The organism is Hymenobacter sp. 102 (genome assembly GCF_049949205.1).
In the GTDB taxonomy this organism is placed as follows: Bacteria; Bacteroidota; Bacteroidia; order Cytophagales; family Hymenobacteraceae; genus Hymenobacter.
Window position 1 is genome coordinate 3,960,007 of sequence record NZ_CP188172.1, and the last position, 56,422, is coordinate 4,016,428.

The following is a 56,422-nucleotide window of genomic DNA, read 5'->3' on the forward strand; positions in this document are numbered from 1 at the left end:
GCCTTTTTCGGCCACAAAGTCCTTGGCGGCGTCGGTCAGCTCCACGCGGTAACCCAGCGTCTGGATGCGGCCCAGCAGCTTGCTGAGGCTGATGTCGATGATCCTGTGGATATCGGCTTTCTCCAGCGAGTTGAACACCACCACATCGTCCAGACGGTTCAGGAACTCGGGTGAGAAGGTTTTGCGCAGGGCGTTGGTGATGGTGCCCTTCGTCATCTCGTCCATGTTCTCCTGCCGGGCCTTGGTACCGAAACCGATGCCAGCACCGAAGTCCTGCAGGTCACGCGCCCCGATGTTCGAGGTCATGATGATGATGGTGTTGCGGAAGTCCACCTTGCGGCCCAGGCCGTCGGTCAGGATACCGTCGTCCAGCACCTGCAGCAGCAGGTTGTACACGTCCGGGTGCGCCTTCTCAATCTCGTCGAGCAGGATAACCGAGTACGGCTTGCGGCGGATTTTCTCCGTCAGCTGGCCGCCCTCTTCGTAGCCCACGTAGCCGGGAGGCGCGCCCACCAAGCGCGAGATGCTGAATTTCTCCATGTACTCCGACATGTCAATCCGCACCAGCGAATCCTCCTTGTCGAAGAGGTAGGTGGCCAGCACCTTCGCCAGCTCCGTTTTACCTACGCCCGTTGGGCCCAGGAATACGAAGGAGCCAATGGGCTTCTTGGGGTCTTTCAGGCCGACGCGGGTCCGCTGGATGGCTTTCACCAACTGCTTGATAGCCTTGTCCTGACCGATTACCTTGCCTTTCAACTCTTCGCCCATGTTCAGGAGCTTGGAGCTTTCTTTCTGGGCCACGCGCGAGACGGGAATACCGGTCATCATGGCAATAACCTCAGCCACGTTCTCCTCCTTCACGGTGTAGCGCTTCTTCTTGGTCTCCTCCTCCCAGTCCTTTTTGGCCTGGTCGAGCTGATCAATGAGCTTCTTCTCCGTGTCGCGGAGCTTGGCGGCTTCCTCGTACTTCTGCGACTTTACCACGCGGTTTTTCTCCCCCTTGATGTTCTCAATCTGCTCCTCGAGCTTGAGAATATCCTCGGGCACCACAATGTTGTTGATGTGCACGCGGGCCCCGGCCTCGTCGAGAATGTCGATGGCCTTATCGGGCAGGAACCGGTCCGACATGTAGCGGTCCGACAGCTTCACGCAGGCCTCAATGGCCTTGTCGGTGTACACCACATGGTGGTGGTCCTGGTACTTGTCCTTGATGTTGTTCAGGATTTCAATCGTCTCCTCGGGCGTGGTGGGGTCCACCATCACCATCTGGAAGCGACGGGCCAGGGCACCATCCTTCTCAATATACTGACGGTACTCGTCGAGCGTAGTAGCGCCGATGCATTGGATTTCGCCGCGGGCCAGGGCTGGCTTGAACATGTTGGAAGCATCCAGCGAGCCGGAGGCTCCGCCAGCGCCCACAATCGTGTGCAGCTCATCGATGAACAGGATTACGTCGGGCGACTTCTCCAGCTCGTTCATCACGGCCTTCATGCGCTCCTCAAACTGGCCGCGGTACTTGGTGCCAGCCACCAGCGAGGCCAGGTCAAGGGTGACCACGCGCTTGCCGAACAGTACCCGCGACACCTTCTTCTGGATGATGCGCAAAGCAAGACCTTCGGCAATGGCCGTTTTACCAACGCCGGGCTCCCCGATGAGGATGGGGTTGTTCTTCTTGCGGCGCGAGAGGATCTGGGCTACACGCTCAATCTCCTTTTCGCGGCCCACAATGGGGTCGAGCTTGTCCTCTTCGGCCAGCTTGGTCAGGTCGCGGCCGAAGTTGTCGAGCACCGGGGTGCGCGACTTCTCGTTGCCCTTCTTGGCCGCAGCACCGCTGCTGCCTGCGCCGCCGCGGCCGGCCGAGCCCCCGAAGAGGCGGTCGTTGTCGTCGTCATCGGCCTCGGGGCCGGAGGTGGGGTTGTTCGCCGTGTTACCGTGGTAGTCCAGCGAATCACGTACGGATTCGTAGTTCACGTTGAATTTGCTCAGGATTTGGGACGAAATATTATCCTCATCACGCAGAATCGAGAGGAGCAGGTGCTCCGTGCCGATAATTTCGCTCTTGAAGATTTTAGCCTCGAGGTAGGTAATCTTGAGGACTTTCTCGGTCTGTTTGGTCAACGGGATGGAGCCGGTGATGCTCGTGCCCTGGGTGGCCGTATTACGGGTGGCCTGCTCCAGGGCGTATTTCAGCTCCTCCACTGATACGCCCAATTTCTTGAGCAAACCAATGGCGGTGCCTTCCCCTTCGCGGATCATACCCAGCAACAAGTGTTCAGTGCCGATATAGTCGTGCCCGAGCCGGATGGCCTCTTCCCGGCTCAGGGAGATGACCTCCTTGACTCTGTTTGAGAATTTAGCTTCCATGCAGATAAGGTAGTGAAGAAAAACGGTACCCCGCAAGGCTCTAGAAAAGGAGCTGACGGGTTGGGCCGATATAACCTGAAAACAGATTGAGTCGGGCGTTGGTTCGGGGGCGACAGGTACACTACGCAAGAAAACTGCCGGCGGCCGGACCCTGCATAAAGAGCAGGTCTAAGATGCTGAGTCCCGGTACAAAATCTTTACCAAAACTCTGGGCATACGGCCGGCCGGACGTCCTGTCAGGTCCGGCCAGTGCGGGGACCTTTGGTGTCAGCCAGTCGCGGCGGTCCAGGAGCAGGGTAGGCGGGTTAGAGGGTAGGAGGGTAGGAGTGGTGGAAGGTGGTAGGTACTCGGTGGTGCGGTAAATGGGGAGGCGCAGGCGCAGGCAGCGGAAGTAGAACTGCAGCAGCAACTGGTTCAGCTCGAATAAACGCCGGGGCTTCTGCAGGTAAATGTCGTGCAGATAATCAGCATAGTACTCAAAGTACGGGGTGCCGCTGTAAGCGGTTTGCAACGTGCGCCAGTGGCGGTGCACCCAGTTCTGGCGGTAATCTATTTCAATTTTCGACGTGAGCACCTTTTCGCTACGGTTGCCATCTACTACGGGCACCGTGAGGGCCTGCACGCCCTGCGCTGTGAGGATGAGGCAACGGTTGCGGTAGGTTTGCTTGTGGTAATGGTCGTGGGCTTCCAGCCACAAGGCATCAGCCCCCCGCAGCTCAGAAAAAAAGGCAATAGGTGGGTTATATTGGGATTCGAAAAGAACGGAGGGCATGCGAGGAACTGGGGCAACAACTGATAAATACTCGGACAAATAAACGGGCTGCTACCTGATATGTGGATGCAACGCCTGCTTTTCAGGTCTGGTATTCCGGAAATGCTTGGGCCGGATGTCAAAGTAGGATGACTGGCATGTAACGCCCAGGGCTCGGAGTGTGTTAAGTCAGGAATCAACCAAAAGCCCCACTTTTGCAGGGCTGCGGCTGAAACTCTCCACTGCCATCCGGTTTCGTTTTACCGCCAATCTGACACTATGTTGCTGTTCGCCCGACTCCTGCCCGTTGGTTTTGCGCTTTGCCTAGGTACTGCGCAGGCCCAAACGCATCAGTTGCAACTGGATGCCGTTCGTTTCCGCAACGATGATGTAGCCATCAAAGGTGGAATAGTAGAGGTGTATGCCACCGTAAATGGCAAGCACCTGACCTACCTAAAGCGGGCCCCCAAAATCTACCAAGCCGGGGCAGCCGTGACCCTGGAGGTTATCCGGCCCGATGGCTCTGCGGTGTACCAGGAAACCCTAACGCTGCGGCCGCCAGTGCTGCGGGATACCACGGCAGTAATCAAAAATCCCATCAGCTTTCAGAAGCGCCTGACTTTACCGGAAGGGCACTACACCCTGCGCGGCCAACTGAAAGACCAGAACCGGGCCGGCTTCACCGATATTGTGGAACAACCACTGGTAGTGGAGGCCAATACACCGAAACCTGCGCTCAGTGACGTGGTACTGCTGTTGAAGCCCGCCAGCCGCTCCTCAGTGGAGGCCAACAACTTTGTGCGGCAAGGACTGAGTCTGGTGCGGGCGGCGGGTGGCCTGTATGCCCGGGGCCAGGACAAGCTATTCTTCTACTCAGAGCTGTACAACGCTGCGCCGGGGCAGGCCTATACCGTGCGCTACCGCCTGCGTGCCGCCAAAGCGGCCAAGGACGCCGGCGCTGGCCAAGGTACCGTGCAGGGAGCCGAAGGGCGGCCCACGGTGCTGACCGGAGAACTGGATCTAAGCAAAGTGCCCGCCGGGACTTACACCCTCACTGTAGAAGCCCGCAACGCCAAAAACCTGCTGCTGGCTACGCAAACCACCACCGTACACCGCAACTCCACTGACTATGCCCCAGCCGGGGCTGTAATGCCCCGATGACAACAACTCCTCCCGTTTCTACATCTTATCCATGGTATTATCGGCCGCTGGAGTGGCTGCTGGTTGGCTTGGCCCGCTTACCGTTGAGTGTTCTGTACGTGCTTGGGCGCGGAATGTATTGGCTGATGGCCCACGTAGTGCGCTACCGCAGGCGGGTAGTGCTGGAAAACCTGCGTAACTCATTCCCGGAAAAATCGGAGGCGGAAATTGCCCGGCTGGCTAACCAGTTCTACTGGCACTTCGCGCAGGTGATGGTGGAAACCATCAAGCTGGCCGGTATGCCGGCCCAGGAACTGAAAAAGCGGGTGCTATTTCGCAATCCGGAGGTACTGGAGCGGCACTTTGCCGCCGGGCGCACAGTCCTGGGGCTGTCCTCGCACGCGGGCAACTGGGAGTGGGTACTGACTTCCGGGGCCGTATGGCTATCATCCCACGCCGACGGCGTGTATAAACCGCTCAGTAACCCGTTTTTCGAACATTTCCTGTATTGGCTGCGCACCCGCACCGGGGCCGGGCTTATTCCGATGCGCGATACACTGCGCGACATGGTACAGCGGAAAGGGGAGGTGCGCGTGGTTAGTATGTTGTCAGACCAGGCCGCCGGCCCCGAAGACCGGCCTTTCTGGACAACCTTCATGCACCAGGATGCTGGCTTCTATACCAGCACCGAGCGGCTGGCCGGCCGGTTCCGGTGCCCGGTAGTGTACGTAAGTATCCGGCGCCTGCGCCGCGGCTACTACGAGATATACCTGACCGAGCTATATGACGGCGATACTCCGCTGGCACCGCATACGTTTCCCATCACAACGGCCTTTGTTCGACAGCTAGAACAGGATATCCGGCAGCATCCGGCCGACTATCTCTGGACCCACCGCCGTTGGAAGCACAAGCGGCTGGGATAAAATTGTAGGGTAGGAAGGTAAGAGGCTAGGCGGGTAGGAGTTGAAAAATATAACTCCTACCCGCCTAGCCTCTTACCTTCCTACCCTACAGATACTGCTCAATGTCGCCGGCACCCTGGCGAATGATGTCAAAATCTTCATTGGTGCAGTCGACAACAGTACTGGCGGTATTGTTGCCAAAGCCGCCATCAATGACCAGGTCTACCAACGGGCGGTACTTTTCAAAAATCAGGTCGGGGTCGGTGCTATATTCCAGAATCTCGTCGTCGTCGCGGATGGAGGTGGTCACGATGGGGTTGCCCAGGCCTTGCACCAGCTGAATGCAAATCTGATTATCAGGCACCCGGATGCCCACCGTTTTGCGCTTCACGCCGCCGTAGCGCGGAGCTTTGGTACTGGCTTCGAAGATGAAAGTGAACGGGCCCGGTAACGCCTTTTTCAGCACTTTGTACACCGGCGTGGTAATGCCATTGGCGTAGTCGGTGATGTGGGAGAGGTCGGAGCAGATAAAGGACAGATTGGCCTTTTCGGGGTGGATGCCTTTGATGCGGCACAGTTTTTCCACGGCCCGGGCGTTGTGAATGTCGCAGCCCAGACCATAAATGGTATCGGTCGGGTAGATGATGACGCCCCCACTGCGCAGTACGTCAACGGCTTGCTGAATGCGGTTTTGGGGCGGGTTGTCGGGATGAATGCGGAGCAGCGTGGCAGCCATGGCAGAAAAGCAGAAGGTGAGGGAAAGCCGCCGCTGGCACGGCCGGGGCGGAGCAAAGCAGCCAGCCTACCAGGCTGGTGCGGTACTGTCTTCGGGTAAAACCAGCGGTGGGTTGCTTCCGGAGGCAAAAAGTATGACTCCGTTACCAAAAAAGCGCCCCGGCTGCGGGAGCCGGGGCGCTTTCTGCGTGCAGAGCGGGTGCTACTACTGCTTCACAATCTTGTGAGAAGTCAGCGTAGTGCCATCCTGCACCAGCAGAATGTAGCTGCCGGCCCGCAGGGAGTTCAGACTGAACGAGCCGTCTAGGGCAGAAGTCCCTTGCAGCACCGTGCGGCCGGCCAGGTCGGTTACGGTTACGGCCGTTTTGGTGGCGCGGCCGGCTACCTGGATAATCAGGTTATCGGCGGCGGGGTTCGGGAACACGCGCACGTTACCGGCCGTCAGAGCCTTACGGATGCTCAGTGGTGTAGTGCCCGTAGAAAGAGCGAAATTGTCAATGGCCAGCAAAGCGTCGTTGCCGGTGTCATTATTATCCTTCCAACGAATCCACATTGTGGTGTTAGCAGGCCAGGTAATGCCAGTAAGCGAACCAGTTAATGAGGCCCGATTGGCAGCGTCGTTACCATTGAGAGCCGTATTCGATGTGTTGGCATTGGCCAACTCCGTTACGTTCAGCGCTGTAACGGGCGTCCAAGTGCCTGTAGTCAGGCTGGTGGCATCCAGGCTGTATTCAAAAGCCAGCACCTCGTTCTGGCTATCTAAAGAGCCGGATTTCCACTGCTCACCCCGGTATGCTACGTTTACCTGCGTTACGGCGGCTCCCGTGGCATTCGTGAAGGCAACTCCAAAAACAGGAGTGGTAGAGTTGGATGAGATTGTGCCGATGGACCGGTCAGAGTCGTTGGCCGTGCCAACGTTGTAGACCCCTCCGGAACCGGCGCTACCATCAGTCGCTATCAGATCCAAGACCTGACCAAGTGTGCCTGTGCCCGCAAAGCGAAGGCCGGACCAGCCGGTTGGGTAGGCTGTGCCCGTGGGGCCGATACCATCAAAATTCTGGGTGTAGACAGCCCCTGCAGTAACGCTGACGGGCGTTTGGGCTGAAGCAGCTACCGTACCCAGGCTCAGGCCGAGGCCCAGCAGTGCGCGAAACAGATTTTTGGAAGTGTACAGGTGTTGCATGGCAGTAGGAAAGGAGAAGAAAATGAAAGTGAGAATCTAGAACGTGTACTTTTGAAGATCTAAAGGTACCCAACTTCTCAGTCGCTCCGCAAGCGGCCGGTTAGCAAGGTAATGTTACCAATTTGTTACCACTTTTTGCCTCATGGCCAACACCCGCATCAACGAATACAAGGAAAAGGCCACCCGCCGCCGCAACCGGTTTGCCTACATTACCGGCATTCTGGGGCTGATTCTGATTACGTTTTCCTACTACTTCTACCAGATATTCTTCACACCCAACATTGAAACCAAGGGCAAGCGCACCTACGTGCTGATTCCGCGGGGCAGCGACTGGAAAACGGCTTTGAACCGCATCGATGCCAGCGGGGCTGTGGTCGATAAAATGTCGCTGCACTTTGTGGCCCGCATGATGAAGTACGACCAGCCCGGGGCCGTGAAGCCCGGCAACTACGAGCTGAAGGAGGGCCTGACCAACCGCCAGCTCATCAACATTCTCAAAAGCGGCTCCCAGTCGCCGCTGCAGCTCACCTTCAACACCGTGCGCCTGCGCCAAGACCTGGTAGACCGCCTGGCCGCGCAGGTAGATGTAAAGCCCCGCACTCTGGACTCGCTGCTGCGCAGCCCTGGCTACACCCGCAGCCTGGGCTTCGATACCACCTCGGTGCTCACCATGTTCATCCCGAACACCTACGAACTGTATTGGAACACCTCGGCCCAGAACCTTATGCAGCGCATGAAAAAGGAGTACGAGAAGTTCTGGACGCCCGCTCGCGACGCCAAGCGCAAGGCGTTGGGCCTTACCCGGGCTGAAGTAAGTACCCTGGCCAGCATTGTGGAGGCCGAGCAGCAGCAGCACGCCGACGAGCGGCCCCGCGTAGCCGGCGTGTACCTCAACCGCCTCAAGCGCGGCATGAAACTCCAGGCCGACCCCACTGTGGTGTACGCCAACGGTGATTTTGGCATCAAGCGCGTACTCAACGTGCACCTCACTAAAGATTCGCCCTACAACACGTACAAGTACGCTGGCCTGCCGCCCGGCCCCATCAACCTGCCCAGTATTGCCAGCATTGATGCGGTGCTCAACCCCGAAAGCCACCAGTACCTGTACTTCTGCGCCAAGGAGGATTTCAGCGGCTACCACGCCTTTGCCCGCAACGAGCAGGAACACCTGGTAAATGCCCGCCGCTACCAAGCCGCTTTGAGCCGGGCGGGTATTATGAAATGAGTTGGCAGTTGTTACCTATGGATTTCATGGAGACCAATAAGTTGAGTCACGAGCAGTACCAAGCTACATTTCAAGCACCAATGCTTGATGTGACGGCAACGGCTGAGCCAATACTCGATATTTGGCCTTACGTGGATTCGGTAGTGCCAAATGATTTAGAGGGGTATCAACTCACGGATAGAATAGTACGGCATGTATATCAGGACCCTAAAAGAAGGTTTCTACACGTGCTGGTTTCAACAAATGACATCAACGTGTTTTTGGTGGTGATACTAAATCTGAAATCAATAAAAGTGCATGGTCATTATCTACTCGACCTGCCAAAACTGTACAACTTACAATCAGCCCCTGAAAAGTAACCTATGTATCAGTCCGACACCCAGATTCGCGTACGGTACGCCGAAACCGACCAGATGGGCTACGTGTACCACGGCAACTACGCGGCCTACTTTGAAGTGTGCCGGACTGAGGCGTTTCGGCACCTGGGCATTAGCTACAAGGCCCTGGAGGCCGATGGCGTAGGCATGCCGGTGGGGGAGATACGCACCCGCTTCCGCCGCCCCGCCCGCTACGACGACCTGCTGACAGTGCGGCTGCTGCTAAAACAGCCCGCCGAGGGCTCCCGCATTCTGTTCGAGTACGAAATCTACAACGAAGCCCGGGAGCTGCTCACCGAAGGCCACACCCTCATGGTGTTCGTGAGCATGACCACCGGCCGGCCCGTGCCCATTCCGCAGGATATTGCCGCCAAGCTGGCCCCGTACTTCACCGACGATGAAACCGCCGGCCCGCTCACCCCGCCCAAAGCTCCGGTGGATGCGCCTGCCCCGGCGGCCTTTCTGAAATAGAGTAACTGCGTAAGTTTTTACGGCCCATCCGGCGCACATCGATTCGCTAAAACGGTTATTCAGCTACTCCGCCACTCAGTTACTGCCCTCCCGCAATGCGTATTCCCGTCCGCCGGTATCATTTGCCCGATGTGCGCCGCCGCCGTAGCGTGCGCCGCGCCATCGTGTTTCTGAAGCAGCTGCGGTTTGCCGGCGGCAAGGCTTCGGTGTACGATGTGGTAGACCGGCTGCTACAGGAAATTAAGCTGGATGGCATTGCCAAGCGGGCCTCCTACATGGCCTTCAACCTGACTATTGCCATCTTTCCCACCATCATCTTCCTGTTCACGCTCATCCCCTACATCCCCGTCCCCAACCTGAATATCGATATTCTGCAGTTTCTGGCCGACCTTATTCCGCGGGAGATGTACGCAGCCATATCGGGCACCATCGAAGACATTGTGAATATTCCGCACGGGGGCCTGCTGTCCTTCGGTTTTGCTACGGCCTTGGTACTCAGCTCCAATGGAATTATGGCCCTGCTGGATGCATTCGAGAAGAAATACCCCTCATTTAAGAAGCGCACTTACCTGCGCAAGCGGGTTATTGCCACGGTGCTTACGGTAGTGCTGTCGTCGGTGCTGCTGTTTGCGGTGGCAGGAATTTTCTTCGGTACCTATATTATCGATGCGCTGGTGTTTCACGAAATCGTACCTGAGTCTATGACCGACCAGCTCATCAGCCTCCTCCGGTACGGTTCCGTGACGGGCCTGTTCCTGTTGACAACCTGTCTGGTGTATTACTACGTGCCTCCAGTGCACGACAAATGGCCGTTTGTTTCGGCCGGAGCAGTAGTAGCCACGCTGCTGATTTTCCTAGTATCGTTCCTGTTCATTCTCTACGTCAAAATCTTCGACAGCTACAACCACTTCTACGGTTCCATTGGTACGCTGGTGGGCTTTATGGTGTGGCTTGACTTTGTATGCATGACGCTGATTCTGGGTTTTGAGGTAAACGTGAGCATTGATGCCGTAACCGGCCGGCTCAAACGACCAACCGCCTTGGCCAAAGCCTGAGACCAGCACTGTGCGTAATAATTTCTTCCTGAAAATGAGCAGTTAAGCGGTCTGCGGAATAAAAAATAGAGAAGACAACTTGCGGATTGCTGTTTCGTCTCTACTTTTGCCTTCCCAAACCACGCCGTTTGACCCTTACAGAGAGGTGGCAGAGTGGTCGAATGCGACGGATTCGAAATCCGTTATACCGGCAACGGTATCGGGGGTTCGAATCCCCCCCTCTCTGCAACTGGCTTTTTCAACCGTGAAAGGGCCTTGTTCTTGGCATCTGAAGTAGCATCGTACTTGAGTGTACTCTTATCCAGAGGAGTGGCAGAGTGGTCGATTGCGGCGGTCTTGAAAACCGTTGAGGGTTAAACCTCCGGGGGTTCGAATCCCTCCTCCTCTGCAAGCTGCCCCAGAGTGTCAGGAATATTAAACGCCTTCCAAGTTACTTGGAAGGCGTTTTTGTTTGTCTGTTCGGTGAGCTGAACAGTAGCGGGCAGAAAAAACCACAAACCGCAATTCAAACTCGCCCGTTATATTGTAGAAGATACGTGGCTGGCGCATTATTTGTATTGCGGCTGTCCATTACCTTTGCCCGCACTTATGGCCGAATTACTGTTCGACGTTAATCTGCAACAACTGCCCGATGAGTTTTTGAACGGAAACTGGCGGGTGGCGGATCGGGTACTCAACCATACTGATCCAACCAGTATGTTGGCCCGCGCGGAGCTGTTTGCCCTGCAACCGGGAAAAGTGCAGGTGAAGGCCTTGCACGGGCAGGACGCGGGCCAGTGGCAGATTCAGCGGGATGCATTGCTGAATCGGCCTTACCTGGAACTGATGCTGGGCCAGGAGCAGACCCGGGCTTTGGTGACGCGTTTGCGCCGCTCCCGCAACGGGGCCGAGAGCCAACTGAGCCTCTACTTCCAGTCGGGAATGGAAATGTACCTTACGCAGCCGTAAGCGGCTATGTGTTACCTTTTTAGTTGATTTCGTATGGCTGCTGCCACTTCTGATACTTCGGGTTTGTCTTCTGCAGCGGCTGGCCGGTCATCGGCCAGCGACAGTGTGCTGCTGAGCGTGACGGATGCCGCGAGTAATACCCTGTATGCCAGCCCGCAACTGCTGCAATTCACCGGGTTTTCGCTTGAAGACTTAAACGCTAGGTGGATGGAACTGGTACACCCGGAGGATGGCCCCCGCGTGGTAGCGCAGGTGGAGCACATGAAGGAAACGGCTCAGCAGTACCAGATTGAGTGGCGCATTCGTCGCTACGATGGGGAGTACCGCTGGGTACGTACCACGGGGTATCCCCAACTGGACGCCGATGGGCGCGTTCATCAATGGATTATCGGGACAGTAGATATTGAAGAGGCCCGTAACCGGCAAGGGGCTTCCGGAGAGGATTTCAGCTTCTTGGCTGAGTTAATTCCGCAATTGGTCTGGACGACGGACCCTACGGGTTTTCACACCTACTTCAACCAACGCTGGACCGATTACACGGGCTATACTCTGGCTGACAGCGTAGGCCCGGATATGTGGAACAACCTGCTGCACCCCGATGACCAGCAGCTTGCTCGCCGGGTCTGGGGTCACTCGCTGGCTACCGGTGATTTCTACGAAATTGAGTACCGCTTCAAGTCGCGGGCAGGAGATTACCGCTGGTTTTTAGGGCAGGCCCTGCCCGTGCGGAACGAGGCGGGAGAAATTGAAAAATGGTTTGGCACCTGCACCGATATCCACGACCAAAAAATGCAGGAAATAGCTCTGCGCAAGCGGGAGCAGGATTTCACCACGCTGGCCAACGCCATTCCGCAACTGGCTTGGATGGCTGATGAAACCGGCAGTATCTTCTGGTACAACGAACGGTGGTTCACCTTTACGGGGACTACACTGGAGCAAATGCAGGGCTGGGGCTGGCAGACAGTGCATCATCCCGAGTACGTGGATGCTGTGCGTGAGAAATTCCGTAGGGCAGTTGAAGCCGGGGATTTGTGGGAAGATACCTTCCCACTACGCCGTCACGACGGGGAATACCGCTGGTTCCTGAGTCGGGCCGTACCCGTGCGGGATGATGAGGGCCGTGTGTTGCGCTGGTGCGGTACCAACACCGATATAACGGAGCAAAAGCAACTGCAGGAGCAATTGGAGCGGGCTTACTCAGATCTGGAGGCTAAAGTGATGTTCCGGACATTGGACCTGGAGCGTGAGGTACAGGAGTTACGTCAGCAATTGGGCAAGAGCAACTGAGTGAGGTTTTCTCGCAACCCGCGCCTGTCATCCTGAACGCAGTGAAGGGCCTTATTTCCTCCAAACAGAGGAAATAAGGCCCTTCACTGCGTTCAGGGCGAGATGGGCCGGTGGGGTGACTGCCGGGCTACTCTTCTGCGTCCTGGCCCTTTTTCAGCTCAGCATCCAGAAAATACGCTCCCCGCTGTACCACGTGAGTGGAATCCGAGAGCGGTTCGAGCAGAAGCAGGGCAACGTCGCCATTTTCGATGGTTCCCGGTTTTACTTTGATGCGGCGGAACGTATCGGGGGCAGTTTGGGCAAAGATGTAGCTGAACTCTCCCGCCTGAATAATGGCCTCCTCGGGCAGGGTACGCTGCCGGGCTGCGCCGGTCTGGATGGCCGCGGCCACATACTGGCCCGGAATCAGGTCGTCGCGCTCCGGCTCCAGGTGGGCGTGTACGTTCACGGTGCGCTTTTCAGGGTCGAATGATTTCCCGACCAGATACACAGTGGCGGTCATGTCCGGGCTGCGGCGCTGACCAGGTAGCCGGAACACCACCTGCTGGCCCTTGCGCACCTGGTTTACGTCGCGCTCAAACACCTGCAGCTCCAAATGCATATGGCTGGGGTCCACCAGCTCCACCAATATATCCTGCGGATTTACGTACTGGCCGGGGTTGATGCGCACCATGGCTACGTTGCCGCTGATGGGGGCCGTAAGCGTAACGGAGGGCGAAATCCGGCCTTGATTCAAGCTGACGAGCGAAATTCCCAGCATGCGGAGCTGTCCGGCCGTAGCCTGCAGATTGGCCTGTTCCGAAGTGTAGTCACTCTGGGCTTGCTGCAGCTTGCGCTTGGCCCCCACGTCCTCGGCATCGAGGGTTTGCTGGCGCTTTAATTCCTGCTGCAAAAACGTAACGCGGGCCCGACTTTGCAGGTATTCCTGCTGCAGGCGCAGGTAATCGGGGTGACGCAGCACGGCCAGCACCGCCCCACGCTGCACCTGCTGGCCCGGCAGCACGGCCACGCTTTGCACGTAGCCACCCATTACCGCCGATACGGAGGCCCGGTTCTGGGGCGGCACATCCACCACGCCGTTGGCCTGCACATCGGAAGCCAGGTTTTTCCAGGTGAAACTGCCCAGCTCCAGGCCGGCCGCCTGCATCTGGGCAGCACTTACCCGTACTTCGTCGGGGGAGGTGGGCGGGGTGGGTGAGGCGGCAGCGGGGGCCTGCTTCTCCGGGGCTTGGTTTTGGCCACAACCGGCCAGCAGCGTCAGAATTATCAGAAAATGATACGCTCTCATAGGGTTCGTTCGTCGGGAGCCGGCCTGTGTTGCGGCCGGTAAAATCAATTATTGGGCGTCGGGGCTGGTGAGGGCCAGGAGTTGCAGGGCCAGCTCGTTGTAGCGGCTTACCTGGTCGAGATAGGCTGTGCGGATCTGCCAGGCTGGCTCGGTATTTACCACGTACTCTACGTATTCAATATCGCCGGCCCGGAAGCTCTTTTCGGCGGTATCCAGAATCAGGCGGGCCTGGGGCAAAGCGGTCTGCTCGTAGTACGTGAGGGAAGCGCGGGCCCGCTGCAGTTGGCGGCGCAGGCCAGCCAACTGGCCACCTAACTGGGTGGTGGCGTAGCGCAGCTGGGCTTCGGCGGCCTGTTCGCCAATACGGGCGGCCTGAATCCGGCCCTTTTGCACGCCGCCTAACAAGGGTACTGCCACCCCGGCCTGGGCTACGTGGAAGCCGGCTTCCCTATTGATAGTCTGATTAAAGTAACCCAGACGCACATCGGGCAGGCGGCGCAGCTGCTCTACCCGCGTCTGGCGGCGGCTCACTTCCACTTCCTGCTCCAGCAGGGCCAGGGTAGGGTTGGTACCGGTTGTCAGGCTGGCCGTATCGGCGGGCGTGAGAACCAGTACCGGCGTGGTCGAGGTGTCGATGAGGGCGAGGCCGGGCTGATTGAGCAGTACCGCCAGCTGCTGTTGCTGCACCTGTTGCTCGGTGCGTACCGTAGCCAGCCGGTTCTGCAGCTCCAGCCGCCGCGCCTCGGCCGATACCTGCTCCAGGCGGTTGGTTTCGCCGGTTTGGTAGCGGATGCGGGCCGCCCGGGCGGCTCGTTGGTAGAGGCTGTCCTGGCGGCGCAGCAAAGCGGCCCGGCGGTAGCTTAGTAGCAGCTCGTAGTAGCTGCTGCGAATGCGAAAGGCCAACTCCCGGCGCTGCTGCCGCACCCGCTGCTCGGCCGTGAGTACCTGGCCTTCCAGCAGACGGCGCTGAGCCCCGTACACGCCCGGCAAGGCTGATTGTTGCACCACGTTGAAGCTTTGGTCACGCAATGGGCCCGAAATCTGGCCTACCTGGAAGTCAAGCACGGTGCGGGGCACGTCGTAGCCGGTGCGGGCCAGGGCGCGCTGGCGCTCAATTTCCAGGCTGCCGGTTTGCACCAGCAGGCTTTGGCTGAGGCCGGTTTGCAGGGCCTGGTTTACTGTAAGAAGGCTGCCGGGCGTTACCATCGGAGCTGGGGCCGCCGCGGGCGGTGGCAGGGTGCGGGGCGTGGTCTGAGCCTGGGTAAAACAGGGGAGGGCCAGCAGAATGAACAAGAGGTGTCTCATGATTGAATGCTGAAATATGAGTTATGAGAGATGAATTGGCCTTCCGGCCGCCGACCATCATGCGCTGGTGCAAGGCACTGTTGCACTCGGCAGATATTGAGTTCTGAATCGGTCAGCAGCCTAATTCAGAACTCATCATTCAACTCTCAACTCTATTCTAACTCGTGGTTTTCCTTGATTTCGGCCAGCAGCTCGGGCGTGGGTTCGGTGGGGCTCGGCTCACCGTCTTTGGTGAAGAAGGTATAGAGCACCGGCAGCACCACCAGCGTGAGCAGGGTGGCCGAAATCAGCCCGCCGATAACCACCGTCGCCAGGGGCTTCTGCACCTCAGCGCCGCCGGAAGTGCTCAGGGCCATGGGCAGGAAGCCCAGCGAGGCCACGGCCGCCGTGAGCAGCACCGGCCGGAACCGCTCGTGGGTGGCTTTCAGCACCCGCTCCCGCACCGAGCTAATGCCGGCCAACGCCAGCTCGTTGATGCTGGCTACCAGCACGATGCCGTTAAGTACGGCCACCCCGAACAACGCAATAAAGCCCACGCCCGCCGAGATGCTGAACGGCATGCCGCGCAGCCACAGGGCCAGAATGCCGCCAATGGCCGCCAGCGGAATACCCGTGAAAATCAGCCCGGCCTGCTTCACCGAGCGGAAGGACAGGTAGAGCAGCACGAAAATCAGCAGCAGCGACACCGGCACGGCTACCGCCAGGCGGGCCTTGGCCTGTTGCAGATTTTCAAACTGGCCGCCGTACTTCAGGGTGTAACCCTCGGGCAGCTGCAAACTGGTGCTTAGCCTCTGCTGAATTTCCTGCACCAGGCTCTCCACGTCCCGGTTGCGCACGTTCACGCCGATGTTGATGCGGCGGCGGGCATCGTCGCGGGAAACCTGGGTGGGGGCGTTGCGGAAGTCCACTTCGGCTACTTCTTCCAGCGGTACTTTCTGGCCGCCGGGCACATCCACGTACAGCTGGCGCAAATCCTGCAGGCCGCGGCGGTTGGTGCTGTCCAGGCGCACTACCAGGTCGAAGCGCCGCTCGCCCTCGTACACCTGCCCGGCCACGTCACCGGCGAAGGAGGCGCGCAGCAGCGTGTTCAGGTCCTGCACGCGCAGGCCGTACTGGGCCATCTTCTGGCGGTTGTAGCGCACGCGCAGCTGGGGCAGGGCAGCAATCTGCTCCACCTTCAGGTCGCCCACGCCGGCCAGGGGCCGGATGAGGGTGGCGGCTTCGTTGGCCTTCTCGAACAGCAGGCCCAGGTCGTCGCCGTAAATCTTGATGCTGATGTCCGACTTCACGCCCGAAATCAACTCATTGAAGCGCATCTGGATGGGCTGCTGAAACTCTAGGTTGATGCCCGGAATGCCGGCCAGCGCGGCGCTCATCTGGTTGGCCAGCTCTTCCCGGGAGTGGGCTGAAGTCCAGTCCTGCTGGGGCTTGAGCACCACAATCTGGTCGGAATCCTCGAACGACATGGGGTCAGTGGGAATTTCGGAGGTGCCGATTTTGCCCACCACCTGCTCCACTTCCGGAAACTGCTTCAGCAGAATTTTCTGCACCTGGGTGGTGGTGGCAATACTTTGGGCCAGGGAGGAGCCCGGGGCCAGCGTCACGTTCACGGCAAAGTCGCCCTCGTCCAGCTGCGGAATAAACTCGCCGCCCATGCTGGCAAACACCACGCCCGCCAGTACCAGCAGCCCCACGGCCGCGCCGGCCACCACCCCACGCAGGCGCAGCGCCCCCCGAATGATGGGCGCGTAGCCGCGGTACAGAAATTTCATGATGCGGTCGGCCACCGTACCTTCCTCCTTGATATCCTTGCGCAGGGCCCAGGCCGACACGGCCGGCACGTAGGTGAGGCACAGGAGCATGGCCCCCACAATGGCGAAGCTCACCGTAAGGGCCATGGGCCGGAACATCTTGCCCTCGATGCCGGTGAGGGCCAGAATGGGCAGGTACACGATGAGGATGATGAGCTGCCCGAACAGCGCGGAGCGCATCATGCGGGTGGCGGCCGTTTCGGCTACCTGGTCCATGGTTTCGCTCTCGGCCTTGGCCCGGAAGTGCACCAGGTGGAAAATCATGGCTTCCACGATAATCACCGCCCCGTCCACAATCAGCCCGAAATCCAGCGCGCCCAAGCTCATCAGGTTGGCCGATACGCCAAAGGTGCGCATCAGGCCCAGGGCAAACAGCATGCACAGCGGAATCATGGAGGCCACCACCAGCCCGGCCCGCCAGTTACCCAGCAGCACCAGCAGTACCACCATCACAATGATGCCACCCTCAATCAGGTTTTGGGCGACGGTGTGAATGGCCGTATCTACCAGCTTGGTACGGTCCAGAAACGGCTGCACGTACACGCCTTGAGGCAGGGCCTGGTTGATTTCGGCCACGCGGGCCTTTACACCCTTGATGGTTTGCTCCGACGATGCGCCCTTGAGCATGAGCACGATGCCGCCCACGGTTTCGCCGCGGCCGTTGCGCGTCATGGCTCCGTAGCGCACCGAGTGACCGAAGCGCACCTCGGCCACGTCGCGCACCAGCAGCGGCACGCCGCCGCTTTGCTTTACCACGATGCTGCCCACATCCTGCAGGGAGTTGGCCCGGCCTTCGCCCCGGATGAAGTAGGCGTTACGGCCCCGCTCCAGGTAGCTGCCGCCGGTGTTGGCGTTGCTGGCCTCCAAAGCCGAGAACAGCTCGGGCATGGTTACGCCGCCAGCGTTGAGCCGCTCGGGATTCACACTCACCTCGTACTGGCGCACGTAGCCCCCGAAGCTGCTCACGTCCACCACGCCGGGTACGCCGGCCAGCTGCCGCTTCACCACCCAGTCCTGCAGCTCGCGCAGGCGGGCCAGGGAGTATTTCTGCTCGAAGCCGGGCTTCACGGCTAAGCTGTACTGGAAAATCTCACCCAGGCCGGTGGTGATGGGCGCCATTTCGGGACGGCCCAGCCCCGGGCCTAAATCGGCTTCGGCGGTACGGAGCTTTTCGGCCACCAGCTGGCGGGTTTGCAGCGTGGGTACATCGTCCTCGAACACCACAGTAATTACCGAGAGGCCGAAGCGGGACACGCTGCGCACCTCCGTTACGCCCGGAATGGTGCGCAGCGTAAGCTCCAGCGGAATGGTCAGCAGCTGTTCCACCTCCTGGGCAGCCAGGGCGGGGCTTTGGGTGAGTACCTGAACCTGGTTGTTGGTTACGTCGGGAATGGCATCCAGCGGGAGGGTAGTGGCCGAGTAGCCACCCCACGCCACCAGCGCCAGAAGCAGCAGCACCACAAACAGCTTGTTGCGGATGCTGCCCCGGATAATGCGGGCAAGCATAAAAAAGGGAGTTGCCGCCGGCTGAGAGGTAGTATTGAGTAGTAAGTATTGTATACTGAGTATGGCGTAACAGTAGCAACCCGGAAGCTGGACGATGCCATCCAGTCTGTACGGCTTACATCTGATACTCATTACTCAATACCAGCTACTCACTACTAACGGGAAGCCAGCGGAATGAGCGAAAAGACTACGGGAAGCGGCCGGACACACTGCGGCCGGGGGCTTCGGGTAGCTACGCTCGGGGCGGCTGCAGCAGCGGGTTGCTTACGCTGAAGGCGTAGAGCGGGCCGGGAGCCACGCGGTAGGCGGCGGCAGGCCAGGCCAGGGGGCGCGGGGGCAGCAGCACCCGGCCGATGGGCAGCACGAAGCTCACCATCATGCAGTCGTGGTGGTGCTGTTCCAGCGGAAGTTTGTGGTGGTCCTGGGCGTCGCGCCGGGAGTAGGGGTGGCGGCGGTGGTCAGCACCGTGGGGGCCGTAGTGCAGCGCCAGAAACGCCAGCGGCGACAGGTTGCCGCCCGCCAAGGCCCGGTGGTAGCGGTAATGCTGAGCCAGCTCCGGTAGCTTACTTAGTTCTGACAGGTCGTTCTGCGGCACCAAGCCGCTCACGAGCATCAGCATTCCCAGAAAGAAGGCTACCAGTTGCTTCACAGGAGCAAAGGTACGGCTCAGCCGCCAGGATGGGTACAGAAAAGTGCAGCAGCAAAGAAATTTGGAAGGTTTCTGAATTCAGAGGACGCTAAAAATGCAGGGAGTAGGACTTTTTTGCAGGCCACTATTCGCCCCAACAACCACCACGGTAGCCCCCCCCGTACTTTAGGGGCCCGCGGCCACCTTGTTGTTTCTGCCCGGACTTCTCCATATGTACAAATGGCTGCTTGCCCTGACTGTAGTGCTGGGGCTGACTATTCGCCCGGCTTCGGCTTACTCGGTGCTTACGCATCAGGCCAACGTAGATTCCAGCTGGCAGCGCTGCCTGGTGCCGCTGCTGCAGGCCCGTTACCCCGGCACCACCGAGGATCAGTTGCTGGAGGCTAAGAGCTACGCCTACGGGGGCTCCATTCTGCAGGACATGGGCTATTATCCGTTCGGCTCGGTGCTGTTCACCAACCTCACCCACTACGTTCGGTCCGGAGATTTTGTGCGTAACCTGCTCAACCAGGCTCACAACCGCAATGAGTACGCCTTTGCCCTGGGGGCGCTGGCCCACTACGCCGCCGACATCAACGGCCATCCGGAAGGTACTAACCGGGCCATGCCCACCGTGTATCCTGAGTTGAAAGCTAAGTTCGGCAACAGCATTACGTACGAAGAAGCCCCCATTCAGCACACCCAGCTGGAGTTTGCGTTTGATGTAGTGCAGGTGGCTGCGGGGCGCTACCGCACCGCCGATTACCAGCGCTACATTGGGTTTCAGGTAAGCAAACCGGTGCTGGAACGGGCGTTTCTGAAAACCTACGGGCTGGAGCTGGGCCAGGTAGTGTTCAACGTTGATCTGGCCATCAGCTCGTTCCGGTTTGCGGTGCGCAACCTTATTCCCATTGCCAGCCGGGCCGCCTGGCAAAGTCAGAAAAAGGATATCCGCCGGCTAAGCCCCCAGGCTCGTCGCCGTGAATACGTGTACAAGGAAAGTGAGCGGGAGTACCGTAAGCGGTACGGCACCGACTATGAACATCCGGGCACCGGTGCTCGGGTGCTGTCGTACTTTGTGCGGGTACTGCCCAAAATCGGCCCCCTCAAGCCGTTTGCCTTCAAGCTGCCTACGCCCGAAGCCCAGGAACTCTTCAAAGCCAGCTTCCGGACGGTAATGCGCAATTACTGTACGCTGCTGGAACAGGAACCCCGGGACAGCACGGCGGTATCTCCCCGCCTAGCTAATACTGACTTTGACACGGGCAGACCCACCAGACTGGGCGAATATTCCCTTACTGATGAAACCTACGGTGAGTGGCTGCGCAAGCTGGCGGACAAGAAGTTCGAGCACCTGACGGCCGCGCAGCAGCAGCACATCCTGGCATTCTTCAGCTCACCCATTCAGGAGCCTATGGGCGAGGAGGAAAAGGAAAAAGACAAGCGGAAGGAAACCCTGGCTGCCCTGCAGCAGCTGCGCACGCTGAAACCGGAATAGCGCGTTGCATACCAAAACCTGCCCTAAGCCGTTGGCCCCGCTTGCTGCATACTTCAGGAGACGGTACCAGCGGCTTTTACGCTCCTCACCCAAGCGTACAGCTTGGGCCTGTTGCACCCGCAGTGAAAGGAGGCCAGTAGTGCCGATAAGCACGAAGTATCCGATAATTGGATGAGTGTACCAGGATATACACGCGCTGCCTGGCTTTTGCTGAAGGAAGTGAAGAAGTTAGGCAGCAACGGTCATCGTGCAGGGCGGAAAGCTAACGACCTAGTTGGCCCCCTGCACCAGCCCACTGCTGAGGCGGCGGAGCACAATTTCGGCCTGCTTGGCCTGGTAGCGGATATCGAGCAGGCGTACTTCCGCATCCAGTTGGGTGCGCTGGGCCACGCGCAGGTCCAGGGGCGTGAGCAGGCCCAGGCGGTAGCGCTCCAGGGCAATGGCCACGTTTTCGCGGGCCAGCAGGATGTTGGATTCTTCCAGCTCCAGCAGCTGTAAGCGGTTCTGGTACTGGGCCCAGGCCTGCTCAGCTTCGGCATCCAGCTGCAGCTGAGTCTGGTCGAGCTGCAGCTGGCTCTGCTCCTCGGCTATGCGCGCATTCTGCTCCAGACGGTTGCGGTTAAACCCGTCGAAGATGGGCACCGAGGCCACCACGCCGTAGTTAAGCCCATACGTTCGACCAGTGTTGGTAACCAGCTGATTGCCGAAAAAGGCGGCTCCATTGATGTTGCGGTTTAGCCCATAACCCGAAGTCAGGCCGATTTGCGGAAAACGGGAAGCGCGTACCAGCTTCCGGTCGTAAGTGGCTACTTCGATGGTAGTGCGGGCCTGCTGCAGGCGGGGGTTGTTCTGCCGGATCTGGGCCAGCACTGCATCCCGGTTCAGGTCCTGGGCCACCACAATGGAGTCCTGAGGCTGAAAATTGAGGTTAGGGTTGCGGCCCAACAAATTGTTGAGGTTGATTTTGGCGGTTTGTAACGCCTCCTGTTGCTGAATCAGGATGGAGCGGTCGGCATTGTAATCCACGCGGGCGGTTAGCACTTCCACCTTGGCTGCCACGCCCACATCTACCCGGGCCTGGGTCAAATCAATGCGCGCCTGCCCGATCTTCAACGCTTCTTCAATTGACTTGATTTTGCCCGATTCGCGCACTACCACAAAGTAGGCATCGGTAATGTTGGCTACCGTTTCCTCCACGGTGGCCCGCGTCAGTTGCTGCTGGCTTTGCTCCAGGGCCTGCAGCCGGTCGTAGGCAATGAACATTCCGAGCCCATCGAAAATCGTCCAGGTGGCGGCCACATTGGCGTTGAGAAGGTTGGACTTAGCGCCGTTGGCAATGCTGGGCTCGGGCCGGCTCGAGGACTCCTGCCGCACGTTGTTGCGGTTGAACGTGCGCGTGAAATTGCCGTTTACCACCGGCAGCTGCCCGGCGTTGCCGCGGGTCACGTTGTTTTCGGCAATGCGCGCATCCTGCCGGGAAAGGCGAATGTTGTAGTTGTTTTCAATACCCGTTCGGATGGCCTCCGCCAGCGTGAGCGGTGGGGCCGGGGCTACCGTTTCGGGTTTTTCTGTCTGGGGCTTGCTCTGGGGCTGCGTGGCCGGCGTACGGGTCGGCAATACCGGTCGTTGGGCCAGCAGGGGTAGGGGAGAAACCAGCAGCAGAGCGAAAAGAAAGAAACGAGACATGGGGGAAATCAACTGCAAAACGGGACGTGGCGAATGAGAGCAGCACGGGGCGGCTCTTAAGCGGCAACGGCTTTTTCTTCGGCTTCGGCGTGCTTGTGTTTCTTAGCCGTAGCGAAATACGAATACATGACCGGCACCACGTACAGGGTAAGTGCCGTAGCAAAGAACAGGCCGCCTACCACGCCAATGCCCATGGCCCGCCGGCTGAGCGCGCCCGCGCCGGTAGCTACCGCAATGGGCAGAATGCCCAGAATGGCGCAGAGGGAGGTCATCAGAATGGGGCGGAAACGGGCGGTGGCGCCCTCAATCAGGCCGGTCATGTAGTCCTTGCCGTTTTCCACCTGCTGGTTGGCAAATTCCACGATGAGGATACCGTTTTTGGTCACCAGCCCCACCAGCATGATAATGCCGATCTGGGAGAACAGGTTGAGCGTCTGGTTGAAGTACCACAGGCTGAGCAGCGCGCCCGACAGGGCCAGCGGCACCGTTACCATGATAATCACCGGGTCGCGGAAGCTCTCGAACTGAGCGGCCAGCACCAGGTAAATCAGCACCAGGGCCAGCCCGAAGGCAAACACGAGGCTGCTGGAGCTTTCCTGGAAGTCGCGGGAGGAGCCGGCCAGCTCGGTGCTGAAGGTGTCGTCGAGCTGCTTGTCGGCAATGGCCTGCATGGCGGCAATACCGTCGCCGAGGGTGCGGCCGGGGGCCAGGGAGGCCGAGAAGGTGGCCGAGTTGTAGCGGTTGAAGCGGTAGAGCTGGGGCGGGGTGCTGCTCTCCACCAGCCGGATCACGTTATCCAGCTGAATCAGCTCCCCATCGGCGTTTTTCACTGACAGCAGCCGCACGTCCAGCGGCTGGCTCCGGTCTTCGCGGGCCACCTGGCCGATAATCTGGTACTGCTTGCCTTCCCGGATAAAGTAGCCGTAGCGCTGCCCGCTCAGGCCCGACTGCAGCGTCTGGCTGATGCTCTGCACCGATACGCCCAGGCTCTGGGCCTTTTCCCGGTCGATGTTTACGCGCAGCTCGGGCTTGTTGAACTTCAGGTTCACGTCCACGAACTGGAAGGTGGGGTCCTGGCGGGCCGCATCCAGGAACTTGGGCACGGCCGTGCGTAGCTTGTCGAAGTCCTGGGTCTGGATAACGAACTGCACCGGCAGGCCGCCGCCCCCGCCACCAATACTCTGGTCCTGGCTCACGGAGGTGCGGGCGGCCGAGAGCTTTTTCACCCCGGCGCTGAGCTTATCGGCAATGGCGGGCTGGGGCAGGGGGCGCTTGTCGGCCTCCAGCAGCAGCACCCGGGCCGTACCCGAGTTAGAGCCACCCCCGAAGCCCGGCGACGTTACAGCAAACACGCTGCTCAGATTCTGCTTCCCAGCCGAGTCCATGGCCATTTGGGTGAGCTGGGTCATGTAGGCATCCATAAACTCAAACGAGGCACCTTCGGGGCCAGTGGCATTCAGGTTGATGCGGCTGCGGTCCTCCACCGGAGCCAGCTCCGAGGGCAGGGCCTTCATGAAATACCAAATGCCCACGCCCGTGCCCGCCACCACCAGCCAGGCCAGCCAGCGGTTGCGCAGGAAGGTTTCGAGACTCTCCTTATAGCCCCCAATCATCTTCTCGAAGAAGGGCTCGGTTTTGCGGTAGAACCAGTTGTGCTTTTCCTCCCGCTTGAGCAGCACCGAGCACATCATGGGCGTGAGCGTGAGCGACACAAACGCCGAAATCAGCACCGAGCCGGCCACCACAATGCCAAACTCGCGGAACAGGCGGCCCGTGATGCCCGTGAGGAACACCACCGGCAGAAACACCGCCGCCAGCACGATGGTGGTACTCACAACGGCCATCAGAATTTCCTCAGAGCCCTTGATGGCGGCCGTTTTGGGGTCTTCGCCCTCCTCAATGCGGGAGTAGATGTTTTCCAGCACCACAATGGCGTCGTCCACTACCAGGCCAATGGCCAGCACCACGGCCAGCAGCGTAAGCACGTTGATGGAGAAATTCATCAGGTACATCACGAAGAAAATGCCCACCAACGACACCGGAATGGCCACCACCGGAATGATAGTGGAGCGCCAGTCGCGCAGGAACAGGAAGATAATTACTACCACCAGCACGAAGGCCTCGATGATGGTGTGCTCCACCTCGTTGATGGATTTGCGGATGAACACCGAGTTATCGAAGCCCGGCTTGAGCACCAGGTCCTTGGGCAAATCCTTGCCGTAGAGTTCGATGCGCTTGTTGAACTCATCGGCAATGTCAATCTGGTTGGAGCCCGGCTGCGGAATAACGGCTAGGCCCACCATCGGCACGCCGTTCACTTTGAAGATGGTCTGGTCGTTTTCGGGGTAGAGCTCGGCGTAGCCAATATCGGACAGGCGCACCAGCGAGGATTCGTCCTTGCGGATAATCAGGTTGTTGAAGTCTTCCACCGAGCTCAGGCGGCCCATGGTGCGCAGCGTGAGCTGGGTGGCCTGGCCCTGCACCGCGCCACTGGGCAGCTCCACGTTTTCGCGGGTGAGGGCCTGCTGCACATCCACGGGGCTTACCCGCAAAGCCGAGAGCTTCACCGGGTCCAGCCACAGGCGCATGGAGTACTTTCGCTCCCCGTACACCCGCACCTCCGATACGCCCGGAATCGTCTGGAGGCGCTCTTTCAGGGTGTTGTTGGCGTAGTCGGTCAGCTCCAGCAGGTTACGCTGGCTGGAACTGAGGTAGGTCATGACAATGGGCTGAGAGTCGGCGTTGGCCTTGCTCACCACCGGCGGGTCAATATCCCGGGGCAGGCGGCCCTGCGCCCCCGAAACCTTGTCGCGCACGTCGTTAGCGGCGGTTTCCAGGTCGGCGTCGAGGTCAAACTCCACCGTAATCTGGGTGCGCCCGTCGCGGGAGTTGGAGGTCAGGTTCTTGATGCCCTGAATGCCGTTGAGGGCTTCTTCCAGCGGCTCGGTCACCTGGCCCTGCATCACGTCGGCCGAGGCTCCGGTGTAGCTGGCCGATACGGTAATGATGGGTGGGTCCACGCTCGGGTACTCCCGCACGCTCAGGTAGCGGAAGCCGATGACCCCGAAAATCACAATCACCAGGCTCATCACAATGGCGAGCACCGGGCGGTTGATACTAGTGGAGGAAAGACTCATGACTTCGTCAATTAGGAATTAGTAATTAGGAGTTAATAATTGATGAATGTCTGATAATGAATAAATTAGAATTATTAATTACTAATTAATAATTGGTGGGGGTTTCCCGGGATGAGCGGATTATAGCAGTCAGTATTTTCAATATTTCCTCGCAATCATCAAGTAAAGAAGTCGCTTGTGGCTGGGCTAGGTAATCGGTGTCACGCAAAAGACGAAGCCAGTAGTGCGTCTCCCGGGCTTCCCTGTAAGCAATGCCGGCCTTCATCACAAAATCCTTGCGCGACAGCCCGCCGACAGCTTCTTCCATATTCGCCCCAATGGAAGTACCGCTCCGCCGAATCTGGTCAGCCAACTGAAAAGCGTGCTTTTCCTGAATCAGGTACTGGCTTAGTCTGACAATGCGAACCGCAAAAGCATAAGTCTTTTGTAGAATAACGTTGTCTTCCTTCATGGCAGCAGGAGCAGTAGAAAGAATTATTAATTACTAATTCTCAATTACTAATTAACCCGCACCGCATCGCCCGGCTTCACCTGCAGAATGCCGGTCCGAATCACGGAGTCGCCCACGGCCAGGCCATCGGTAATCTGGATGAGGCGGTCGGAGCGCACCCCGATTTTTACCTTTTTCGGCACCATTTTGCCCTGTTGCACGGTGTACACGCTGTAACCGCTGGCTTCCGGAATCACCGCCTCAGTAGGCACCTGCAAAGCGTCGGAAGTCTGGCCGAGCTGTAGGTTCACCTTCACGAAAGCGCCGGGGCGCAGCTCATTGTTGGTATTGGCGTAGCGGGCCCGTACGGTCTGGGTGCGGCTCACGGGATCAATCTGCGGGTCGAGGGCGTACACTTTGGCTTCATACTTCTTGTTGGAAGCCTCGTCGGTGATGGTGATGGGGTCGCCGGTGCGGACTAGGCTGGAAAAGCGGCTGGGCACCGTGAAGTTGATTTTTACCGGCTTCACCTTGGAAAGCGTGGTAATTTCGGCCCCGGGGCTCACGTAGGTGCCTACCGTGGCGGTGGTCAGGCCCAGCACGCCGGCAAACGGCGCCCGTACGTACGCCTTGGCCAAAGAAGCCCGCAACGACTGCAGGTCGGCCTGGGCCGTGAGGAGTTGGTTATTGGCCTGCTCGTACTCCTGGGCACTGATGTATTCCTTATCCAGCAGGGTGCGCTGGCGCTTCTCCTGGTCGCGGAACAGCTTGATGTTGTATTCCTGCTTTTTCAGGGCCGCCTGTATCTCGTCGGCGTTGATGCTCAGCAGCAGCTGGCCTTTGCTTACCGGCTGACCTTCCCGGATGTTGAGGCTGGTAATCTTGCCCGAAATTTCGCTTTTGATTACCACCGATTCTTCGGCCAGAATGGAGCCCGTGGCGGCTACCTCATCGGCCAGGCTGGTAGCCTTCACCACGTACACCTGCACCGGCAGCTTCTGGCCGCCGCCCTTGCCTGCTGGTCCGCCCCCAGAGCCGCCTTTGCCGCTACCGGCCGCCCCCTTCCCACCACCGCCCCCTTTGGCATCGGGGCTTTGGGAGGGGAAGTATTTTATCTTGATAAACGCCAGCGCACCCACCACGGCCAGCGCCACCAGCAGCCAGAGGATGCGACGACCGGCACTGCCGGAGCGGGTTTCGATTAGATCGGGGGTAGGATGTTCCTGGGTTTGCATGGAGGTACTTCGGAATGAATCCCACTCAGGTACAATGAAATGGGAGCAACTGCCACAACGCGAACCAGCGGGTTTTGGTTGACGCCGGGGCCAGACGGGAATAATGGGGGTAAGACACCAAAAACGCCGCCGGGTTGCGCCGGGGCGGGAAAGATGAGATGGTGAGTTTATTATTTCCTCTGCGCTACTTGCGCCGGTAAGCCTGACCTAGTATCAGACTCTTCCCTTCCCTACTTCACTAAATTTACCTACTGCCGTGTCCATTCCCCACAACCCCACCGAAGCGCACCGCAATTTTTTCCAGGACGTGCACGAGGTAGTACGGCTGGTGCCTGCGGGGCGCGTGACTACCTACGGGGCTATTGCCCACTATCTCGGGGCCCGGCACGGGGCCCGCATGGTAGGGTGGGCCATGATGGCTGCCCACACCGCCAGCGAATACGTACCGGCCCACCGTGTTATCAACCGCAATGGCCTGCTCACTGGCAAGCAGCATTTTGCTACCCCCACGGCCATGCAGGAAGCCCTCGAAGCTGAGGGCGTATCAGTGCTGGATGATCAGGTACAGGAATTCAAAACCCGTTTCTGGGACCCCGGCACTGAACTAGGGTAGAAGCTTCATGGGACTTCAGCCGACAGAGTAGTTCCGAAAATTGGCGGTTTTTTGGCCACCGGCTAAAAGCTGCGCCGAGGCCAGGGCCGGTTAGAACGAGGCCGTAAGGATAGCCCGGGAGTTGCCTGAGCCGGGGCCGGTATCAATGGCACTCTGAATAGCCCCCAGCACTTCTTCGGGACTGGCGTTCTTGAGCAAGTAGCCGTGAGCACCCTCGGCCCGCAGCGACTCAATCAGCTCCGGCTCATCGTGCATGGAGATAATGATAGAGCGCACCTGCGGATACTGGGCCCGCAGCAACCGCACAGTCTGCAGGCCGTCGAGCACGGGCATCTGCAGATCCATCAGAATCACATCCGGAATAGTGCCCTGATCCAGGCGCTCCAGCAGTTCCTGGCCGTCACCGGCTTCGAATATTACTTCCATGCCCGGAAACCCACTGATGAGAGCCCGCAAGCCCTTTCGGAACAAAATGTGGTCGTCGACGACGGCCAGACGGATGGCGGGTACACTCATGACAGGGAGAGGCTAGGTGCTTGATCAGTAACAAGGTACGGTAGGGGCAGTGAAATCCAAACCTGGGTGCCCTGCCCGGGGGCCGACTCATGCCGCAGCGTACCGCGCAGTACGCCCACGCGGCTGCGCAGGTTGGTGAGGCCCAAGCCCGTACGGGTGCCCGGCAGCGGCGGCTGGTCAGAAACGGTTGGGTCGAAGCCCACGCCGTTGTCGGAGTAGCGCAATGCCAGGGAGGTGGCCCCGTATTCCACCGTAATCTGAATCTGGCTGGCGTGGGCGTGGCGCAGGCCATTACCCAGCAGTTCCTGCACTACCCGAAACACAATCAGCTCGTGCTTGGGCTCTAGGCGGCGCGGGGCACCAAGCTGTTCTACCGTTACGTGGGTAGGCCCATCGGCGGGCATGGTGCGGGCCAGCGCCTCCAGGGCGAAGGACAGGCCGAACTTCTGCAACGCTGCCGGCAGCAGGTTACGCGAGATGCGCCGTACCTCATTGATGGCCTGATCCAGCAGGAGGGTGGCTTCTTCAGTAAGGTCGGGTTGGTTGAGGGTATTCAGGTGCAGCTTCACAATGGCCAGGGTAGTACCCACGCCATCGTGCAGGTCGGCGGCAATGCGGCGGCGTTCCTCTTCCTGGGCCAGCAAGGCAGCTTCGAGAGCCTGTTGCTGGGCATCTTCCTGCATCTGACGTACTTCGTGCTGCTGCTGAATCAGCCGTCGCTGGTAGCGCACCACGAAGCCCACGATGCCCAGAGCCAGCAAAAGCAGGATGGGCGTCACCAGAACTAAGGGCAAAATTGCGTCGGGCATTGAAGAAAAGCAGGCAGCTGCATAACTATTCGGCTAAAGTAAACGAAACGCGGCTATTTCGGGCGGTCGGTGGGCGAAGAAGCGGGCAAAACAAGCGGCCCCCGCCGCCGGCCGAAGCGGAAGCGCAGCCACCCGGGCAAGGCCCGCCGGGGAGCCGGCCCGCCCGGCAAAATGCTGATCAGGTAAATCAGCAGTCCTACCTGTATTATACGCAGCGGTGGATATAGCAACATGCTGCTGATGGCGGCACTATCTCCAGGAAAGCGGGTTATAAGGTCGGCTGGCAATAATTCCTGCACAATAAACACTAGTGTCGAGCAAGGATAATACAGCAAAACCATAGCCCCCAGAATAAGCTCCGGGTTTTTTTCCGGGCGCACGGAAGGTCGCAAATTCCAGACGTGGTACATAGCCAGTATCGTCAACAGGCTATTGCCGGCTATGCGGCTTACTACATTGATGCTGTTGGTAAACGGATCAAACCACAGTGCGTCGCCGAGGGCTATCAGCGCAAATGTGACCCAGCACCAGGCAATTATTTTGCGCTGTTTGTGAGAAAGCAATGCGCCAAATGCCCAACAAAGCGTGGTGACATCGAAAAGAGTAGAAAGGTGATAATTGAAGATGTTATTATGGAGAATGACCCGACCGAACATATCCAGTAGTAGGCAAATAACATCACCAACCAGATAAAAATATACCGGCTGAAAGCTTCGTGGCAGCAAAGACTTTCGGCCGGTATACAGTGCAAATGGAACCACAGTGATGATGGTGCAAATACGAATTAATGCCACCAAATTACTGAGGTAATTTGTCACTCTAGTTACTCATTGGGCTTGTAGGATCACATACGTTGGGACATTTCAGAGAGGAATCTCCCACAATACCATCCCCATTCAGCAACTCGCCGGTTGGGCTGGTGCGGGGCACTAGGTCGTAGCCGTTTACATCTACGCCCACGGCCAGTAGCTGGTACTCGTCTTTGCTTTTGTCACCGGTCTGGTCCTGCTCCAGCCCCATGTAGAAGCGGATGCCCACGCAACCGGGCTGCTGCTTGATGGTATCGAGCAGTTCGTGGCCGAAGTAGTAGGCTTTAATGCGCTTGCGGCCGGCCAGCTCTTCCTGATTTTGGGGCTGGTTGCGGTAGTTGGCGGTCCACTGCTCAGCTTCCGAAGCAGGGATAGGGGCTCCGGCATTGGGGTTGAACCCAGGTATAGGATCGGTAAAAAGCATCAGGTGTGTGGGAGAAAAGGGAGAGAAGTATTCGGAGGTAATATATAGAGGTTTTTTTGAACAGTTTAGAAACGCGACACTTCGCGTCTCGCATTAGAACTACCCTACTGGGAGCTAAGATGTGAAAGACCACATGGCCGCCCTCCCAGCCATGCAGTGCGCGAAACCGTTACAGCAGTAATAAGAATCTAAAAACCTGTTGTAAACAGTTTCAAAGATGGTTTTGGTTGTTGTGCCAACCAGAATGCCCGGCTGAATAGAATGGTCATAACGAGCAGTAAAATAGAGCTTATTAAATAAACTAATCGGGCGCTGCCTTCGTCATTCGTAGCAATGAGATAATTAGTTATTAAATGCACGACAATAGTGCCAGCTAGATAAAGTATAATACCAATAGAAGCTATAAACATTGGTTTCCGTAAAGCTACAATCTTTCGATTCTTTAATATGTGTATTTCAAAATAGATAAGTATGAGTGTAATAATCAAGCCACTCTCTAGAATGTTTGTGTAGGAATTAATTTGATGAAAACCCTCGAGCCAGAATGAATCAATTAAGGCAAAGAATAGGAATATAACGCTTGCAATGCGGATACGACGTTTGATAACGGTACTTGTAAATTCATCATGATATACCTTTAAATAAAGTAGGGTTTCACCAATAGTATTTAAATGATTGAGTGGAAGACCATACGCCCATACATGTATGGCTACTTGCAAACCACAATACATTGCAAGCAGAAAAAGAGGAACAAAGCGCAGCGTTCGGAGGCCGCCGACCAGCCATTTACGATTATACTGGGCTATGGCAACAGGTATCACCATAGCCCAATAGACTACAAAATCAATGCCTTTGCACAGTGTTATAAACCAAACGGGCATTATAATAACGCTATGCTTAGCTATTCAACGGATTGTCAATACTGCAACAGGGCGGGCAAGGTGGCAGAGCTGTTGCAATTTGGGCAGAAGAGCTCAGGGATTCGGCTTCTTCATCCGTTTCGCGGCGGGCCGCAACAGCTGTTTCACTCAGGATGTCGTTGTCGTTGGCATCGTACCCCACCAGTACCAGTTTGGGAGCACCATCGTCGTCTAAACCGTAATAGGCGCGTACTCCCACGCAGTTGGGCTGCGACAGAAGATCATTCAGCGTAGCAGCTGGAATACAATGCCCTTTGATGCCACCAGGATTCTGCGTGCGGTAATTGCGCGTCCAGTTGCTGGCTTGTTGCAGGTTGTCGTTGTTCATAGGTGGGAAACAGGAAGAGTAGAAAATTAGAGGCGGTCAAATATAAATGATATCCTATGCCCTATATAAAGATGGTTATCTTATTCTTCGGGATACTCGTCCTCATCCTCCAGGTTCTCAAACACCTGGTCGATGGCCGATTCGGCGGAGCGGAGCTTTTGCTTGCACAGGCGAATCAGCTCGGCGGAGCGCTGCACGCGGGCCGTGAGGTCGTCCACGTCCACGGCGTCGGTTTCGAGGGCCTGCAGGATGGTTTCCAGCTCTTCGATGGCCTGGCGGTAAGTGATATTCTGGGGTGACATAGGCGAAAGATGGAGTTAGGGAAGAAACAGCGGCAGCTGCCCGCCCACCCGGGCCGGCACCACCGCGTCGTCGGGGAGGCGCAGCAGAAACTCCTGGCCCGGCCGCAGCGGCCCCTGCCAGGGCCGGCCCTTAGGCGTAAGCAGCCGAACGGCCCCTCCGCCCCCCGGCGCGAGGGGTAGTTGGGCCAGCCGCAGCTCCTGGCGGTGCAGCAGCTTCAGGGCGGTCAGCTGCACGGCAAACTGCTGGCGCAGCAGCTGCTCGCGGCGGCGGCGGTGCAGGCGGCGGAAGCGCTGGGCCAGCACCCGGCCGCGCCGCCGCAGCCCCTGTTCCTGGTGGCGCAGGGTGGCGCGGGCAGCCCGGTGCAGCTGGTGGCGGCGGCGCGTGAGAGCCTGCTCCTGGTGGCGCAGCTGGGCCCGCGGAGCCGCCGCCGCCAGCCGGATGCGCTGGTGCAGCAGGTGGCGGTGCTGCTGCAGCTGCTCCTGGGCCGAAAGCTGAGCGTGGCGCAGCAGCCGGCTCAGGTGGGCCGCGTGCTGCTGCACCTGGGCCTGGGCCAGCTCCCGGATGCGGCCCCCGTAGCCTTCCAGCGCCGCCTCCAACCGGGCCAGCCGCTCAATCAGGAAAGCCGCCACGGCCGTGGGGGTTTTCAGGGCGGTGTGGGCGGTGAGGTCAACCACGGCTTCGTCCCGCTCGTGGCCGATGCCGGTAAGGACGGGCAGCGGAAACGAGCCCACGGCCGCCGCCAGCCCGTACTCATCGAAGGCCAGTAAATCGGTTTTGGAGCCCCCGCCCCGGATGATGACCACCGCGTCGAAGTCGTGGCGGCGGGGCCGGATGCTGTCGAGGGCGGCCCGGATGCTGGCCGGGGCATCGTCGCCCTGCATGAGGGCCGGGAACAGGGTGAGGGCGAAATCGTAGGGCGCTTCCCGAAGCTGCTGCACGAAATCCTGCCAGCCGGCGGCCGTGGGCGAGGAAATAACGGCCACCCGCTGAATGCCCAGCGGCAGGGTCAGACGCTTCTGCCGCTCCAGCAGGTCTTCGGCCTGGAGGCGGCGCAGGGTTTCGAGGCGCAGGCGGGCCAGGTCGCCCACGGTGTAGGTGGGGTCGAGGGCCAGCACATCGAGGCTCAAGCCGAACTGCTCGTGGAACTTCACCTGCACCCGCAGCATCACCTTCAGCCCGATGCGCAGCGTCAGGCCGGTTTGCTCCTCAAAAGCCGCCGCCAGCTGCTGGTAGCGGGCACTCCAGATGGTAGCCCGGGCTTGGGCCTTGAGCTGCGCCCCCCGGCCGGTGGTGTGCTGGTCGGTGAGGGTGAGGTAGCAGTGCGCCCCGTAGGAGCGGGGTAGGGTCAGGTCGGCAATTTCGGCCACCACCCAGTACGAATCGGCAAACCGCTCACTCAGCGCCTGGCGCACCCGGGCCAGCAGCTCGCTCAGGGGCATGGCGGCCGGGGGCAGGTGCTTGGCAGGAGTAAGGCCCGGCTCGGGCCGGCGGTTGTATAAAGGCATTGCAGCAGTAAAGGTAAGGGGGGAAACGGGTGGTTAGGTGGTTGGACTGTTGGATGGTTGAATTGTTGAAGGGGTAGAAAACTGGTCATCTTAAGCGGAGTGATGGACCTTATCCCGTTGCTACAACTTGTTCACGCGTGGAAAGGTCCTTCGCTCCGCTCAGGATGATTGGTTTTCTATCCGTCCGTCCATGCAGCAACCCAACTACCCAACTACCCAACCACCAATCCACCCAGCGGCCAGGATTTTCTTTTACCTTGGCTTTCCGTTTCATGTCCCACCTTCTACTTTCCTGCTAATACCCCCTATGAAAAGTACCACGAATCTGAAGCTGGCGGCACTGGCAGCCGCTGGCTTGTCGCTGGCGGGCTGTGCTTCCAGCAAAACGGCCGCACCCACGGCCGCCGCTACCACCACCGCCCCGGCGACTCCGGCTCCGGCCCCCGACCCCAAGGGCACCGGCCTGAACGTGGCCAACATCGACCAGTCGGTAAATCCCTGCGACGACTTCTTCCAGTATGCCTCGGGCAACTGGCTCAAGAATAACCCCATTCCGGCCGCCGAAGTGCGTTGGGGAGCCTTTAACGAGCTGGCTGACAAGAACAACGCCGTGATGCGGCAGATTCTGGACGAAGCCGCCGCCAACACGACGGCCGCCAAAGGCACCAACGCCCAGAAAGTAGGCGACTACTACGCCTCGGCTATGGACTCGATGGCCATTGAGAAAGCCGGCCTGAAATACCTGCAGCCCGAGCTGAACCGCATTGCCGCCGTAAAGGACCTGAAAGGTCTGCAAAACGAAGTGGTGCACGCCCAGAAAATCCAGACCGGCGCGTTCTACAACGGCTACGTGGGCCAGGACGATAAGAAGAGCGACGAGTACGCCGTGAACCTGTACCAGGGTGGCCTGAGCCTGCCCGACCGGGACTACTACCTGAAGGATGACGCGCGCTTTAAGAGCATTCGGGCAGCGTATACCACCTACCTGGTGAACACCTTCAAGATGCTGGGCGACAATGAAGCTACGGCCGCCAAAAACGCTGCCACCGTGCTGCGCCTAGAAACCCGGCTTGCCAAAGCCAGCAAGAGCCGCGTGGACCTGCGCGACCCCAACGCCAACTACAACAAGATGACGGTGGCCGAGGCCGCCAAGCAGTTTCCCAACCTGAACCTGCCCAACACGCTGGCGCAGATGAAGCTGGGCGCTGCCAAAACGGTGATTGTGGGCCAGCCCGCCTTCTTCAAGGAGCTGAGCACCATGATGAAGCAGGAGCCCCTCGGCGACCTGAAAACCTACATGCGCTGGCACCTGGTCACCTCGCTCACGCCCGCCCTGCCCAAAGCCTACGGCGACGAGTCGTTCCGGTTTGCGCAGGTGCTCACGGGGGCCAAGAAGCAGCAGCCCCGCTGGAAGCGCATGCTGCGCTCCACCGACGGGGCGCTGGGCGAAGCCTTCGGGCAGGTGTACGTAGAGAAAGCCTTTACGCCCGCCACCAAGGCCAAGGCCCTGGAGATGGTGAACAACATCAAGGAGGCCATGGGTGAGCACATCCAGAACCTCGACTGGATGAGCGACGCTACCAAGGCGGAAGCCCAGAAGAAGCTGGCCGCCTTTACCGTGAAAATCGGCTACCCCGACAAATGGAAGGACTACTCGGCCCTGAACATCTCGCGGGAGAGCTACCTGAAAAACGTGCTGGCTTCGCGCGAGTGGGCCATCAACGACAACGTAAGCAAGTTCGGGAAGCCCATCGACCGGCAGGAGTGGGGCATGACGCCGCCCACGGTGAATGCCTACTACAACCCGTCGATGAACGAAATTGTGTTCCCGGCCGGCATCATGCAGCCCCCGTTCTTCGACCCCAACGCCGACGACGCCGTGAACTACGGTGGCATGGGCGCGGTTATCGGCCACGAAATCACCCACGGCTTCGACGACCAGGGCCGGCAGTACGACGCCCAGGGCAACCTGCGCGACTGGTGGACCAAGGAAGACGCCGCCAAGTTTGAGCAGCGCGCCGAGATGGTGGGCAAGCAGTACTCGGCCTTCTCGCCCCTCGATTCGGTGTACGTGAACGGCAAGCTGACCATGGGCGAAAACCTGGCCGACTTCGGCGGGCTGGCCCTGGCCTACTCGGCCCTGCAAAAGCAGCTGGCCAAGCAATACGGTAACGCGCCCCGTCCCAAATACGACGGCTTCACGCCCGAGCAGCGCTTCTACCTGGCCTGGGCGCAGGTGTGGCGCACCAACGCCCGCCCCGAATACCTGCGCCAGCAGGTAATGACGGACCCGCACTCCCCGGCCCAGTACCGCACGGTAGGCCCGCTGATGAACATGCCTGAGTTCTTCGAGGCCTTCGGCTGCAAGGACCAGGGCAAAATGGTGCGGGCGCAGGCCGACCGGGCTAAAATCTGGTAGTGCTTGTGTAGCTGTTAGCTTTTGGCTGACGCATTGTTGAAAAGGCGTTTCGTGCACTGCACGGAGCGCTTTTTTTTTGCGCTGACTGGTCGGGGTTTCTACCTTGGGCCGGGGTATCGTTGGCGGAACCGCCCTATCTTGCCGCATGCAAAACCTCATTCGGGCCCTGCTGGGCGGTAGTATGCTTGTGCTGGCAGCCTGCCGGCCCAACGTGCAGGAGCTGGTGCAGCAGCCGGCGGTGGGCGACGTGTACGTGGTGCAGTTTCAGCCGCCCGGCAGTCCTAAGCCGCAGTTTTACCTTTACCGCGTGCAAACCGTGCGCCCCGATGCGGTAGAGCTGGCCGCTGCCCGCCAGCCCGTGCCCGAGGTGCCTGCAACGCCGCCCGCGCCCGGCACCTTCTCCACTACCCTGGAAACCTACACCCGCGCCCAGGCCCTGGAACTCCTGCACGAGCAGCGCGGCGACGTAAACCACGCCCGGCTGGTGGAGGTAATGAGGTGAGAAAAATAGTAGCGCGAAGCTCCGCTTCGTGTATTGTTGAACACGTGGCTTTGGCGGCCCACTACCTGCTGTTCCACGATACGCGAAGCGGAGCTTCGCGCTACTACTCACTTCAGCACCTTTACCTTAATGCCCACGTCCTGAATCGGCCACTTATCGTTGCCCACGGGCTCAGCGGCAATTTTGTCGATAACGTCGAGGCCCTCCACTACTTCGCCGAACACGGTGTACTGGCCATCGAGGCTGGGCACGCCGCCAATGGTGGTGTAGGTGCGCAATTGGTCAGGCGTGAGGGTACGACCGGTGCTGGACTGGGCTCCGTATTCGGTAAGCTTCTGGCCCTGCACAATGTAGAAATCGTGGCTGGACGATAGGCGGCCCGGGTTCTGCTCGTCGTCGTAGCGGGCCATGCCCACGGCTCCGCGCTTGTGAAAATGGTTGGGCCGGATTTCCGGGGGCAGCCGGTAGCGGCTCAGGCGCAGGGCCAGCTTATCGGAGGTGCCGCCCTGGATAGCAAAGTCCTTCACTACCCGGTTAAACACGGTCTGATCAAAATAGCCCTTACGGCTCAGCAGCAGAAAGTTGGCCGTATGCAGGGGCGTATCCTCGTACAAACGGATACGCATATTGCCGTGGCGCGTCTGCAGCAGCACTTCGCGGGCCGGGTGCTGGCGGCCGTAGGCCGTCAGCAGACGCACCACGTTGGAATCGGCCAGGGCCCGCAAATCGGGGCCGGGAATGGGGGGCGGGGCGGTGGCGGTGGTGGTGTCGGGGCTGGCTTGATTGCAGGCGGCCAGCAGGCTAAGCACGGGTAGCCACAGAAAACGGAGCTGCATTGGAGCGAAAGAACTAGGCCGGAGAGAAGTGCAAGAAACCAAAAAAGTGCGGCTCCGCCGGGGCGGGGCCGCACTTCTATTATGGAAAGCCGGGCCGGAACGGGTTACCAGCCTGAGCCGGCCGGGGTATCCCAGCCATCGGAAGCCGGCTTCTTTTTGGCTTTGGCCGGCTTCTCCACTTTGGTTTTCTCCTTTTGGCTGGGGCCGTCGGCGGGCTTGGTTTTCGTTTTGACTTTGGTGGTGCCGGCGGGCAGCGCCGGGGCTCCGGGTACGGGAGCGGCTGGTGCGGCCGGCGCGGGTTTGGTGGCTTCCGCATCGGCGGGTAGTGGGGCCATGTCGCGGGCGGCGTTGATGAGGTCGGGGCGGGCTTCTACCTGCATCTTCTGCATCGAGAGCAGCAGGCCCTGCTCCAGCAACTGGTTGTCTTTCCAGGCATCCAGTTCCATTTTAAGCTTTTCCTCTTCTTCCTTTTCGGGCTTGCGCTTCAGCAACGCATCCAGATCAGGCGAGCCGGCCTCTTTCCAGGCCGTCATCCACATGGAGGCCACCAGGGTCGGGGCCAGTTTCAGGCGGAAGGCTACCTGGCCGCCCACCTTCTCATGGTAGGAGTCGGCGAAGGCATCGGAGTAGGAGCGGCGGGTTTTGCCGTACTTGTGGCTGAACACGTACTTGGTTTCGGGCGTGTACTTGCGCGTGACTTCTTCTTCCCGGTCGAAGGTGTCGCCCAGGAAGCCGTACGATTCCTGAATGACCTGCCAGATGTCCTTCAGCGGGTCTTTCTCGTACCGGCCCGGCTCATTATCCAGCTTGTACTTGCCAATATGGCGCTCGGGCAGCTTGCTTTCCCACAGGGCATGAATGCCCTCCTGCTTGGTGAGCTGGCCGTCGTAGTTTTCGGTGGTGTGCAGGGGCACGTAGGCGTCGGCCACGTAATGACCCAGATCGGCCGAGAGGGCCAGAATAGCAGTAGTATCCTTCTCCCGAAACGCTTTCACAAGCTTGTCCTTGGTTTCGATGACAGCCCAGGGAAGCGTACCGTATTTGCGTAGGGTATCGGCGGTGTATTTGGCTACGGCTTTCTCCCACATTTTAGGCATCAGCCCAAACGGGTCGTCGCCGTAGTGGTCAATGTCGATAAAGTGCTTGCTGGCCTCGGCGGGGTCCTGGTCGCGGCGCTCATCGGCGGCGGTGCTGAGCTTGATGAGCTTGCCCATGTTGCGGTAGTAAAAGCCGCGCATGGACGAAGGCAACGAATACACGGCAAGCTGCGTGATGGTACGGTGACCGAAAAAGCCCCAACCCGGCGACAACACCGGGCACAGCAGCACGATAAGAAGGGTGAGTAGTAGTTTTTTCATAACGCAAGCCAAACGGTGAACGGCGAAAAGCGAAGGTACATGATGCCGGCTTGACGTGCTGATTTTTTGCGGGTTGCCCCTCCAGACCCCGCACGGGCAAAACCCGTATCATTGAGCCCTCTACCTGCCCCGCCCGCCCGTGACGCTCGTTTCCAAGAAGAAGATACCCTACGCCATTCGGCCCCGGCTGCGCGCGTACCTGCACCAGTACGACCGGGAGACGCAGCTGCCCGTGACGTATCAGGAGCTGACCCGCTTTACCGGGTCTTTTCCGCTGCTCAACCGTCAGGGCCGGGATACGCTCTGGGAAACGGTGTACTACGAGCCCCAGGCCCTGCGCGAACTGAGCGAAGGGCTGGCCGAGGTGTACGCCCTGCTCAAAACCGCCGGCGACTTATCCTTCACCGACCACCTGGTGGCCGACCGGGTGGACTACTGCCGCTTCGGCAACAGCAACCCGTTTCGGGTACGCATTGTAAATCAGCTCAACGACAACTACGACTACTTCTACGTGAAGCGGGCCGATGCCTCGCGGGTGTACGGGCTGGAGCTGGAGCACCTGCTCAGTCCCAACAGCATGAATTACCTGGTGCACGGCGATACGCTCATCGAGGAGCACATTGCCGGCATCCCCGGCGACGACTTCATCCGGGACCATCTGCAGCGGCCCCACCTCAACCAGGTACGCATTGCCAAGGAGTTTGTGAAATTCAATGAGCGGTGCTTTGCCCGTCTGCTGGGTGATATGCGGGCCTACAACTACGTTATCGACGTGACGCCCGATTTCGAGGATGAGCAGTACCGGGTGCGGGCCATCGACTTCGACCAGCAGTGCTACGAGGGCAAAAAGAACATGTACCTGCCGCAGTTTTTCAAGGATAACCGGGCCGTGGTGATGCTCTGCAGCCAGCTGCTTACGCCCGAAAGCATCCGGCAGTACCAAACGGAGGAGCGCACCCTCATGGCCCGGCGAGTCCGCTCGGAGCGCCGCCGCCTCAAAGACCTCATTGATTGTCTGCGCCACGACGACGTATCACCCCCCGAAAAAGTGGACCAGCTCAAACAGCAGCTCAACCAGCACCACCATACCCAGCAGTTCAGCCGCTGCCGCAGCATGGGCGACGTAGTGCGCCTGAACCTGAAAATCATGCTGCTGGCCCCCAACAAGGCACTGGAGGGATAATGGGTAGTTGGGTGGTTGGGTAGGTGGGTGGTTGATGGTTGGATGGTTGGTACTGTCATCCTGAGCGCAGCGAAGGACCTTATCACACCAGAACGAACCCGCATGGCAGTTGTCGTTCCAGCGTGATAAGGTCCTTCGCAAGCTCAGGATGACAGTACCACCTACCCAACCACCCAACCATCAACCACCTAACCACCCACCTCACGCCGGGGCTAGTTGCTGGCGCTCCAGCAGGTCGGTTAGCTTTTCGTAGATAAACTCGGTGGCGCGCTGGCGAATGGCGTCGCCGGTACCGTCGAACTGCTCCCGGTACTCGTGCGCCTTGCCCTGGAACAGAATGGTAACGAACACCGTGCCCACCGGCTTCTCGGGCGTTTCCGATTTGCCGGGGCCGCACAGGCCCGTTACGGCCACGCACACGTCGGCTTCGGGCAGGTGGCGGTGCAGGCCCAGGGCCATTTCGTTGGTGGTTTGCTGGCTCTCGGCTGAGTACGTGGCCAGGGTAGCTTTCTTCACGCCCAGCAGGTGCTGCTTGGCCTCGGGGTGGTAGGTAACCACCGAGCCCAGCAGCACTTCACTCACGCCGGTAGCCGGGGCCAGTTGGGCGGCAGCCAGGCCGCAGGTGCAACTTTCGGCCAGGGCCAGGGTGAGCTTGTGCTTCAGAAATTTCTGAACTAGCTCGTCAGGAAGCGTCTTTTTCATAGCAGGCAGGAATGTACCCCGCCTACGCAGGCCCCGCGGGAAGGGTGCAGCCGAGCTTGACACGAGCCAGCCCTAACGTTGAGCTACTCCTGCCGGTACACGGTGCCTTGCTTCATCACGAAGCGCACCCGTTGCATGGCGTTGATATCCTGCACCGGGTCGCCCTCCACGGCTACCACATCGGCCAGCTTACCGGGCTCCAGCGTACCCAGGCTGCCCGTTTGCCCCAACAGCTCAGCCGCCGCTACGGTGGCGCTGCGCAGGGCTTCGTAGGCGGGCATACCAGCCTCCACCATGTAGCGAAACTCCAGGGCATTCACGCCGTGACGGTACACCGAAGCATCGGTACCAAAGGCAATTTTAACGCCCGCTTTGTACGCCCGCCCAAAGGTGTCCTGCAGCTTGGGGCCAATGGCCAGGGCCTTAGGCGTTACCAGCGGGGGGTAGTAGTTGGGAATTTTGGCCGAGTCGGCCACCGATTTGCCGGCCGTGATGGTGGGTACGTACCAGGTGCCGTATTTCTTCATCAGCTTCATGGTTTCATCGTCCATGAGGGTGCCGTGCTCAATGCTGGTCACGCCCGCCCGAATGGCCCGTTTCATGCCCTCGGCCCCGTGGGCGTGGCAGGCCACGTTCAGGCCCAGGTCCCGGGCCGTTTCCACCACGGCCCTGATTTCTTCCTCGGTAAACTGCGGGGCCGAGCCATCCTTGGCCACGCTGAGCACGCCGCCGGTGCTGGCAATCTTGATGAGGTCGGCCCCGCGCTTGTACTGCTCGCGCACGGCCTGCCGGCCCTGGTCGGGGCCGTTAGCCACGCCGTCGGGCGGGCCGGGCATGCCCATCAGGTCGAGGCGGTAACCGTTGGTGGGGTCCATGTGGCCGCCGGTGCCCGAAATGGCTTTGCCCGCCGTGAAAATGCGCGGCCCCACCACCTGCCCCCGGTTGATGGCGTTGCGTAGGGCAATGTTCACGCCCGAGCCGCCCAGGTCGCGCACCGTAGTAAAGCCGGCCAGCAGGGTTTTGCGGGCGTGCTCCAGGGAGCTAAAGGCCACGTCGGCCGGATTCTGGGTGAATTCCTTGAGGTAGTTGTCCTTGCTGGTTTCGCCCTCCAGGTGCACGTGGCAGTCGATGAGGCCGGGCAGTACGGTGCGGTTTTTCAGGTCCACCACCTTGTCCTGCGCCCCGGTGGGCGCGGTGTAGCCCGATTCCACGGCCACAATACGGCCGTTTTCCACCACCAGGGTCATATCGGGGCGGGCGCGCTCGGTGCGCATGTCCAGCAGGCGGCCGCAGTGCAGGTAGGTTTTCTGGGCCTGCGCGGCGGTAGCCAGCAGCAATGAGCCCGCCAGCAGCGCCAGGCGTACGGGTGAAAGCATGGGGTAGGGGAATGAAAGTGGGAGTTGCGGGAGGAAGATACAGTACAATTAAATGCTGCATGCCTACTAAATTCCGGGCAATCCGTATATTTTGCCAGCCGTTCGACTTTCCGGAACGGCTCACTCACCATTTCACCACCTCACCATTTCGCCCTCATGGCCACTATCGAAGAATTTGAAGCCGCCGCCGCCCGCAGCAAGGAGCTGCCCGCCAAACCCGACAACATGACCCTGCTGAAGCTCTATGCCCTGTACAAGCAAGGCAGTGAGGGCGACGTGAGCGGCGACCGGCCCGGCGGGTTCGATTTCAAAGCCATTGCCAAGTACGATGCCTGGGCCGGCCAGCGCGGCAAAAGCCAGGAAGAAGCCCGTCAGGAGTACGTGGACTTCGTACACTCGCTGTTTGCGTAACCCTCTGTTTGGATTAGGGTCTGTGGATAGCGCATGACGACCTAAAGAGTCCCCAAACACTTATTCCTGTTACTATCCACACAGCCAAGGATGAGGCTGAATAAACCTCACTAGCACGTCATGGAGAGGCCGGAGGCCGAAACATCTCGCGTGCTGATGTCAGGATTGCCCTTACACGTCAGCCGAGCGACATGATTCGGCATCCGGCCTCTGCATGACGGTGTAATGATTTTTCACTTCGTGAAAAGCCTCAACGTAAACAGGCCCGCTTAGCAATGTGCTGAGCGGGCCTGTTTGTTGTTTTGCGGTTGCGTAACCGCTACGCCAGCGGCGCGGCTCCGGCATCGGGAGTGGTGGGGGGCGTCACGGGCGCGGCCGGCTTGGGAGCGGGCAGGTCGAAGGCTTCGGCGTTGTGCTCGAAGTGGCCTTTGTGCGAGCCGTCGCAGAAGGGCTTGTTTTTGGAAAGGCCGCAGCGGCAGATGCTGATACGCTCCCGGCCAGCCAGGCCGTAGGGGTTGCCCTGGGCATCTACCAGTTCAAAGTCGTTGCCATCAACGCGGAGGGAGCCATTGCTCAGCACGGTCAGTTTCGTGGCCATAAGGAATGCAGAAAAAAGGTTGGTGAGGGTTCAGAGAAGAAGAGCAGAAGCGGCTTAGAGTGCCTTCTGCATCACGTAGTCGTTCATCCAGTAGGGGCCGATGGCAATATCCTCCTCCCGCTGCCGCTGAAAGCCCAGGTGTTCGTAGAAGTTCAGGGCGGGGTTGTGGCGGTTTACGTTCAGCTCCAGCGTGTGGCCGCCGGCCGTGCGTACAGCCACTTCCACGGCACCCACCAGCTGCTGGCCCAGGCCCAGGCCCTGATGAGTGGGCAATACGTAAATTTTGTTGAGGTGATAATGCCCGGCCGGCGCTTTGGCCGAGTACGAGGCAAAACCCGCTGGCTGCTCCTCCACGTACACCAACAGAAACGTGTGGCCCTGCTCAGCCATTTGCCGCTGCAACGAGGCCGGCGTGTAAATCACGCGGTACATGTACTCAATCTGCTCCTTGGAAATGATAAAGCGGTAGGTGGGCTCCCAGGTTGCTTCGGCTAGTGCCACAATGGTCGGAATATCGGCCAGCGTGGCCGGCTGGATGCGGACGGGAGGGGCAGTAGCAACGGACATAGCCAGCAAAAAACGGCATAATCCGGCGCAAAACCGAACCCATTTAGCGGTTTCCTTCGTTTTTGGGCCGGAAATTGCCTGTAACGCTATACCAATTCGGCGCAGGGAGCCGTTTTCGGTAGCCGTACTCTATCACCCACTTGCCCTTGCCTTTGCTTATGAAACGTTCTTTTGCCTATATGCTGCTGACGATGGCCGGCCTGGCTACGGCCACCGGAGCCTCGGCCCAGCAAACCCCCAGGAAAACCACCACTACTACCCGCCCCACCAGCGGAACGGCCACTTCGGCCGGCCTTGAGCGGGATTTGGCTGATTTCAGCGACTGGGTGAACGATAAAGTGGACCGCGTAGCCACCACGGCCCGCCGCGAATTGCCCCGCCTCAGCGAAGAGTTTGACCGCCAAAGTCGCCGCATTGATAAAGCGGTGGATAGCCTGACGGTGGAAGGCAAAAAGGAATACAACACTCAAAAGGTACGCTACAAACGCTGGTCTGACCGCCAGGATAGCCTGGATGCCGCTGCCCGCCGCCCTGCCACTGCCGACCAGGCCCAGCGCCGCCTGCTGAACGAGGACGTGAACATCAGCAAAGCCCGGGCCTCTGAACTGCCCGATCTGTATTTCCACCTTGTGGAAACCATGCGCAGCGACAAAAAGGACTGGACCCAGGCCGACTGGAGCGCCGCCAGTGCCGTGCTCAGCCGCCTCAACGCCCGCTACGACCAGGTGCGTGACCAATTGCCGCTGGAAGAGCGCCTGCGCATCCGGAGCCTTCAGGGCGAGTTTCGCACCCTGGAAAAAGCCCGCGACGTGAAGGACGTAATCCGCGAATAAGCAGAAGCCGGACCACCTACCACGCGCAACGCCCCCGGTTATGCTGATAGCCGGGGGCGTTGCGCGTGGTAGGTGGTCAATCAGACGGATGCTTCCACCGGGCGCGGTGGACGACCTTGTTTGCGCAGCCATTGCCAGGCCGAGGAAAGCTCCTGAAACAGCTGAATAGGGATATAGGCCCGCACCCGCTCAAAAAACTCCAGGCTGGCCAGCTGGTTGTGCATATCCGGCGAAAATACGTAGGCAATGGCCCGCAGCCCACTGTCCATTGACTGCGGCAGCCACTCATACTCCAGCCAGTCCATCGCCTCTACCCAGTCGCCGGTGGCGTGGGTTTTGTCGTTGAGCAGAAAGGTGGTGGGGTACTGGGCGTACAGCTTCAGGGCTTCGTTGGCTACATACATTACCTCCCGGCTGGTCAGGTTGCCAAACCAGCGCACGTACAGCAGCTTTTGCGTTGCCGCATAGTGCAGCTCCACCAGTACGGCACCGTTTGTATCGGGCAGGGTCCCGATGGGCTGGAGGTCTAGCGAGTCCATGAGTGCTTATATAGAGTATGCTCTATGTAAGGTACGACGTTGCCGGGAATGTATAAGGTTCAATTGCTATCCTTATTTTTGCGCCTCGCTTTTTCTTCCGCTTCTCGCTCATGCACATTGCAATAGTCGGCAACATTGGGGCCGGCAAAACCACGCTGGCCAACAAACTGGCCCACCACTTCAACTGGGAAGTTTTTCTGGAAGATGTGGACCACAATCCTTACCTGAAGGATTTCTACGATGATATGCCGCGCTGGGCGTTTCACCTGCAGGTATACTTCCTCAACAGCCGCTTCCGCCAGACGCAGCGTATCAAGCAGCTGCAGAGCACTAACAAAGGCGTTATTCAGGACCGGACCATCTACGAAGATGCCCACATCTTCGCGGCCAACCTGCACCAGTCGGGGCTGATGGAGGAGCGGGATTACCAGAACTACCTGAACCTGTTTCAGTCGATGATCAGCATGGTGAACCCGCCCGATTTGCTGCTCTACCTCCGGGCCGATCTGCCCAAGCTGGTGCAGCAGATTGAAAAGCGCAACCGCGACTACGAAAACAACATTAAAATTGACTACCTCAAGCACCTCAACGAGCACTACGAGGACTGGATCAAGAGCTACGACGCGGGCCGCCTGCTGATTGTGGATGTGAATAACCTCGACTACGTGAACAACCCCGAGGACCTGAGCGTCATCATCGACAAAATCAACAGCACCTTGTTCGGGCTGTTTTAGGGCTTGTTAGTGCTTGGTACCTCGTTGTTGGTGCTTGGACTAAAGAAGTAGCAAAAAAGGGCCCCGCCGGGTTACGGCGGGGCCTTTCGCGTACACCCTAATTCCTAGTCCCACTACTCTTCAGCGCGCATAGCTTCATTAAGAAACTCCACAAGCGGTTTGGCCGCCTGCCAACTGGCCACTACCCGCTCCACAAAGTCGGGTCGTACCACCTCCGCATCCGAGAAGGACTGCCACACGAAGTAGCTTTTCAGCCGTAGCCACTCAATATCCGGGTCCTGCTTATCGTAGCCCTTGGGAGCTGTTTTGAGTGCCTGGGATGTGTCGAGGCCCTGGGGGAAGTGGCGCACCAGCTCCGGGTGTTGCCGGATGGCGTGGAAGGCAGGGCCATTATAATGGATTTCCTGGCGGATGCGGGCCAGCTGCTGGGACTCGGGCATCCAGCGGCCCGCCCCAATATACGTTTCGCCGCCGGGCTCCAGCGCAATGAAATAGCCGGCCCAGGGGCTGTGGCGGCCACCTGGTTTCAGACCGGCTCCCATGTGCCGCTTGTAAGGCTCATCACTCTGCTGAAACCGGTCGTTCTTGTTGATGCGGAACATCACGTCGCCCGGGGCAAGGCCGCGCAGGCCGGGTTCCAGCTGAGCTGAGGCCTGGGTGAGCAGGGTATTCACCAATGCGGTGTACTCGGCCCGGGCCCGGTGGTAGTCGGCGCGGTGGGCATCCATCCAGGATTTATTGTTGTTGGCGGCCAGCTCCCGCAGAAAATTCAAAACAAAGGCGAGGTTCATCAGCAAAAAAGAGTGAAACAGCCAGGGCGTAAAAAGCGTGCCCCGCACCGCTAGGCGGTACGGGGCACGGAAAGGTGGGGTTGGCCCGGCGGGGCTAGTGTTTGCCCAAGGCCTGCGAATTGCTCAGGCTGCCCCGATCATTCAGGGCCCAGCTAAACGAGAGGTACTCCACTTTGGCGGTGGGCAGCACGGGCACGCGGGCGTAGCGGTTGATGAAGTTCAGCAGCTCAGCCTCGGAGCCAAACTCAGCCCCGTAGGCCTGAAACAGGCCTGACAGCTGCACATGCTGAGGAGTGAGCTGGTTGAAAGTGGGGTCGTTGAGGAAACGGCGCACCTGCTGGTCCAGCTGCTGGTCGAGCCGGGTTCCGTCGTAAGCTTCGGGCAGCAGGGCGGGGTTGGAAGCCGCCCCGTACATCAGGCCGAAATGCACGCGCGGGTCGTGAAACTGGTTGCGCAGCATTTCCCGCTCAATCTGGTTGAGGGAGTACAGCTGCCCGCCTACGTTCACCACTGGCGCTTCCCAGGGCGACTTGGTGCCGCCCAGCACTTTCACCCGAATATCGTTGATGCTGGCCACCGGATAATACTGAAGCACCAGGTACGTGGAGGCCGCGTTGTAAGTGTTCAGCCAGAAGGCTTCCGTTTCCGCCGCCGACCAGGAAGATGGGTCAGGCTTTACTTTCCGCAGGTTTTGGAGGTAGCCCAGCAGCACATCTTCATCGTCCAGCAATGCCTCATAGTCCAGCCGGCCATCGGCGGTAACGTGGCGATGCAACAAGTCGCTCCAGGGTTTGTGCAGCAGCTGAAGCATGTTGTTATCCTCGGCAGCCGCCAAAAAAGGCAGTAGCAGAACAGCAACGGTAGTGAGCAAACGGGCGAGCGAACAGTGTGTAGAGCGCATAGGGTGGGGCAGCAGGAGCGGAAACACGGAGTGAGAGCATCAAACCGTGCTTTCAGAGCAAGAAAAACCCTGAAACAACTGAATTGGGATTATTTCAGATTCAATTGTTTTGTCAAAGATACACTTTTCCCTATGGCTTGGCAAAACACAATTATCATTCTGTTAACCAGCGCGGCCTTTGGGTACGCAGCTGACAGGCGGCAGGCTTGTTCTCCCTTTGAGTTGACAAATCGGCCGTGGCGGGCTGGTGCAGGTTATCTGGTTCTCGCGTGCTTCAATCCGGCTCCCGTTCCGGAATTTCTTCAGCCCTTGCGGGTGACGATGGTCAGCGGGGTGCCCACGCGGAGTAAGCCCCGGCCGGGGCCGGTAACGTTTTGCCCGAAGAGCACTTTGCTGTCCTCGGTGCGGTAGGTGGCCAGCGTGCGGAGCGGTTCCCCCTGGGGGCTTTTGCGGGCGGTGGCGGGGTCGATGGTGGTGAGTACGCACCGGCCACAACCGCGCACGGCCCGGAAGGCTACTTCGCCGATGGTGAACTGCTCCCAGTTATCTTCAGTAAAGGCCTGGCCGCCGCTGAACACCAGATTAGGCCGAAACCGCTCCATGCTTACCGGCTCGGCTAAGCGGGCGTTCAAATCGGCCAGCGACTCCTGCCCGATCAGCAGGAACGGATAGCCATCGGCAAAGCTTACCAACTGGCCCTCGGGGTTGTACGCAGGCTCCACGTCGCGCCGCACCATATCCGACATGTACACCAGCTTGCACTCCTGGCCTAGGGCCTCGGTCAGCCAGGCGTCGCACTCCGGTTTGGCCCGCCAGGCAAACACTATATCGTCCCAGATAGTCACAAACAGCGTTTTTTCGGGAGTGGCTTCGAAGGGTACGTACAGCGGCAGCAACTCGGGGCGCTGCTGGTGGCTGAGCAGGAACCCATTGTAGGCTGGCGCTACCCGCAGGTGGGCCATGGCGGCGGTTTGCCGTTGGGTCATGAACTGATTCCGCGCATTCACAATCAGCCACCGCCGGTCGTGGCGCAGGCCGCGGGGTTCTATGGTGGCCTCAGTGAGGCGGATGCCTCCCAGAGATTTTACCGGGTAGATATAGAGGTCGGAGAGCAGAAGAGGAGCAGCCATGCTGCAAAGATGGGGAAATGACGGAATGGATGGTCTGGCTGATAGCTATACTATCACCCGTTTACCCGTTCACCATCAGTGCAGGGGGCGTTTCTTGATCATGCCGCCTTTGGTTTCCTTTACGCTGTGCATGACCATGAAAGCGTTTGGATCCAGCAGCTCCACCTCGGTTTTGAGCTGAGTTAGCTCGAGGCGGGTGATAACCGTGAATACGATGTCGATGGCGTTGGGCTGGTGGCCGTGGGTGCCGTAGCCCCCCTTGCCGCTGTACACGGTGGCGCCCCGGCCCAGCTTCTCCGTTACCATGCGCCGGATGGCATCGGCCTGGCCCGACATAATGGTGACGCCGGTGTATTCCTCCAGGCCGTCAATCACAAAATCGATGGTTTTGGCGGCGGCCAGGTAGGCCAGAATAGAGTACAGCGCCGTTTCGATGGACAGGATGTAGGCCGCTACGCCGAAGATGATAATGTTGAAGACCAGTACGATGTCGCCGATGGTCATGCTGGATTTCTTGCTTAGGTAAATGGCCATGATTTCAGTGCCATCGAGCACGCCGCCCCCCCGCATGGCCATACCAATACCGGCCCCCAGGAAAAACCCGCCGAACACGGCAACCAGCAGCTTGTCCTGCGTGATGATGGGAAAGGGCACCAAGGCCAGCACCAAGGCCAACGCCACAATACCAATGAGGGTCCGCACGGCCACACCGGGGTCGAGCTGCCGCCAGGCCATGAACACGAAAGGCACGTTCAGCACTACAATCAACACCGGCAGCGGCAAGCCGAATACCTGGGCCAGCAGCAGAGAAATACCCGTTACCCCTCCGTCCAGAAACTCGCCCGGCAGCAGAAAGCTCTCCAGGCCGAAGCCTGCCGACAGTACGCCCGTTACCATCAGCAGAGTATTCACAACCTGCCGCCGCCACCAGCCCCGGTCATGCACGGGTGGCGGAACGATGGGCGTTGGTGAAGACGTAGGAGGTGAAGCAGATGGGCGCATTTTTCGGAGAAACATGAGTTGAGGTATCAGCATACGCGGAGCAGCAGTTACAGAAGAAAATACGCCAGTGGCCCCGGATAGTTGAGCACGGCAGCTACCGCACCTTACGCAGCTGCCCCCGCCACCGGCCCTTTTTTACGGACTCGGTAACGGGGGCAGGGTTGCGCCAAACCGCAAAAACAGCGCTAGGGCATCGGTTGCTGGGCCAGTTGTACGGCCCGGTACATATTCACAATGCCGCCCGTGCGTGAGAGGTCAGCAAAATCGACGAGCTTGCTGCTGCCGGGCTGCCGCACCTTGGTATGAATGGGTTGGGCCGAGGCCAGGATGATACGCTTCAGCTGAGCGGCCGTAAGCTGCGGGAAGTACGATTTAAGCGTGGCGGCAATGCCCGCCACCACCGGGGCGGCCATGCTGGTGCCGCTCAGGTTGCCGTATTTGCTGCCGGGCAGGGTCGAGTAAATCTGGCTGCCGGGAGCAAATACATCTACCTGTACTTTGCCATAATTGGAGAAGTCGGCGGCCAGCGTTTCATCGTTGAGGCGGGCCGAGGCTCCCACGGTAATCATGTTGGGGATGCGCTGCCCACTCGAAAAATTCGGCGAAGGATACTGCGTTACCTGATCGAGGTTGTTGTTCTCATTGCCGGCCGAGTGAATCAGCAGCACCCCTTTGCTATCCGCGTAGCGAATAGCCTCCTCCACGGCTGGGCGCTGGGGCGAAAAGTACTTGCCAAAACTCATGTTGATGATCTGGGCACCGTTGTCCACGGCGTAGCGGATGGCGTTGGCCACGTCCTTGTCCCGCTCGTCGCCATCCGGAATAGCGCGCACCGACATAATCTGCACGTTGGGGGCTACACCCAGAATACCCGCATTGTTTTCCCGGTCGGCTCCGATAATGCCGGCTACGTGGGTGCCGTGCATGGGGTCGGGGCCGGTGGCGTCCCGGTTGCCGTAGTTACGCTGCTTCACATCCTCGGGCCGGTCGCCCACAATGGCGCGAGGGTTGAATTTCAGATTCAGCCCGTATTCCTGCTGGTCTTTGGTTTCCTGCAAGCCCTTCTGCATTTCCACCAGTACATCATCCAGGGAGGCAAAGCCTGTTTGCAGCAGCGTTTGGTAGAGGCCTTGGGTTACCTGGCGTAGCTCGGCGTCCTGGGTGGGCGGGTTACGCAGGGTGGCCGTATCCAGGCGCTGCACACCAAGAGCCTGCTTGAGGCCCTCGGCACCCTGCTTGTTTTCGGCATACGCTTGGCTGAATTGCTGCAACTGCTCGTTGTTTTCTTTCACCTTGGCCTCATAGGCCTTTTTTACTTTGAGGTACAGATCATACTCGGCGCGTTTGGCGGTGGGCACGGTGGTGCGGGTTTTGCCCTGGTAGAGCGGCTGTAGGCGAGCCAGCAAACGGGTTTCTTCCAGGGCTTCTTCGTTAATGTTGCGGCCATCGGCCCCGCCCAGGAAATTCCAGCCGTACACGTCGTCCACGTAGCCGTTCTTATCGTCGTCGAGGCCGTTGCCGGCCACTTCCCGGGGGTTGCGCCACAGCACCCGGCGCAGGTCGGCGTGGGCCGTGTCGATACCGGCATCAATAACGGCTACCAGCACGGGTGTGGAGGCCTTGCCCTGCAGCAGCTCTTTATACGTACGGTTCACGCTTGCGCCCATTACGCCGCCGTCCTGCTGGGCATCGAGCAGATACCACTGGGGTGAAGCCGGAGCAGCCGGAGTGGGGGAAGGCGAAACGGGCGGCGTAGTTTGGGCCGTAGCCAGCACCGGCAGCAACAAGGATAGGCCCAACAAACGCAGGCGCGAGGGGAAAGAACGAGTCATGAGCGGAAATACGGATACAAACCCCGGTGTACGCAAGCACCGGGCCAAGAGGGTGAAGTCGGGCAGCCGAAGTTACGGAACCAGCCCGACCCGACCCCGGCCCGGGCGGAGTGAACGGTAACGCACAAGACCATCATACTGAGTCTGCCGAGGCAACATACCGCCAACCTTCGTGAAATACTGATCCTGGGCCGACCTGCCGCCTGTCAGGCATGGATTCGGGCTGTATTCCGGAGGGGCATGACATATAAGCGAAGGACGGGTGATGCTGGCGGCTGCAACCTCCCGCTTCGGCCTCTATCTTTACCGCCCGGCTTCTCAACTGTCCGTTCCATGCTCCTTCGCTCCGTTCTGCGCACGGCCCTGCTGGCTGTGATATTCACTCAGTCACTCATTCGCCCATTCACCGCTGCCGCCCAGGCCCCCAAAACCTGGTCGTCCTCCGAGATTCTGCTGGGGCTCAAGAAGCTGAACGTGCTGGGCTCGGCCCTGTACGTGGCCGCTCACCCCGACGACGAGAACACCCGCCTGATTGCCTACCTGGCCAACGGCCGCCTGGTGGAAACCGGCTACCTCAGCTGCACCCGCGGCGACGGGGGCCAGAACCTCATCGGCCCCGAACTGCGCGAGGGGCTGGGCGTTATCCGCACGCAGGAACTGCTGGCGGCCCGCCGCATCGATGGGGGCCGGCAGTTCTTCACCCGCGCCAACGACTTCGGCTTCTCGAAAACGCCCGAGGAAACCTTCACCATCTGGGATAAGGAGCAGGTGCTCGCCGATATGGTGTGGGTCATCCGGCAGCGTCGGCCGGATGTGATGATAACCCGCTTCCCGCCCGACGCCCGCGCCGGCCATGGCCACCACACGGCCTCGGCCATGCTGGCCATTGAGGCCTTCTCGGCTGCCGCCGACCCCAAGCGCTTCCCCGAGCAGCTCCAATACGTGCAGCCCTGGCAGGCCAAGCGCCTGCTGTGGAATACCGGCAGCTTCTTCGTGAAAGCCGGCGAGGACATGAGCCAGTACTTCAAGCTCGATGCCGGTGGCTTCAACCCGCTGCTGGGCCAGAGCTACGGCGAAATTGCCGCCCGCAGCCGCTCCCAGCACCGCAGCCAGGGCTTCGGCAGCAGCGCTCAGCGCGGCGAGGCCCCAGAGTATTTCCAGCTGCTGAAAGGCGAGCCCGCCAAAACCGACCTGTTCGATGGCGTGGATCTGACCTGGAACCGGGTGCCCGGCGGCGCGACCATCGGGAAGATGCTAGACGAGGTAATTCGGAAGTACGACCCGGCTAATCCGTCAGCGAGTGTGGCGGGGTTGCTGAAGGTGCGGGAGGAACTTGTAGCTTTTAGAATTTCAGCTATATCAGATAGTCAGTTCTATGGAAGTTTCTTCTGGCGCAATGAAAAATTGACAGAAGTTGAACAACTGATACAAGGATGCCTGGGACTACATATTGAAGCTATTATAGCTAGTCCAACAGCCACTAAAGAGAGCTTAGTTCAGGATAAGAAGTCTGTGGTATATCCTGTTCTATATGAAATAGTCAACCGCTCAAATGTAACTGTACAGTTGCTTGATGAGGTTGCTTATCCTTCTTCAGCAACTCTTGATAAACTCTATTCGCAAGGTGGGATGCAAGGTATGCACAGTTCAAACCCACATCGTATCAATATTATACCAAGCAAGAGACACCAAGATACTCTCTTTATTAAGGAAGATTCAAGGGGCTCTATTGAAAGCTCACAGCCATATTGGTTGCAGAAAAACGGCACCGTTGGCATGTATACTGTTGAGGATTTGCTCAGCCGTGGAAAAGCTGAGAATGAGCCTGCAGCTAAGGCCCGTTTTATCTTTGATATTCCAGGGCATCGAATAATGCTCACCGTTCCCGTCCAATACAAAAGCACCGACCCGGTGGAAGGGGAGAAGTACCGCCCGCTGACGGTGGTGCCGCCGGTGGCCGTGAACATCGGCGGGCGGGCCTACGTGTTTGCCGATAATCAGCCCAAAACGGTGCCCGTGACGCTGCGCGCCGGCAAAGCGAGCGTGAAGGGCACCCTGGCCCTGAGCCTGCCCAAAGGCTGGACTGCCGAGCCCGCCAGCATCCCCTTCGAGCTGACCGCTAAAGACGCCGAGCAGACCGTGCAATTCCGGGTGCAGCCCGGCGTGGGCGCGGCGGAAGGTAAATCGGAGCTGCGGGCCGTGGCTACCGTGGACGGGCAGGCGTACTCGCGCGGCTACCAGACCATTGCCTATTCCCATATTCCCACCCAAACCCTGTTCCCCGAGGCCGTAGCCCCGCTGGTGAAGCTGGACCTGCGGCGCAAAGGCCAGGAGATCGGCTACCTGATGGGGGCCGGCGACGAGGTGCCCGACGCCCTGCGCCAGATTGGCTACACCGTCACCCTGCTCAAACCCGAAGACCTCACCGACCAGAACCTGCGCCGCTTCGACGCCGTGGTGCTGGGCGTGCGGGCCTATAACACCCTGGACCGCCTCAAAACCCTGCAGCCCACGCTGCTGCGCTACGTGGAAAACGGCGGCAACCTGGTGGTGCAGTACGTGGTGAACCGCGGCACGGTGCTGCCCCAAATCGGCCCGTACCCGCTCACCCTAAGCTCGGACCGGGTAACGGTAGAAAACGCGCCCGTCACCTTCCTCAACCCCAGCCAGCCCCTGCTTAACACCCCCAACAAAATCACGAGCAAGGATTTTGAAGGCTGGGTGCAGGAGCAGGGCCTCTACTACCCCAGCCAGTGGGACCCCAAATACCAGACCGTGCTGAGCAGCCAAGACCCCGGCGAAACCGCCAAGCAAAGCGCCATCCTGGTAGCCGATTACGGCAAAGGCCATTACATCTACACCGGCCTCAGCCTGTTCCGGGAGCTGCCCGCCGGCGTGCCCGGCGCCTACCGCTTGCTCACCAATATGGTGTCGTTGGGCAAGTAGCGCGAAGCTTTGAAACCAGACTCCCTATTTCAGGCTGTGGGGTAGAGCTAGTAAGCTAGTTCCCCTCCTTAGAAAGGAGGGGCTAGGGGTGGTTGACCTCGCGTTAGAACGGATTTTAGAACTAGCTCTAGTATCGTTCCTGCGTTCATCAACCACCCCTAACCCCTCCTTTCCAAGGAGGGGAACTAGTTTCTGGCTCTAACTCACGTGTCAAGTTACAGTGCTCCTATGCGACTATATCTGCGGTTATTACTCATCACATTGGCCTCAGTGCCGCTCATTCTGCTGCTGGTTTTAACCGTGGACGAGCCGCTGGCCGGGCTGCTGCACCGACATGGCGCACCGCTGCGGCCGTTTTTTGAAGGACTGATGCGGGTACACGACGAGGTAACCGGCCGCCTGCTGACACCGTGGCTGTGGCTGGTGTTACTGGTGATTTTCGTGGTGGCCCGGCTGCGGCACTGGCCGCACTGCACCATTTGGTTGGTAGCGCTGCTGACGATGGTAAGCAGCCAGGGCCTGCGCAACTTGCTGGCTATGTACTTCAACCGGCCCCGGCCCTTTGAGGTGTTTGGGCAGCTGGCCGCCAACGCAGATTTCTGGCAGACGGTGGGGCGGTTCGATGCGTTTCCCTCGGGCCACGCGGCCGGCACGGCGGGCTTGCTACTTCCCTGGGCGCTGCGGTTTCACAAAGCCCGGCCGTGGCTGCTGGGCTGGCTGGTGCTGGTGTGCCTGGGGCGGGTGGTGCTGGAATACCACTGGCTCAGCGACGTGGTAGCTGGTGTGGCGCTCGGGCTTGTCCTTACCTGTCTCTGGGAACTGGCCACCGGCTGGCTGCGGCTGAGCCCAGCTACCCCATCGGAATAGGCCTGCTGCAGAAGTAAAAGACCAACACAACTGCTCGCCACTGCGTCGGTGCTACCGTTTCCGGCGTTATCTTTCGCCAGTCAATTTCCTCTCCACTGTGCCGCATAGCTCGTCTTCCGAAACTGAAACCGAACAACCGCCGCTGTTGCCTTCGTGGCGGGCGTGGTACTGGCTGGTGCTGGGGGCGCTGGCCCTGGAAATCGGGCTGTTTGTGTACCTGACCCGGGCGTTTGCATGAGTGGGCTCGACTGGCTGATTCTGGGCGGAACGCTGCTGTTCATTGTGGGCTACGGCACCTGGCGCACCCGCCGGGCCGGTGAGTCGCTGGACGGCTATTTGCTGGGCGGGCGGCAGGCCTCTTGGTGGGCCATTGGGCTTAGTATTATGGCCACCCAGGCTTCGGCTATTACCTTCCTGAGCACCCCCGGGCAGGCCTACGATGACGGCATGCGCTTCATCCAGTTCTATCTGGGGCTGCCGGTGGCTATGGTGCTCATTGCCGTATTCGTGGTGCCCATTTACCACCGGCTCAAGGTGTTTACGGCCTACGAGTACCTGGAAGGCCGGTTTGACCGGCGCACCCGCACCTTCGCGGCGCTGCTGTTTCTGGTGCAGCGGGGGCTCAGCAACGGCCTGAGTTTGTACGCCCCGGCGCTGGTGCTGTCGGCCATTCTGGGCTGGGATATTCAGCTGACGGTGTGGCTGCTGGGCACCGTGATGATTGCCTACACCGTCTCGGGCGGTACCCGGGCCGTGATGGTGACGCAGCAGGGGCAGGTGGCCGTTATTTTCGTGGGGCTGCTGGTGGCGGGCTACCTGCTGGTGCACTACCTGCCCCAGGAAGTGGGCTTCACCGATGCGCTGCGCGTGGCCGGCCACCAAGGCAAGCTCAACCTCATCGACTTCCACTTCGACCCCACCGACCGGTACAACTTCTGGTCGGGCATGACGGGCGGCTTGTTCCTGGCCCTTTCCTACTTCGGCACCGACCAGAGCCAGGTGCAGCGCTACCTCACCGGCCGCAACATCACCGAGAGCCGCCTGGGCCTGCTGATGAACGGTCTGCTCAAAATCCCGATGCAGTTTGGCATTCTGCTACTGGGCGTGCTGCTGTTCGTGTTCTACCAGTTCAACCCGGCCCCGCTTACCTTCAACCGGCCGGTGTACATGGATGTGGCCCACTCCGAGCAGTACGGCCCCCGGCTGCGGGAACTGGAGCGGGAGCACGTCACCCTGTTTGAGGTGCGCCGCCGCGCCACCAGCCGCCTCGTGCAGGCCCTGCAAACCGAAGACCCCACGGCCATTGCCGCCGCCGAAACCCACCTGCAAGCCACTCAGGCCGCCAACCTCGGCCTGCGTCAGCAGGCCCAGCAGCTGCTCAAGCAGGCCCGCCCCGCCACCGAGGCCAAGGACACCGACTACGTGTTTCTGACCTTCGTGCTCAACTACCTGCCCCAGGGGCTGGTGGGGCTGCTGGTGGCCGTGGTACTGAGTGCCGCGCTGGGCTCGGCCGCCGCCGGCCTCAATGCCCTGGCCTCTACCACGGTGGTGGATTTGTACAAGCCGCGCCGGCCGGGCCAGCCGGAGCTGCACTACGTGCGCGCCTCCCGGGCGGCAGCCGTAAGCTGGGGTGTGCTCGGCATTGGGTTTGCTACCTTCGCCGCCCGCCTCGAAAATCTGATTCAGGCCGTCAATATCCTGGGCTC

Annotated in this window: 52 protein-coding genes and 2 tRNA genes (2 of these 54 running past the window's edge); 22 read left to right on the forward strand and 32 right to left on the reverse strand. The window is 59.5% G+C overall.

The features are described from left to right. Together ACN19L_RS17060 and ACN19L_RS17065 are read right to left on the reverse strand one after the other, a co-directional pair. On the reverse strand, nt 1–2,364 hold the 5' portion of the coding sequence (locus tag ACN19L_RS17060; RefSeq protein ID WP_426490669.1) for an ATP-dependent Clp protease ATP-binding subunit. Its footprint begins 261 nt before the window's first position; 2,364 of the gene's 2,625 nt are visible here — the first part of the coding sequence; the start codon lies at nt 2,362–2,364; its stop codon lies beyond the left edge, outside the window. 121 nt (nt 2,365–2,485) lie between these two features. Then, entirely contained in the window at nt 2,486–3,136 is a 651-nt protein-coding gene (locus tag ACN19L_RS17065) for a WbqC family protein (RefSeq protein WP_426490670.1), read from the reverse strand. A gap of 258 nt (nt 3,137–3,394) precedes the next feature. On the opposite strand from ACN19L_RS17065, the gene ACN19L_RS17070 reads away from it, so the two are divergent. Together ACN19L_RS17070 and ACN19L_RS17075 are read left to right on the forward strand one after the other, a co-directional pair. Further along, on the forward strand, nt 3,395–4,276 hold the full coding sequence (locus ACN19L_RS17070) for a hypothetical protein (RefSeq protein WP_426490671.1): 882 nt from the start codon (nt 3,395–3,397) through the stop codon (nt 4,274–4,276). Then, a complete protein-coding gene (locus ACN19L_RS17075; RefSeq protein ID WP_426490672.1) occupies nt 4,273–5,178 on the forward strand; it encodes a lysophospholipid acyltransferase family protein in 906 nt (301 codons plus the stop codon). Before ACN19L_RS17070 ends, ACN19L_RS17075 begins: the two co-directional genes overlap by 4 nt. Before the next feature lie 85 nt (nt 5,179–5,263). Here the strand turns inward: ACN19L_RS17075 and ACN19L_RS17080 are convergent, their stop codons facing one another. Both ACN19L_RS17080 and ACN19L_RS17085 read right to left on the reverse strand, forming a co-directional pair. Then, nucleotides 5,264–5,893: an L-threonylcarbamoyladenylate synthase gene (locus tag ACN19L_RS17080; protein ID WP_426490673.1), complete on the reverse strand. Its 630-nt coding sequence runs from the start codon at nt 5,891–5,893 to the stop codon at nt 5,264–5,266. A gap of 204 nt (nt 5,894–6,097) precedes the next feature. Continuing rightward, a complete protein-coding gene (locus tag ACN19L_RS17085) occupies nt 6,098–7,075 on the reverse strand; it encodes a T9SS type A sorting domain-containing protein (RefSeq protein WP_426490674.1) in 978 nt (325 codons plus the stop codon). Between the two features lie 142 nt (nt 7,076–7,217). Between ACN19L_RS17085 and mltG the strand changes: the two genes are divergently transcribed. The 8 genes from mltG to ACN19L_RS17125 all read left to right on the forward strand — a co-directional run bounded on the left by mltG (nt 7,218) and on the right by ACN19L_RS17125 (nt 12,438). Continuing rightward, nucleotides 7,218–8,300 (forward strand): endolytic transglycosylase MltG, encoded by a 1,083-nt coding sequence (gene mltG / locus ACN19L_RS17090; protein ID WP_426490675.1) that lies wholly within the window; start codon nt 7,218–7,220, stop codon nt 8,298–8,300. A 26-nt stretch (nt 8,301–8,326) separates the two neighbouring features. Further along, the gene (locus tag ACN19L_RS17095) at nt 8,327–8,659 is read left to right on the forward strand and encodes a hypothetical protein (RefSeq protein WP_426490676.1); all 333 of its coding nucleotides are present in this window, start codon (nt 8,327–8,329) and stop codon (nt 8,657–8,659) included. Between the two features lie 3 nt (nt 8,660–8,662). Then, a complete protein-coding gene (locus ACN19L_RS17100; protein ID WP_426490677.1) occupies nt 8,663–9,148 on the forward strand; it encodes an acyl-CoA thioesterase in 486 nt (161 codons plus the stop codon). 95 nt (nt 9,149–9,243) lie between these two features. After that, on the forward strand, nt 9,244–10,203 hold the full coding sequence (locus ACN19L_RS17105; RefSeq protein ID WP_426490678.1) for a YihY/virulence factor BrkB family protein: 960 nt from the start codon (nt 9,244–9,246) through the stop codon (nt 10,201–10,203). 139 nt (nt 10,204–10,342) lie between these two features. Next, a tRNA-Ser gene (locus ACN19L_RS17110) sits at nt 10,343–10,429 on the forward strand. Nucleotides 10,430–10,506: 77 nt separating this feature from the next. Further along, nucleotides 10,507–10,591, forward strand: a tRNA-Ser gene (locus ACN19L_RS17115). A 200-nt stretch (nt 10,592–10,791) separates the two neighbouring features. Further along, on the forward strand, nt 10,792–11,151 hold the full coding sequence (locus ACN19L_RS17120; RefSeq protein ID WP_426490679.1) for a hypothetical protein: 360 nt from the start codon (nt 10,792–10,794) through the stop codon (nt 11,149–11,151). A gap of 33 nt (nt 11,152–11,184) precedes the next feature. Further along, nucleotides 11,185–12,438 carry a PAS domain-containing protein gene (locus ACN19L_RS17125; RefSeq protein ID WP_426490680.1) on the forward strand — a complete coding sequence of 418 codons (1,254 nt, stop codon included), beginning with the start codon at nt 11,185–11,187 and terminating at the stop codon, nt 12,436–12,438. A 127-nt stretch (nt 12,439–12,565) separates the two neighbouring features. Here ACN19L_RS17125 and ACN19L_RS17130 read toward each other — a convergent pair whose 3' ends face one another. The 4 genes from ACN19L_RS17130 to ACN19L_RS17145 all read right to left on the reverse strand — a co-directional run bounded on the left by ACN19L_RS17130 (nt 12,566) and on the right by ACN19L_RS17145 (nt 18,997). Then, the gene (locus ACN19L_RS17130; protein ID WP_426490681.1) at nt 12,566–13,726 is read right to left on the reverse strand and encodes an efflux RND transporter periplasmic adaptor subunit; all 1,161 of its coding nucleotides are present in this window, start codon (nt 13,724–13,726) and stop codon (nt 12,566–12,568) included. Nucleotides 13,727–13,774: 48 nt separating this feature from the next. After that, entirely contained in the window at nt 13,775–15,031 is a 1,257-nt protein-coding gene (locus ACN19L_RS17135; RefSeq protein ID WP_426490682.1) for a TolC family protein, read from the reverse strand. 152 nt (nt 15,032–15,183) lie between these two features. Then, nucleotides 15,184–18,348, reverse strand: coding sequence for an efflux RND transporter permease subunit (locus tag ACN19L_RS17140; protein ID WP_426490683.1), 3,165 nt, complete (start codon nt 18,346–18,348; stop codon nt 15,184–15,186). A gap of 232 nt (nt 18,349–18,580) precedes the next feature. Next, entirely contained in the window at nt 18,581–18,997 is a 417-nt protein-coding gene (locus ACN19L_RS17145; RefSeq protein WP_426490684.1) for a hypothetical protein, read from the reverse strand. Between the two features lie 211 nt (nt 18,998–19,208). Between ACN19L_RS17145 and ACN19L_RS17150 the strand changes: the two genes are divergently transcribed. Further along, nucleotides 19,209–20,474 carry a zinc dependent phospholipase C family protein gene (locus ACN19L_RS17150; protein WP_426490685.1) on the forward strand — a complete coding sequence of 422 codons (1,266 nt, stop codon included), beginning with the start codon at nt 19,209–19,211 and terminating at the stop codon, nt 20,472–20,474. Between the two features lie 270 nt (nt 20,475–20,744). Here ACN19L_RS17150 and ACN19L_RS17155 read toward each other — a convergent pair whose 3' ends face one another. The 4 genes from ACN19L_RS17155 to ACN19L_RS17170 all read right to left on the reverse strand — a co-directional run bounded on the left by ACN19L_RS17155 (nt 20,745) and on the right by ACN19L_RS17170 (nt 26,962). After that, nucleotides 20,745–22,160 carry a TolC family protein gene (locus ACN19L_RS17155; RefSeq protein WP_426490686.1) on the reverse strand — a complete coding sequence of 472 codons (1,416 nt, stop codon included), beginning with the start codon at nt 22,158–22,160 and terminating at the stop codon, nt 20,745–20,747. 56 nt (nt 22,161–22,216) lie between these two features. Continuing rightward, nucleotides 22,217–25,297 carry an efflux RND transporter permease subunit gene (locus tag ACN19L_RS17160; protein ID WP_426490687.1) on the reverse strand — a complete coding sequence of 1,027 codons (3,081 nt, stop codon included), beginning with the start codon at nt 25,295–25,297 and terminating at the stop codon, nt 22,217–22,219. A gap of 85 nt (nt 25,298–25,382) precedes the next feature. Then, the gene (locus tag ACN19L_RS17165) at nt 25,383–25,748 is read right to left on the reverse strand and encodes a four helix bundle protein (protein ID WP_426490688.1); all 366 of its coding nucleotides are present in this window, start codon (nt 25,746–25,748) and stop codon (nt 25,383–25,385) included. A gap of 47 nt (nt 25,749–25,795) precedes the next feature. Further along, the gene (locus ACN19L_RS17170; protein WP_426490689.1) at nt 25,796–26,962 is read right to left on the reverse strand and encodes an efflux RND transporter periplasmic adaptor subunit; all 1,167 of its coding nucleotides are present in this window, start codon (nt 26,960–26,962) and stop codon (nt 25,796–25,798) included. 256 nt (nt 26,963–27,218) lie between these two features. Between ACN19L_RS17170 and ACN19L_RS17175 the strand changes: the two genes are divergently transcribed. After that, nucleotides 27,219–27,575 carry an MGMT family protein gene (locus ACN19L_RS17175; protein WP_426490690.1) on the forward strand — a complete coding sequence of 119 codons (357 nt, stop codon included), beginning with the start codon at nt 27,219–27,221 and terminating at the stop codon, nt 27,573–27,575. A 90-nt stretch (nt 27,576–27,665) separates the two neighbouring features. Here ACN19L_RS17175 and ACN19L_RS17180 read toward each other — a convergent pair whose 3' ends face one another. The 8 genes from ACN19L_RS17180 to xseA form a co-directional block, all read right to left on the reverse strand. Beyond that, nucleotides 27,666–28,091, reverse strand: a complete 426-nt coding sequence (locus tag ACN19L_RS17180) for a response regulator (RefSeq protein WP_426490691.1) — start codon at nt 28,089–28,091, stop codon at nt 27,666–27,668. After that, nucleotides 28,088–28,900, reverse strand: coding sequence for a sensor histidine kinase (locus tag ACN19L_RS17185; RefSeq protein WP_426490692.1), 813 nt, complete (start codon nt 28,898–28,900; stop codon nt 28,088–28,090). Before ACN19L_RS17185 ends, ACN19L_RS17180 begins: the two co-directional genes overlap by 4 nt. A gap of 53 nt (nt 28,901–28,953) precedes the next feature. After that, on the reverse strand, nt 28,954–29,718 hold the full coding sequence (locus ACN19L_RS17190) for a hypothetical protein (RefSeq protein ID WP_426490693.1): 765 nt from the start codon (nt 29,716–29,718) through the stop codon (nt 28,954–28,956). A 1-nt stretch (nt 29,719) separates the two neighbouring features. After that, complete coding sequence (locus ACN19L_RS17195) at nt 29,720–30,133, reverse strand: hypothetical protein (protein WP_426490694.1); 414 nt, start codon at nt 30,131–30,133, stop codon at nt 29,720–29,722. Nucleotides 30,134–30,321: 188 nt separating this feature from the next. Beyond that, complete coding sequence (locus tag ACN19L_RS17200) at nt 30,322–31,014, reverse strand: hypothetical protein (RefSeq protein WP_426490695.1); 693 nt, start codon at nt 31,012–31,014, stop codon at nt 30,322–30,324. Nucleotides 31,015–31,030: 16 nt separating this feature from the next. Continuing rightward, complete coding sequence (locus ACN19L_RS17205; RefSeq protein ID WP_426490696.1) at nt 31,031–31,381, reverse strand: hypothetical protein; 351 nt, start codon at nt 31,379–31,381, stop codon at nt 31,031–31,033. 80 nt (nt 31,382–31,461) lie between these two features. Beyond that, nucleotides 31,462–31,683, reverse strand: a complete 222-nt coding sequence (gene xseB / locus ACN19L_RS17210; protein ID WP_426490697.1) for an exodeoxyribonuclease VII small subunit — start codon at nt 31,681–31,683, stop codon at nt 31,462–31,464. A 15-nt stretch (nt 31,684–31,698) separates the two neighbouring features. After that, on the reverse strand, nt 31,699–33,189 hold the full coding sequence (gene xseA, locus ACN19L_RS17215) for an exodeoxyribonuclease VII large subunit (RefSeq protein WP_426490698.1): 1,491 nt from the start codon (nt 33,187–33,189) through the stop codon (nt 31,699–31,701). A 307-nt stretch (nt 33,190–33,496) separates the two neighbouring features. Between xseA and ACN19L_RS17220 the strand changes: the two genes are divergently transcribed. Both ACN19L_RS17220 and ACN19L_RS17225 read left to right on the forward strand, forming a co-directional pair. Then, on the forward strand, nt 33,497–35,608 hold the full coding sequence (locus ACN19L_RS17220; RefSeq protein WP_426490699.1) for a M13 family metallopeptidase: 2,112 nt from the start codon (nt 33,497–33,499) through the stop codon (nt 35,606–35,608). Nucleotides 35,609–35,753: 145 nt separating this feature from the next. Beyond that, a complete protein-coding gene (locus ACN19L_RS17225; protein WP_426490700.1) occupies nt 35,754–36,110 on the forward strand; it encodes a hypothetical protein in 357 nt (118 codons plus the stop codon). Between the two features lie 107 nt (nt 36,111–36,217). On the opposite strand, the gene ACN19L_RS17230 is transcribed toward ACN19L_RS17225, so the two are convergent. Together ACN19L_RS17230 and ACN19L_RS17235 are read right to left on the reverse strand one after the other, a co-directional pair. Beyond that, complete coding sequence (locus ACN19L_RS17230) at nt 36,218–36,946, reverse strand: peptidylprolyl isomerase (protein ID WP_426490701.1); 729 nt, start codon at nt 36,944–36,946, stop codon at nt 36,218–36,220. Nucleotides 36,947–37,050: 104 nt separating this feature from the next. Then, nucleotides 37,051–38,304 carry a zinc dependent phospholipase C family protein gene (locus ACN19L_RS17235; RefSeq protein WP_426490702.1) on the reverse strand — a complete coding sequence of 418 codons (1,254 nt, stop codon included), beginning with the start codon at nt 38,302–38,304 and terminating at the stop codon, nt 37,051–37,053. Nucleotides 38,305–38,443: 139 nt separating this feature from the next. On the opposite strand from ACN19L_RS17235, the gene ACN19L_RS17240 reads away from it, so the two are divergent. After that, the gene (locus ACN19L_RS17240) at nt 38,444–39,487 is read left to right on the forward strand and encodes a hypothetical protein (protein WP_426490703.1); all 1,044 of its coding nucleotides are present in this window, start codon (nt 38,444–38,446) and stop codon (nt 39,485–39,487) included. 201 nt (nt 39,488–39,688) lie between these two features. Here the strand turns inward: ACN19L_RS17240 and ACN19L_RS17245 are convergent, their stop codons facing one another. Continuing rightward, nucleotides 39,689–40,189 (reverse strand): CinA family protein, encoded by a 501-nt coding sequence (locus tag ACN19L_RS17245; RefSeq protein WP_426490704.1) that lies wholly within the window; start codon nt 40,187–40,189, stop codon nt 39,689–39,691. Nucleotides 40,190–40,272: 83 nt separating this feature from the next. Continuing rightward, complete coding sequence (locus ACN19L_RS17250; RefSeq protein ID WP_426490705.1) at nt 40,273–41,565, reverse strand: amidohydrolase family protein; 1,293 nt, start codon at nt 41,563–41,565, stop codon at nt 40,273–40,275. Between the two features lie 156 nt (nt 41,566–41,721). Here ACN19L_RS17250 and ACN19L_RS17255 point away from each other — a divergent pair, with 156 nt between their 5' ends. Further along, nucleotides 41,722–41,976: an acyl-CoA-binding protein gene (locus tag ACN19L_RS17255; RefSeq protein ID WP_426490706.1), complete on the forward strand. Its 255-nt coding sequence runs from the start codon at nt 41,722–41,724 to the stop codon at nt 41,974–41,976. A 319-nt stretch (nt 41,977–42,295) separates the two neighbouring features. Here ACN19L_RS17255 and ACN19L_RS17260 read toward each other — a convergent pair whose 3' ends face one another. Both ACN19L_RS17260 and ACN19L_RS17265 read right to left on the reverse strand, forming a co-directional pair. Continuing rightward, entirely contained in the window at nt 42,296–42,574 is a 279-nt protein-coding gene (locus ACN19L_RS17260; protein WP_426490707.1) for a CDGSH iron-sulfur domain-containing protein, read from the reverse strand. Nucleotides 42,575–42,628: 54 nt separating this feature from the next. Beyond that, a complete protein-coding gene (locus tag ACN19L_RS17265) occupies nt 42,629–43,141 on the reverse strand; it encodes an N-acetyltransferase family protein (RefSeq protein ID WP_426490708.1) in 513 nt (170 codons plus the stop codon). A gap of 158 nt (nt 43,142–43,299) precedes the next feature. Here ACN19L_RS17265 and ACN19L_RS17270 point away from each other — a divergent pair, with 158 nt between their 5' ends. Then, on the forward strand, nt 43,300–43,974 hold the full coding sequence (locus ACN19L_RS17270) for a hypothetical protein (protein WP_426490709.1): 675 nt from the start codon (nt 43,300–43,302) through the stop codon (nt 43,972–43,974). A gap of 80 nt (nt 43,975–44,054) precedes the next feature. On the opposite strand, the gene ACN19L_RS17275 is transcribed toward ACN19L_RS17270, so the two are convergent. Beyond that, entirely contained in the window at nt 44,055–44,513 is a 459-nt protein-coding gene (locus ACN19L_RS17275; RefSeq protein WP_426490710.1) for a hypothetical protein, read from the reverse strand. A 110-nt stretch (nt 44,514–44,623) separates the two neighbouring features. Here ACN19L_RS17275 and ACN19L_RS17280 point away from each other — a divergent pair, with 110 nt between their 5' ends. Next, nucleotides 44,624–45,247: a deoxynucleoside kinase gene (locus ACN19L_RS17280; RefSeq protein ID WP_426490711.1), complete on the forward strand. Its 624-nt coding sequence runs from the start codon at nt 44,624–44,626 to the stop codon at nt 45,245–45,247. Between the two features lie 113 nt (nt 45,248–45,360). Here ACN19L_RS17280 and ACN19L_RS17285 read toward each other — a convergent pair whose 3' ends face one another. From ACN19L_RS17285 to ACN19L_RS17305, 5 genes are all read right to left on the reverse strand, one after another. Further along, a complete protein-coding gene (locus ACN19L_RS17285) occupies nt 45,361–46,038 on the reverse strand; it encodes a DUF2461 domain-containing protein (RefSeq protein ID WP_426490712.1) in 678 nt (225 codons plus the stop codon). A 94-nt stretch (nt 46,039–46,132) separates the two neighbouring features. Next, nucleotides 46,133–46,909, reverse strand: a complete 777-nt coding sequence (locus tag ACN19L_RS17290) for a DUF547 domain-containing protein (RefSeq protein WP_426490713.1) — start codon at nt 46,907–46,909, stop codon at nt 46,133–46,135. 332 nt (nt 46,910–47,241) lie between these two features. Further along, nucleotides 47,242–48,069, reverse strand: a complete 828-nt coding sequence (locus ACN19L_RS17295; protein ID WP_426490714.1) for an MOSC domain-containing protein — start codon at nt 48,067–48,069, stop codon at nt 47,242–47,244. A 75-nt stretch (nt 48,070–48,144) separates the two neighbouring features. Then, nucleotides 48,145–49,086, reverse strand: coding sequence for a YitT family protein (locus ACN19L_RS17300; RefSeq protein ID WP_426490715.1), 942 nt, complete (start codon nt 49,084–49,086; stop codon nt 48,145–48,147). 170 nt (nt 49,087–49,256) lie between these two features. After that, a complete protein-coding gene (locus ACN19L_RS17305; RefSeq protein ID WP_426490716.1) occupies nt 49,257–50,903 on the reverse strand; it encodes a S8 family peptidase in 1,647 nt (548 codons plus the stop codon). A 333-nt stretch (nt 50,904–51,236) separates the two neighbouring features. Here ACN19L_RS17305 and ACN19L_RS17310 point away from each other — a divergent pair, with 333 nt between their 5' ends. From ACN19L_RS17310 to ACN19L_RS17325, 4 genes are all read left to right on the forward strand, one after another. Continuing rightward, the gene (locus tag ACN19L_RS17310; RefSeq protein WP_426490717.1) at nt 51,237–53,849 is read left to right on the forward strand and encodes a PIG-L family deacetylase; all 2,613 of its coding nucleotides are present in this window, start codon (nt 51,237–51,239) and stop codon (nt 53,847–53,849) included. 228 nt (nt 53,850–54,077) lie between these two features. Then, entirely contained in the window at nt 54,078–54,716 is a 639-nt protein-coding gene (locus ACN19L_RS17315) for a phosphatase PAP2 family protein (protein ID WP_426490718.1), read from the forward strand. Nucleotides 54,717–54,813: 97 nt separating this feature from the next. Then, nucleotides 54,814–54,954 (forward strand): hypothetical protein, encoded by a 141-nt coding sequence (locus ACN19L_RS17320; protein ID WP_226266198.1) that lies wholly within the window; start codon nt 54,814–54,816, stop codon nt 54,952–54,954. Continuing rightward, nucleotides 54,951–56,422 carry the 5' portion of a sodium:solute symporter gene (locus ACN19L_RS17325; protein WP_426490719.1) on the forward strand. The gene runs 214 nt beyond the window's last position, so only the first 1,472 of its 1,686 coding nucleotides appear in the window; the start codon lies at nt 54,951–54,953; the stop codon falls past the right edge of the window. Before ACN19L_RS17320 ends, ACN19L_RS17325 begins: the two co-directional genes overlap by 4 nt.

Excerpts from the sequence above, each read along its gene's own strand:
- ACN19L_RS17065 (WP_426490670.1), bottom strand. The coding sequence starts at position 3,136 with ATGCCCTCCGTTCTTTTCGAATCCCAATATAACCCACCTATTGCCTTT.
- ACN19L_RS17070 (WP_426490671.1), top strand. The coding sequence starts at position 3,395 with ATGTTGCTGTTCGCCCGACTCCTGCCCGTTGGTTTTGCGCTTTGCCTA.
- ACN19L_RS17075 (WP_426490672.1), top strand. The coding sequence starts at position 4,273 with ATGACAACAACTCCTCCCGTTTCTACATCTTATCCATGGTATTATCGG.
- ACN19L_RS17080 (WP_426490673.1), bottom strand. The coding sequence starts at position 5,893 with ATGGCTGCCACGCTGCTCCGCATTCATCCCGACAACCCGCCCCAAAAC.
- ACN19L_RS17085 (WP_426490674.1), bottom strand. The coding sequence starts at position 7,075 with ATGCAACACCTGTACACTTCCAAAAATCTGTTTCGCGCACTGCTGGGC.
- mltG (WP_426490675.1), top strand. The coding sequence starts at position 7,218 with ATGGCCAACACCCGCATCAACGAATACAAGGAAAAGGCCACCCGCCGC.
- ACN19L_RS17095 (WP_426490676.1), top strand. The coding sequence starts at position 8,327 with ATGGAGACCAATAAGTTGAGTCACGAGCAGTACCAAGCTACATTTCAA.
- ACN19L_RS17100 (WP_426490677.1), top strand. The coding sequence starts at position 8,663 with ATGTATCAGTCCGACACCCAGATTCGCGTACGGTACGCCGAAACCGAC.
- ACN19L_RS17105 (WP_426490678.1), top strand. The coding sequence starts at position 9,244 with ATGCGTATTCCCGTCCGCCGGTATCATTTGCCCGATGTGCGCCGCCGC.
- ACN19L_RS17120 (WP_426490679.1), top strand. The coding sequence starts at position 10,792 with ATGGCCGAATTACTGTTCGACGTTAATCTGCAACAACTGCCCGATGAG.
- ACN19L_RS17125 (WP_426490680.1), top strand. The coding sequence starts at position 11,185 with ATGGCTGCTGCCACTTCTGATACTTCGGGTTTGTCTTCTGCAGCGGCT.
- ACN19L_RS17130 (WP_426490681.1), bottom strand. The coding sequence starts at position 13,726 with ATGAGAGCGTATCATTTTCTGATAATTCTGACGCTGCTGGCCGGTTGT.
- ACN19L_RS17135 (WP_426490682.1), bottom strand. The coding sequence starts at position 15,031 with ATGAGACACCTCTTGTTCATTCTGCTGGCCCTCCCCTGTTTTACCCAG.
- ACN19L_RS17140 (WP_426490683.1), bottom strand. The coding sequence starts at position 18,348 with ATGCTTGCCCGCATTATCCGGGGCAGCATCCGCAACAAGCTGTTTGTG.
- ACN19L_RS17150 (WP_426490685.1), top strand. The coding sequence starts at position 19,209 with ATGTACAAATGGCTGCTTGCCCTGACTGTAGTGCTGGGGCTGACTATT.
- ACN19L_RS17155 (WP_426490686.1), bottom strand. The coding sequence starts at position 22,160 with ATGTCTCGTTTCTTTCTTTTCGCTCTGCTGCTGGTTTCTCCCCTACCC.
- ACN19L_RS17160 (WP_426490687.1), bottom strand. The coding sequence starts at position 25,297 with ATGAGTCTTTCCTCCACTAGTATCAACCGCCCGGTGCTCGCCATTGTG.
- ACN19L_RS17165 (WP_426490688.1), bottom strand. The coding sequence starts at position 25,748 with ATGAAGGAAGACAACGTTATTCTACAAAAGACTTATGCTTTTGCGGTT.
- ACN19L_RS17170 (WP_426490689.1), bottom strand. The coding sequence starts at position 26,962 with ATGCAAACCCAGGAACATCCTACCCCCGATCTAATCGAAACCCGCTCC.
- ACN19L_RS17180 (WP_426490691.1), bottom strand. The coding sequence starts at position 28,091 with ATGAGTGTACCCGCCATCCGTCTGGCCGTCGTCGACGACCACATTTTG.
- ACN19L_RS17185 (WP_426490692.1), bottom strand. The coding sequence starts at position 28,900 with ATGCCCGACGCAATTTTGCCCTTAGTTCTGGTGACGCCCATCCTGCTT.
- ACN19L_RS17195 (WP_426490694.1), bottom strand. The coding sequence starts at position 30,133 with ATGCTTTTTACCGATCCTATACCTGGGTTCAACCCCAATGCCGGAGCC.
- ACN19L_RS17200 (WP_426490695.1), bottom strand. The coding sequence starts at position 31,014 with ATGCCCGTTTGGTTTATAACACTGTGCAAAGGCATTGATTTTGTAGTC.
- ACN19L_RS17205 (WP_426490696.1), bottom strand. The coding sequence starts at position 31,381 with ATGAACAACGACAACCTGCAACAAGCCAGCAACTGGACGCGCAATTAC.
- xseB (WP_426490697.1), bottom strand. The coding sequence starts at position 31,683 with ATGTCACCCCAGAATATCACTTACCGCCAGGCCATCGAAGAGCTGGAA.
- xseA (WP_426490698.1), bottom strand. The coding sequence starts at position 33,189 with ATGCCTTTATACAACCGCCGGCCCGAGCCGGGCCTTACTCCTGCCAAG.
- ACN19L_RS17220 (WP_426490699.1), top strand. The coding sequence starts at position 33,497 with ATGAAAAGTACCACGAATCTGAAGCTGGCGGCACTGGCAGCCGCTGGC.
- ACN19L_RS17225 (WP_426490700.1), top strand. The coding sequence starts at position 35,754 with ATGCAAAACCTCATTCGGGCCCTGCTGGGCGGTAGTATGCTTGTGCTG.
- ACN19L_RS17230 (WP_426490701.1), bottom strand. The coding sequence starts at position 36,946 with ATGCAGCTCCGTTTTCTGTGGCTACCCGTGCTTAGCCTGCTGGCCGCC.
- ACN19L_RS17235 (WP_426490702.1), bottom strand. The coding sequence starts at position 38,304 with ATGAAAAAACTACTACTCACCCTTCTTATCGTGCTGCTGTGCCCGGTG.
- ACN19L_RS17245 (WP_426490704.1), bottom strand. The coding sequence starts at position 40,189 with ATGAAAAAGACGCTTCCTGACGAGCTAGTTCAGAAATTTCTGAAGCAC.
- ACN19L_RS17250 (WP_426490705.1), bottom strand. The coding sequence starts at position 41,565 with ATGCTTTCACCCGTACGCCTGGCGCTGCTGGCGGGCTCATTGCTGCTG.
- ACN19L_RS17255 (WP_426490706.1), top strand. The coding sequence starts at position 41,722 with ATGGCCACTATCGAAGAATTTGAAGCCGCCGCCGCCCGCAGCAAGGAG.
- ACN19L_RS17260 (WP_426490707.1), bottom strand. The coding sequence starts at position 42,574 with ATGGCCACGAAACTGACCGTGCTGAGCAATGGCTCCCTCCGCGTTGAT.
- ACN19L_RS17265 (WP_426490708.1), bottom strand. The coding sequence starts at position 43,141 with ATGTCCGTTGCTACTGCCCCTCCCGTCCGCATCCAGCCGGCCACGCTG.
- ACN19L_RS17270 (WP_426490709.1), top strand. The coding sequence starts at position 43,300 with ATGAAACGTTCTTTTGCCTATATGCTGCTGACGATGGCCGGCCTGGCT.
- ACN19L_RS17275 (WP_426490710.1), bottom strand. The coding sequence starts at position 44,513 with ATGGACTCGCTAGACCTCCAGCCCATCGGGACCCTGCCCGATACAAAC.
- ACN19L_RS17280 (WP_426490711.1), top strand. The coding sequence starts at position 44,624 with ATGCACATTGCAATAGTCGGCAACATTGGGGCCGGCAAAACCACGCTG.
- ACN19L_RS17285 (WP_426490712.1), bottom strand. The coding sequence starts at position 46,038 with ATGAACCTCGCCTTTGTTTTGAATTTTCTGCGGGAGCTGGCCGCCAAC.
- ACN19L_RS17295 (WP_426490714.1), bottom strand. The coding sequence starts at position 48,069 with ATGGCTGCTCCTCTTCTGCTCTCCGACCTCTATATCTACCCGGTAAAA.
- ACN19L_RS17300 (WP_426490715.1), bottom strand. The coding sequence starts at position 49,086 with ATGTTTCTCCGAAAAATGCGCCCATCTGCTTCACCTCCTACGTCTTCA.
- ACN19L_RS17305 (WP_426490716.1), bottom strand. The coding sequence starts at position 50,903 with ATGACTCGTTCTTTCCCCTCGCGCCTGCGTTTGTTGGGCCTATCCTTG.
- ACN19L_RS17310 (WP_426490717.1), top strand. The coding sequence starts at position 51,237 with ATGCTCCTTCGCTCCGTTCTGCGCACGGCCCTGCTGGCTGTGATATTC.
- ACN19L_RS17315 (WP_426490718.1), top strand. The coding sequence starts at position 54,078 with ATGCGACTATATCTGCGGTTATTACTCATCACATTGGCCTCAGTGCCG.